The organism is Caulobacter sp. S45 (assembly GCF_009765965.1).
Lineage (GTDB): Bacteria > Pseudomonadota > Alphaproteobacteria > Caulobacterales > Caulobacteraceae > CAHJWH01.
This window is the reverse complement of record NZ_LMUL01000014.1, coordinates 2,443,157-2,500,528: the sequence shown is the minus strand read 5'-3', so window position 1 is coordinate 2,500,528 and position 57,372 is coordinate 2,443,157. Positions and strand designations below refer to the sequence as shown.

Here is a 57,372-nt window from a genome sequence, read left to right as displayed (position 1 = left end):
TCCAGCTCGGCGCGGGCGCGGACACCGTGTCGGAGGGCGAGATCCGGCGCGCGCTCGCGGCCGGGGCGCCGCCGGAGCGGATCGTCTTCTCCGGCGTCGGCAAGACCGATGCTGAGCTGGCGTTCGCGCTCGATGTCGGCGTGGCCGAGATCAACGTGGAGTCCGAGCCCGAACTCGAGCGCCTGATCGCGCTCGCCGCTACAAAGGGTAAGCGCCCCACGGTGGCGCTGCGGATCAATCCCAATGTCGGCGCCGGCGGACACGCCAAGATCACCACCGGCGACGAGGGCAACAAGTTCGGCGTCAGCCTGGGCGAGGCCGAACGGCTATACGCCCGAGCGTCTGCAGCTCCCGAACTGGATGTGGCGGGAGTGGCCTGCCACATTGGCAGCCAGATATCCGACCTGACGCCCATGGAAGCCGCCTTCACCACCATGCGCCACCTGGTGGAACGTTTGCACGCCCAGGGATTGAAGGTGCGCCGGCTGGACCTTGGCGGCGGCCTGGGCGTGCCCTATTTCGACCAGCCCGAACCGCCCTCGCCCCGCGTCTACGCCGAGATGGTCGAGCGGGTGGTGGGCGACCTCGACGTCCAGCTGGCCTTCGAGCCCGGCCGCTTGATCGCCGCCAACGCCGGGGCGCTGGTCTCCCAGGTGATCCAGGTGCATGCGCGGCCCGGCGGACGACGTTTCCTGGTGCTGGACGCGGCGATGAACGACCTGCTGCGCCCCGCCATGTACGACGCCTTCCACGCCATCCGCCCCGTCGTCTCCAAGCCCGACGCGCCGCGCGTCGTCTATGACGTGGTCGGCCCGGTGTGCGAGACCGGCGACACCTTCGCCCGCGGGCGCGAGATGGCTGAACTTGCGGCAGGCGATCTGGTGGCCTTCATGTCTGCAGGCGCCTACGGGGCGTCGATGGCCAGCGAATACAATGCGCGCCCGCTGATCCCCGAGGTGCTGGTCAAGGGCGACCGCTTCGCCGTCACCCGCCGCCGCCCGACCTATGAGGAAATGCTCGCCCGCGACACCTTCGCGCCCTGGCTGGAATAGTTTTCTCCTCCCCTGCAAGCGAGGGGAGGAAAATCGGGGTCAGTGGCTGCGCGCGCCCTTCAGCACCTGTTCGTCCGCCGGGATGAAGGAACGCTCCTCGGGGGCGCTGGTCTTGGCTTCCTCGACAGGCGCCACGTCCATCCCCAGTGTGGAGCCGATCCCATTTGGGCCCTCCGGCGCAGTCAACGGCCGTTCGAACATCTCCTCAAGAGCGTTCTCCGTCGGGGTCGTGCTCGGCGTCGTGTCAGGCATGACAGCCTCCTTTACTCACTCGTCGAGTGCTGAGCGCACGCGAGGGTTCAACGTTCCTTCCCAATTTCGTGTGCTGGATGAGCCCATACCCTACGCCCACCCCTGACATCGCGCGGGAAATCCGCTAACCGGTCGCCATGACGATTCCCGCCGCGCCCGCCGCCAAGTCCACGGCCGACCTCGCCCGCGAATACGGGCTGAAGGCCGAGGAGTACGCCCTGATCCTCACCCGCCTGGGCCACGAGCCCAACCCGGTCGAGCTCGGGGTGTTCTCGGTGATGTGGAGCGAGCACTGCTCCTACAAGTCCTCGCGCCTGCACCTGAAGAAGCTGCCGATCACCGGACCCAGAGTGATCTGCGGCCCCGGCGAGAACGCCGGCGTCGTCGACATCGGCGACGGCCAGGCCTGCGTCTTCAAGATGGAGAGCCACAACCACCCGAGCTTCATCGAGCCCTACCAGGGCGCCGCGACCGGCGTCGGCGGCATCATGCGCGACGTCTTCACCATGGGCGCGCGACCCATCGCCCTGCTCAACGCCCTGCGCTTCGGCAGCCCCGAGCATCCGCGCACCCGGCGGCTGGTGGCGGGCGTGGTTTCCGGCATCGGCGGCTACGGCAACTGCGTTGGCGTGCCGACGGTGGGCGGCGAGACCAACTTCCACCCCGGCTACGACGGCAACATCCTGGTCAACGCAATGTGCGTGGGCCTCGCGGACGCGGACAAGATCTTCTACTCCGCCGCGCCCTCGTCCGGCCTGCCGGTGGTCTATTTCGGCTCCAAGACCGGGCGCGACGGCATCCACGGCGCCACCATGGCCAGCGCCGAGTTCGACGAGGACAGTGACGAGAAGCGTCCCACCGTCCAGGTCGGCGACCCCTTCGCCGAGAAGCTGCTGATCGAGGCCACGCTGGAGCTTATGGCGTCCGGCGCGGTGGAGGCGATCCAGGACATGGGCGCGGCGGGCCTGACCTCGTCGTCGGTGGAGATGGCCGGCAAGGGCGGCGTGGGCATCGAGCTCGACCTGGACGCCGTGCCCCAGCGCGAAACCGGCATGAGCGCCTACGAGATGATGCTGTCGGAAAGCCAGGAGCGGATGCTGGCGATCCTGAAGCCCGGCCGCGAACCGGACGCCTACCGCATCTTCACCAAGTGGGGCCTGGACGCCGCCGCCATCGGCTTCACCACCGACACCGGCCGCATCGTGCTGAAGCACAAGGGCGAGGTGGTGTGCGACCTGCCACTGGGTCCACTGTCCGACGACGCGCCGCTCTATGACCGCCCCTGGAGCGAGCCGCCCAAGGCCCCGCGCCTCGACCCCGCCCGTGTCGCGCCCCCGACCGACTGGCGCGCGGCGGTCATGAAGCTGATGGCCTGCCCCGACATGGCCTCGAAGCGCTGGCTGTGGGAGCAATACGACCGCCACGTCATGGCCGACACCCTCGCCGACAGCTCTACCGCCGCCGACGCCGGCATCGTGCGCGTGCACGGCACCAAGAAGGCCCTGGCGATGACCTCAGACGTCACGCCCCGCTACGTCCAGGCCGATCCCTACGAGGGCGGCAAGCAGGCGGTGGCGGAGGCCTGGCGCAACCTGACCTCGGTCGGCGCCGACCCGATCGCTGTGACCGACAACCTGAACTTCGGCAATCCCGAGCGGCCCGAGATCATGGGCCAGATCGTCCGCGCGCTGGATGGCATGGGCGAAGCCTGCCGGGCGCTGGACTTCCCGATCGTCAGCGGCAATGTCAGCCTCTACAACGAGACCAACGGCGCCGCCATTCCGCCGACGCCGACGGTAGGCGCGGTCGGCCTGATCCCCGACTACGCCAAGCGGGTCGGCTATGGTGGCCTCAAGCCCGGCGACACCCTGATCCTGGTGGGCGAGACCCACGGGGAACTGGGCGCCAGCCTGTATCTGCGCGAGATCCTGGGCCGCGAGGACGGCGCCCCGCCCCCGGTGGACCTGGCGGCCGAGAAGCGTCACGGCGATTTCGTGCGCGGCCTGATCCGCTCCGGCCATATCCACGCCGTCCACGATCTTTCCGATTGCGGGCTGGTTGGGGCGGCGGCCGAGATGGCGCTGGCCTCCAAGGTCGGCGTGGAATTGCGCGCCACCTCGCACGCCCACGCCCACGGCTACCTGTTCGGCGAAGACCAGGGGCGCTACCTGCTGGCCACCACGCGCCCGGAAGAGGTGATCGAGGCCGCCCACGCCGCCAAGGTGCACGTCAGCATCGCCGGCCACGCCGGCGGCGAGGCCTTCGCTTCGGCCGAGCTGTTCGCCATCGCCCTACCCGACTTGCGCGACGCCCACGAGGGATGGATGCCCGCCTTCATGGGCGAGCCGGCGGCGGCCTGAGCGTCGATGATTGCGCCCAGTCCCACAGGCGCCTAAACCGGGCCATGGTGGAACAGCGCGGCGCGACTTTCGGCAAGGACCTGGTCTGGCGGCTGGAGGCGTTCGCCTTCGATCTAGTCGGCGCCCTGGTCAGGCCCTGGCCCGTCGCCTGGATCAGCGCGCTCGGCGGGGCGGTGTTTCGACGGCTCGGGCCCCTCACCCGTTCCCACAGGATCGCTGAGCGCAACATCGAGCTGGCCTTCCCCGAACTGGACCCTGCCGCCCGGACCCGCCTGCTCGACGCCCAGTGGGACAATGTCGGCCGCACCTTCTTCGAGTTCCCGCTCACCGACCGCCTGACGCCGGCGCGTGGTCGGGTGGAGGTGGTGGGTATGGACCGGCTGCAGGCGATCGCCGCATCCGGCCGCCCAGCGGTGCTGGTCTCGGGCCATTTCGCCAACTGGGAGGTGATGGCCGCGGTGATCTCGGCCAGCGGGCTGGACTGCCGCGTCACCTATCGCGCAGCCAACAATCCCTATGTGGATCGACGCATCATCGAGACCCGCGCCCGCTACGGGGTCAAGCTGTTCGCGCCCAAGGGCGGCATGGGCTCGCGCGACCTGCTGGAGACGCTGAAGGACGGCCAGTCGGTGTCGTTCATGAACGACCAGAAGTTCAACGGCGGCGTCGCCGCCCCCTTCTTCGGCCGCACCGTCCACTCAGCGGGAGCGCCGACGCGGGTGGCGCTCAAGTTCGGGGCGATGATGCAGCCGATGTCGGTCGCCCGCCTGCCCGGCGCGCGTTTCCGCGTCACCATCCATGAGCCCCTCGAGCTGACCAAGACCGGCGACCGCGAACAGGACGTGGAGGCCGGGGTGCGCCAGATCAACGCCTTCGTCGAAGCCCGCATCCGGGAACGGCCGGCCGAGTGGTTCTGGGTCCACAAGCGCTGGCCGCAGGAGGACTATGCGCCGCCGAGCTAGACCGCCCAGGCGATCTCGCTCGCCTAGCGGTCCCGCCCGAACATCGGATCGCTCAGCATGTTGTCCGCCGAGATGACCTGATCGGAGGATCGCCGCATGGCGCCGCGATAGGCGGGGTCGGCGCGGCGACGGCGATCGGGGCCGAAGTAGTCCTTGGTGCGGACAAAGGCGCGCGGGTGGTAGATCACCGCCACGATCCGGTCGAGCAGGGTGCGCGCGGTCACTGGCTTGGCCACGAACTCGTTCACCCCGGCGTCACGCGCCTCGTACACGCGCGAACGGGCGGAATGGCCGGTCATCATGATGATCGGCAGATAGGGGTTACGGCTATCGGGCGAATTGCGAACATTGCGCGTGAAGGTCACACCGTCCATCGGCTCCATCTTGAAGTCGACGATGGCCAGATCGGCCTGCCAATTACGTAACTCCGCCATGCCATGCGAACCATCGGCGACGCTGCGGACGTTTTTGACGCCGTAGTTGTCCAGCAGCACAGTCACGATTTCTCGCATGTGCGGATTGTCATCGGCGAGAAGCACCCTGAGCGCTTCCAAACCCGTCGTCATGACCCACTCATAGCGGCTGTGACCTTGAGGAAATCCTGGCTCGACACTCTTCGCATTAAACAAGATGCGGCCAGGATATTTCAAAACAGTTACAATTAAATCGTCATAACAGCGCCGACGCCAGAGGCGCAGATGTCGCGATCAGAGCGATCCGGCCGTCTTCCAGCGAGATAGCGCCTCCTCGGCGCCGATATAGGCTTCCTGGTGCTGCGCGCTCCAATACTTCAGAGCTTCGAGCGGGATGCGGCGTCCCGAAACCGCGCAGAGCACAAAGCGGCCAGGCTTCATCACGGCGTATTCACCGTCACCGTAATGGACCAGGGCAAGCCCATCGATATCGCGATCAAAGGCGTTCATTCCCCCACTCTAGTTCGGCGGTCGAGTCTGGGAAACCCTCTGCACACGACGATCCCGTGGCGAAACCGCATCTGTGGGCCGCAAAGGCCCGCGCGCTCGCCATCAAAGGGGCCCCAAGCAACGACGACCGCATCTACTGGATGTAAATCCAGTCATTCCACCAAAACGAATGTCAACACAAAGCGCGCGCTCACTGCGTATGGAAAACAGAAGCGGCAGGGCCGCACATTTCAACACGGAAATGACTTTGCGAGCTGCAAACCGTAAGTTCCCCGCCAAGGTTGAGAGGGCGCGATTTCGGGATGCGAAGATCAGGCTTGGCGCTGGCGTTGCTGGCGTGTCTTTCGCCGTTTCATGCGCGTGCGGCCGCGCCGGCCCTGGAGGCCTATGGCGCCCTACCGAACGTCTCGAACGTGGAGATATCGCCCGACGGGGCCAGGATCGCCCTGCTGGTCGGCGACGCGACCCACCGGCAGGTGCAGATTCGCAATGTCTCCGACCACAAGCTCCTCAGCGTCAATGGCATCGGCTCGGCCAAGGTGCGCGCCCTGCAATGGGCCGGTCCGCACTACCTGCTGATCATCTTCTCCACCACCACCTGGATCTTCGGCCTTAGCGGACCCACGCGGGAGTACTTTCAGGCGGCGGTCCTGGACCTCGATCACAAGCGTGTGCGCCCCTTGCTCGACGGCCAGGAAAGGGCGCTGAACACGATCAACGCGCTGCCCACCGCCCTCGAGATCAAGGGGCGCGCGACCGTCTTCGTTGAAAGCGAGTATTTCCCGGACGAGCACGGAGTGCTCGCCATGTACAAGGTGGACCTGGAGCGTAACCACGCCGAGCGGGTCGAGACCGGAAACGTGGATACGTTGCAGTTCCTGCTGGACAATCAGGGCGAGGCTGTCGCGCGCGCGGATTACGAGCAGCGCACCGGCCGCTGGACGCTGTTTCTCAAGCGCAAGGGCGATTGGAAGAACGTCTATCGCCAGACCGCGATGATCGAGCATCCGCAAATCGACGGCCTGGGTCGCGACGGCCAGTCCGTCCTGCTGAGCATCTATGGCGAACACGGCTGGAGCGCGCACGAGATGGGGTTGGCCGACGCCACCCTGTCCGATCCGCTCGAGGCGCTGCGGGACAAGGCGATCATCATCGATCCGCATAGCCGTGCAGCCATCGGCGGACTGAAACACGATCTGAGCGGGACCGCCTACAGCTTCTTTTCTCCGGCCGACCAGGCTGCCTGGAACGGGGTGGCCAAGGCGTTCCCCCACGAGCAGGTGGAATTGGCGTCGTGGTCGGAGGACCGCAAGCAGATCGCCGTGCAGGTGGACGGTCCACGCGACGGGGTCGGCTACTACACCGTGGACATGACCACGCACCAAGCGGCCTGGTTGACCGACATGTACGCGTCGATCCCCCCCGAAGCGGTGGCCGAAAAGCGGGCGATCTCCTACGCGGCCGCGGACGGCATGATCATTCCGGCCTATCTGACCCTGCCCAAGGACACAGCGCCCCAGAACCTCCCGGCCGTGGTGTTGGTTCACGGCGGACCGGCCGCCCAGGACGACCCAGGGTTCGACTGGTGGTCCCAGGCGCTGGCCTCACGCGGCTACGCCGTGCTCCAGCCCCAGTACCGGGGATCGACGGGGCTCGGCGTCAAGCACCTCAACGCCGGGTTCGGGGAATGGGGTCGCAAGATGCAGACCGACATTTCCGACGGGGTCCGCGCGCTGGTGAAGCGCGGGATCGTCGACCCACAACGGGTCTGTATCGTCGGCGCCAGCTATGGCGGCTATGCGGCGCTCGCCGGCGCGACCTTCGATCCGGCCGCCTATCGGTGCGCGGTGTCGCTCGCTGGCCCGGCCGATCTGAGACGGCTGCTCGACTACGAGCGCGAGCGGACCTCGGGGGAAAAGAACGAAACGCTGCGGTATTGGGATCGCTTCATGGGTTCGAGTTCGCCCGGCGACAAGCGATTGGACGAGATATCTCCCGCCCATCACGCCGACAGGGCGGCGATGCCCATCCTGCTCATCCATGGCCTGGACGATACGGTGGTGCCTTACGACCAAAGCCGCGAAATGGCCGCGGCCCTCAAGCGGGCGGGCAAACCGGTCGAACTGGTGACGTTGAAGAGCGAAGATCATTGGCTGTCGCGCGGGGAAACCCGGTTGCAGATGCTCACCGCGGTCGTCGCCTTCCTGGAAATCCACAATCCTCCCGACAAGCCGCAGTCGCCGCCCAAGGCCGCGTCGCCTCCCGTCCCGCATTGAACGCCTTACCCCAAGGCGCGATCGGCGGGCTCACGCGGAGACGATTCGGCCCTTCGCCAGTCGCCAGGCCATAGCCGATACGGACAGGCGGCCACTTCGGATACAGCCATCGGGGCTCGGGACCCCCTCCGACAGCTCTTCAAGGTCGGTTTGGGCCCGCACCGAGGGCGGTTTCAATGACAAGCGGAGCAGACGCCTTTGGATTTTCCAATTTCGTCAAAACATTCATTTTTAGCAAAAAAATCCCTTCAATAAGAATTTATTGCGAAATAATGTTATTATATTTGCAATACACGATACATATTATCCCGATAAGCTTTCAATAGGCGAGCCACATTCACATCTTCAGCGACCGCGCTTGCAGCGTCCGCGCCCGATGCGACGGGGACGCGGCGTTTCAACGCTGCGGAAGGGGGCGACAAGGCTTTGACTTCGATATGATGGTCTGACAATAATGCCATCCATCGGGTTCACGGCCTCGGCCTTCGAATCCGGAACATTATGGATTTGCTACAGAAAGTCGCACCCGCACCGCGTCATCGTCGGGGATACATTCACCACATCTTCAGACGTGGGCGGATACGCTCAAAACCGATGAGCCCCAAGTGTGTGCTCATGTGGAAATAAAATTTGTCGAATCTTGCGAAATAGCTCGCTTGATCGGCGCAAAAACAAAAGTGGCGAAAAGTCACTCGAAACGGGAGGGGAGATGTCTATGCGTCGCACATGGCTTTACGCCGGAATACTTGTCACACTATTCGCATCGAATGCGGCCAACGCGCAGGAGGCGCCGGGACGGACGGCGACGCCCGGCCTGTTGTCGGATTTTGGCCAGACGCTCGATGACGACGGCATACGCGTTCGCGCCCAGCTGATCAACGAAATGGCCGCCAACCCCATCGGCGGCATCAAGCAGGGCAACACCGACGCCGGTCAGGCGCAGATCGGCCTCAGCTTCGACCTGCACAAGCTGGTGGGCATTCCCGGCGGTCAGTTCCACGTCAGCTGGATCCGCAGCTACGGCGACAGCGACGCGAAGAACTTCAGCGGCGACTTCATCAAGTCGCAGGAAGTCTACAAGAACGCCTTCCACCCGTTCCGTATGAGCATCTTCGCCTATGAGCAGAAGCTGTTCGACGACAAGCTCGACGTCCTGGTCGGCCGCCTCGGCAGCTCGGCCTTCTACGGCCGCCTGTCCAACACCTGCTACTCCGAATCCGGGATCACCTGCGGCGTGCCGCAGCTGATGAACTCGGAATCCAACATCACCTTCCCGACATCGGCGACCTGGGGCGGCAACGTCCGCTACCACTTCACCAAGGACATCGCGTTCCAGACCGGCGCCTTCGAGGTGAACTCCTTCATCCAGCACACCAACGGCTACGACTTCTCGACCGACAAGGCCACGGGCGTCAGCACCTTCGAGGAGGTGTCCTTCGGCAACTACGACCTGACGAATTATCGCTACCCCGGCGACATCAAGTTCGGCGGTTGGGTCAGCACCGCCCCCTTCAGCGACCCCTATTTCAACACCAAGGGTCAGTCGCTCGGCCTGTTCGGTGGGACGGCGGCGGCCAATACGAGCCTGCGCAACGGCATCTACATCATGGGCGAGAAGGCGGTGTGGCGTCCCGACCCGGCCCTGGAAAAGAGCGTCACGGTGATCGCCGGCTATAACCAGAGCCTGGAGACCGAGGAGATCGCCAGCATGCAGGTCTTTACCGGCGCGGTCGCGCGGGGCGTGATCCCGGGCCGCGAGCACGATATCGTGTCCCTCACCGGCACCTATATCGACCTGACGTCGCGCGAGATCGAGTTCCTGCGCGATTCGCGGATCAAGGCCGGCGGCCACGGGGTGAACAATCCGAACGAGTTCGCGCTCGAAGCCGATTACAGCGCCCTGCTGTTCAACTCCGCCCGCGTGGCTCCGAATATTTCCTACATCATCAACCCCGACAACTCGAACATCCCCAAGACGAAGATCCTGCCCCAGAACATCGTGACGTTCGGGATCAAGATTACCTTCAACCTGGCGACCTTCCTCGGCCTGCCGCTCGCTCCGAACCTTTCGGACTGATCTGCCGATGGCGGTGAAATACGCTCAAGTCTTGACTATTATCTTGGAGGGGCGCGGCTATCCGCGTCCCTCTAAACGTCGTTCTGGACCCCGGCGCGTCCCGCGAAATCGCTCTCAAGCCTTCACGTCAGACATCCGCACGCAATCGCCCGCCTTCAATATGGTCATACAGTCCGACCGCGTGATGCGCTCTGGACTCGACGCACGGCGGATCCCGGTCTACGCCTCGCGCACCATCGGATCGCGCCTCATCATCAAGCCGTTCAGAGGACTTCATGTCAGCTTCTGAAGCCACGGTCGCCTCCGGGCGCCCCGTCTTCGAAATCGGGATCAACGAAAAGATCTCGTTCAAGAACGCCATCCCGATGGGATTCCAGAACGTCTTCGTGATGACCGGGATCTTCGTCTTCCCCAGCATCATGGGGCGCACGTTCAATCTGCCGCCCGAGACCATCGCCTATCTCTACGGCGCGACCTTCATCGGCTGCGGCGTCACCTCGCTGCTGATCTCGATGCTCTTCGGCAAGATGCCCCTGGTGGCCGGCCCCTACGCCGGGATATTCACCGCCCTGCTCGCCTTCGGCAAGATGCAGCCGGGGACGACGGGCCTTGGCGTCGCCTATGGCTCGTTGTGCGTCGCGTCGCTGGCCTGGTGTCTGGTGTCGATCCCGATCAAGGGCGTCAGCCTGGTCGGCCTTCTGTCCAAGGTGGTGCGGACCCCCGTCATCGCCGGGGTCATCGTCATGCTGGTGATGATGCAGGTCGCCGACCTGGCCTTCCCCCACTGGCTGGGCAAGCCGACGGACAAGAGCTTCGGGCTGGTGAACTTCGGCGCCGGTCTGGTCACGGCCCTCACCCTGATGGTGCTGATCTGCTCCAAGAAGCCAATTGTCCGCCGCCTGGCGCTGCTGATCGCCCTGGTCGTCGGCACCGCGGTGTTCGAGGTCTTCAGCCCGATCAATTTCGGCCTCGTCGGCAAGTCGCCCTGGCTGGTGTTGCCGAAGATCTTCCCCTTCGGTTTTTCGTTCAATGTCGAGTATTGCGTCGTCTACTTCGTCATCCTGGTGGCGGTGAACGTGCAGACCATGACCCTGATGGGCGTGGTGGGCGAGTGGGGCGGCGAGGTCATGACCCCCGGCCGCCTGTCACAGGGCGTGCTGGCCATGATGCTGGGCTCCGCCATCGGCAGCGTCATCGGCGCGGTCACCAACCTGCCCTACCCGGCCAACGTGGCCATCCTGCGTTCCACCCGGGTGGCGTCGCGCTGGGTGACGATGACCACCGGCGTCATCCTGATCTGCATGGGGTTCTGCACCAAGATCGACTACATCTTCGTGCTCCTGCCCACCCCCGTCTTGTCGGCGGTGGGAACGGTGCTGTTCGGCATCGTGTTCGTCCATGGCGTGGAATTGCTGGCCAAGGTGGAGTGGGACGAGCGCTCGCTGGCCATCGCCGGCTTCTCGCTGATGCTCGGCTTCGGCAGCCTGTTCGTCGAGCCGGAAACCCTGAAGGCCATGCCGCTGTTCATCCGTCTGCTGCTGGGCCAACCCATCATCGTCGGTGTCTTCTCGGTGCTGTTCCTGACCGCCGTGCTGCCGGGCGCCAAGCGGATCACCAAGGGAGCGGCCGTGGGCGGCCCGCACGAGCCTTCGGCGGCCTCGAGCCATCACGCGGCCTGACGCCGGCGGCGATCCCGTTCCTCACATTATCAAGGGTTCCCACAGCAAAATGACCGCCCCAGACAGCTCCTCCGCCCTTTCCATGGCCAAGACCCGCGACGGCGCCGAAATCGCCTACCGCATCATCAAGGGCCAAGGCCCGGGCCGGATCGCTCTGGTGCACTCGCTGGCGATGGACAATGAGTTCTGGGACCGGGCGGCGGCGCATCTGACGCAAGCCGGCGACGTGCTGGTGTTCGACTGTCGCGGGCACGGCCGCTCGACCAAGAGCGCCGGGCCCTACACCGTCGAACAGTTCGCCGGCGACCTCGCCGACGTCCTGGACGCCGTGGGTTGGGACAAGACCTCGGTCGCCGGCGCCTCGATGGGCGGTTGCATCGCGCTCGCCTTCGCCGCCGCCTATCCTGAGCGGGTGTTGGGCCTGGGCCTGGTCGACACCACGGCCTGGTACGGCGAGAAGGCCCCCGAACAATGGGAAGAACGCGCCCAGAAGGCGGTCGAGAGCGGCATGGCCGTGCTGGTCGGCTTTCAGAAGGCGCGCTGGTTCAGCAAGGCGTGGGCCGACGCCAACCCCGAGGTGGTCGAAGGCGCCGTTCAGGTGTTCCTGAAGAACGACCTGGATTGCTACGTCGAGACCTGCCGGATGCTCGGCCGCGCCGATAAGCGCGACGCCCTGCCCGGCTTCACCTTCCCCACCCGCATCGCCGTGGGCTCGGACGACTTCGCCACCCCAGTGGCCATGGCCGAGGCCATGCACAAGGCCATCCCTGGCGCGACCCTGCGGGTCCTGCCTGGCGCGGCCCACCTGACGCCGATGGAATGCCCTGAGGAGGTCGCGGAGGAACTCCGTCAAATCATGATCGGGCGTTGAACGCTCGGCGTCCTATTTCGTTGACCTCTTAGTGTGAGCCGGATGAGCACCAACACCCAACTGAACATCATCGCCTTCCCGGGCGCGCCCAACCTGCCGACCTTCGTCGCGCTGGAACAGGGCTTCTTCGCCGACGCGGGCCTCGACGTCCGCCTGACCACCACCCCCAGCTCGGTCTTCCAGTTCGAGAAGTTCGGGACCGGCGAGTTCGACATCGCCTTCACCGCTTACGACAACGTGGTGGCCTACAGCGAGGGCCAGGGCGCGGCCAAGCTGGACCCCATGCCTGACTTCCGGGTGCTGATGGGCGCGACCCAGATCGGCCTCAGCGCCGTCGTCGCCCCCGACATCGCGCAGGCGACCGACCTGAAGGGCAAGACCCTAGCGCTGGATGCGCCGTCCACCGGCTTCGCCTTTGTGCTCTACGACCTGCTGGCGCACCTGGGCCTGCCGCGCGACGCCTACGAGGCCGTCGGCGTCGGCGCCACGCCGGAGCGCTGGGCCTCGGTGAAGGCCGGCACGCACGCCGGCACCATCACCATCGAGCCGTTCACCAGCCTGGCCAAGGCCGCGGGCTTCAAGGTCCTGACCCAGAGCGGCGACCTGTTCCCCACCTACCAGGGCGGCATCATCGCCGGCCGCAAGGAATGGGTCGAAGCGCACGAACAAGAGACCGTCGCCTTCCTCGCCGCCTATCTGAAGGGCCTGCGCTGGACGCTAGACCCCGCCAACCGCGAGGCCGCCGCCGAACTGCTGGGCGCCAAGATGCCCGAGGTGAAGCCTGGCGTGCTCGGTGCGGTGATGGACAGCGTGCTCTCGCCCAAGACCGGCCTGACGCCGGACGGCGATATCCTGCCGGACGGCATGCGCGCGGTGCTGGACCTGCGTTCGCGCTACGGCCGTCCCCAGACCACCCTGACCGATATCGAAAAATACCTGCTGCTCGGTCCGTATCAGGCGGCGCTCAAACAACTCGGCTGAATTGACGCCGGCGTCGGCCGGTTGCGATTTTTGGTCGACCATAATACAGACTACCAAGACGGGTCCCGCTCGCCGGGGCCCGTTTCGAGTTAGGTGCGCTATGGAACCCAAGCCCAAATTCAAGGCTGTAGGACAGCCCCTCCGCCGCAAGGAGGATGAGCGGCTGATCACCGGCCGTGGTCAGTTCACTGACGATTTCAGCCTGCCCGGCCAGGTCTATGCGGTGATGGTGCGCTCGCCCCATCCGCACGCCACCATCCTCGGCATCGACCCCGCGCCCGCCTTGGAGATGCCCGGCGTGCTCGGCGTGTTCACCGGCGATGACCTGGCCGCCGACAACTGGGGCCAGCTCCCGCACAACCCCGTCCCCTCGACCAAGTACGACGTGAAGCTGACCGGCCGCGGCGGCACACCTGTCTATATCGGCGAGCACTACCTGCTGCCTCGCGACCGCGTGCGCCATGTGGGCGAAGCGGTGGCCATGGTCGTGGCCGAGACCCGCCAGCAGGCCCAGACCGCCGCCGAGATGGTGATGGTCGACTACGATCCCCTGCCCTGGGTCGCCGACACCCAGGCCGCCGCCGAGCCCGACGCGCCGCGCCTGTGGGACGCCCTGCCCGACAATGTGCTGGTCGACAGCATCTTCGGCGACATCGAGAACACCGACGCCGCCTTCGCCAAGGCCAAGCATGTCGTCGACATGCACTACCACCTGGGCCGCGTCACCGGCGTGCCGCTGGAGCCGCGCGCCTCGCTCGGCCACTACGACCCCCAGACCGACCGCTACACCCTGTACGCCGGCAGCGGCGGCGCGGTACGCCAGAAGCACGAGCACGCCGCGGTAATGGGCGTGAACCCCGACCAGGTGCGCGTCATCTCTTTTGACGTCGGCGGCAATTTCGGCACCCGCAACCGCGCCTTCGTCGAGTTCGGCCTGGTGATGTACGGCTCCAAGAAGCTGGGCCGCCCGGTGAAGTTCCGCGCCGACCGCTCGGAAGCTTTCCTGACCGACTATCAGGGTCGCGACCTTGTCGTGGATATCTCGCTGGCCATCGACGAGAATGGCAAGTTCCTGGCCCTGCGCTCGAAGAACCTGTCCAACGTGGGTTCGCGCTGCGTGTCGCTGTCGCCGCTCAGCAAGGGCTCCGGCCTGATCACCGGCTCCTACGACATCCCCTACGCCACCCTGCATTCGCGGGCGGTCTATTCCAACACCATGTCGACCCAGGCCTACCGCAGCTCGGGCCGCCCGGAGGTCTGCTTCGCCATCGAGCGGCTGATCGACAAGGCGGCGCGCCAGCTGGGCTACGACCGGGTCGACCTGCGTCGGCGCAACCTCGTCTCGCCCGAGCAGATGCCCTACACCAACGCCGTCGGCTCCGAGTACGACAGCGGCGAATACGAGAAGAACATGGACCGCCTGCTGGAGCTGGGCGACTTCGTCGGCGCGCCGGCCCGCAAGGCGGAGGCGATCAAGCGCGGCAAGCTCTACGGGATCGGCTTCTCCAACTACGTCGAGTCCTCCATCGGCTCGCCGAAGGAACGCGCCGACCTGATCATCCGCCCGAACGGAGTCGAGGTGATCATTGGCACCCAACCCGCCGGCCAGGGCCACGAGACCAGCTTCGCGCAGGTCACCGCCGACCTGCTCGGCGTCACCTTCGACCAGGTGACCATCACGCTGGGCGATACCGACGTGGTGACCGCCGGCGGCGGCACCCACTCCGGCCGTTCCATGCGCCACGCCAGCGCGGTGATCTCGCTGGCCGTGACCGACATGATCGCCAAGGGCCGCGCCATCGCCGCCGAGGCGCTGAACGTGGATGGCGGTCAGGTCGAGTACGAGGACGGCGTCTTCCGCACCAACGCCACCAACCGCACCATCGACTGGTTCGAGCTGTCGCGCCTGGCCGCATCGCTGTCGCCCGACCATGCCGGCGGCCTGAAGGTGCGTCGCGACAACGAGATGCACACGCCCGTCTTCCCCAACGGCTCGGCCATGTGCGAGATCGAGATCGACCCGGAGACGGGTAGCCTGGAGATCATGCGCTACACCACCGTCGACGACGTGGGGCGCTGCATCAACCCGATGATCGTCCACGGCCAGACCCATGGCGGCATCGCCCAGGGCGTCGGCCAGGCGCTGTGGGAAGCCTGCGTGATCGACCCGGAAACGGGCCAGCCCCTAGCCGCCGCCTTCACCGAATACGGCATGCCGCGCTTCGACAACATGCCGTCCTTCCTCTGCGAGATCGCCGAGGTGCTCTCCCCCACCAATCCGCTCGGCGTGAAGGCCGGCGGCGAGGGCGGCACCACGCCGGCGCCGGCGGTGATGATCAGCGCGTTGGAAGATGCGTTGCTGGAATACGGGCCTCCGGACGTCGCCATGCCCTTCACCCCCCTGAAGATCTGGAGCGAAATCCAGAAGGGCAAGGCGATCGCCGCCACCAAGCAGCAAGGAGCCGCGTAATGGCCCTCATCTCCATGACCGTGAACGGCGTGCAGGTTAGCCAGGAAGTGGACGACTCCACCCTGCTGATCGAGTTCCTGCGCGAGAAGCTGAAGCTGACCGGCACCCACATGGGGTGCGACACCACCCAGTGCGGGTGCTGTGTGGTGCATATCGACGGCGTCTCGGCCAAGTCCTGCACTGTGTTGGTCGGCCAGGCGGCCGGACGCTCGGTCACCACCATCGAGGGGCTGGCCAAGGGCGGCGAGCTGCATCCGCTGCAAAAGGCGTTCCGGGAGCATCACGCACTGCAGTGCGGTTTCTGCACCCCTGGCCAGATCATGGCCGGCGCCGAACTGATCGCCACCTATCCCGGTGAGCTGAACGAGCACGTCGTGCGCGAGGAAATGGAAGGCAACCTGTGCCGCTGCACGGGCTACCACAATATCGTCAGGGCGATCCTGGCCGCAGGGGCTGAAATCCGCGGAACCAAGATTACCGACCCCACCCTCGCGTCCCATTCGGTGGAGGGCTAGGCGCGTGTACCCTTTCACCTACCACCGCCCCAAGACCATCGCCGAGGCCCAGCAAGCGTTCAGCGAGGGCATGGACGCCACCTTCCTGTCCGGGGGCCACACCCTGCTGCCGACGCTGAAGCAGCGCCTCGCCGCGCCCAGCGATCTGATCGACGTCACCGGCATCCCCGAGATGCAGGGCATCGAGGAGGCCGGCGGGTTCCTGAAGATCGGCGCCGCCACCACTCACGACACCGTGTTCGCCTCCCCGATCGTGCGCCGCCTGATCCCAGCGCTTTCCGGCCTCGCGGGCTCGATCGGCGACCGGCATGTGCGCCATCGCGGCACCATCGGCGGCTCCACCGCCAACAACGACCCGTCGGCCGACTATCCCTCCGCCGTGCTGGGCCTGGGCGCGACCGTGATCACCGATCGCCGCGAGATGGCGTCGGACGACTTCTTCGTCGGCCTGTACGAGACTGCCCGCGAGCCCGGCGAGATCGTCACCCGCATCGACTTCCCGGTTCCCGACATCGCCTGCTACGCCAAGTTCCGCAGCCCGGCCTCGCGCTACTCCATCGTGGCGGTGTTCGTGTCGAAGACCGGCTCGGCCGTGCGCGTGGCCGTCACCGGCGCCGGCGCGTCCGGCGTGTTCCGGCTGCCCGAGTTCGAAGAGGCGCTGAGCGCCGATTTCCGGCCTGAGGCGATCGCCCACCTGACCGTCGATCCCGACATGCTGCTCAGCGACATGAGCGCCACCGCCGAATACCGCGCGGACCTGATCCGGGTGATGGCCCGGCGCGCGGTCGAGAAGCCCGGCCAGATTCAGTCTTTCAAATAAGCGGCCCGCCGCACCCCGATCCCTTGGAGGCAATCGTGTCTGAAAATACTGGCCCCGCGCCGATGTCCGCCGCGCCCGACGACCTGCAGGCCCATATCGCCCTGCTGGAATCCAAGGGCCTGCTGATCCGCATCGATCGCGAGATCAACAAGGACACCGAGCTTCATCCGCTCGCCCGCTGGCAGTTCCAGGGCGGCCTGCACGAGGACGAACGCCGCGCCTTCCTGTTCACCAACGTGGTGGATTCCAAGGGCAAGAAGTACGACATCCCCGTGCTGGTCGGCGGCCTGGCCGCCTCGCCGGAAATCTACGCCATCGGCCTCGGCGTGCCGGTGGAGACCATCGGCAAGGTCTGGGTCCACGCGGTGGCGGATCCGATCGAACCCACCGTGGTCGAGACCGCGGCCTGCCAGGAAGTGGTGCTGACCGGCGACGACCTGACCAAGCCCGATGGCGGCCTGGCGGTCCTGCCGGTGCCGATCTCCACCCCCGGCTTCGACGCCGCGCCCTACCTGACCGCCACCCTGTGCGTCACCAAGGACCCCGAGAACGGGGTGCAGAACATGGGCACCTATCGCGGTCAGCTCAAAGCCAACGACCGCCTCGGCGTGCGCATGGCCAGCCGCCTCAGCGGCGCGGGCGGATACCTGCACTGGGAGAAGTACCGCAAGCTCGGCCAGAAGATGCCGGTCGCCATCGTGCTCGGCTGTGCGCCGGCGGTGCTGTTCACCGGCCCGCAGAAGCTGCAGATCGACCTGGACGAGATGGCGGTGGCCGGCGGCCTGATGGGCCGCTCGGTCAAGGTGGTGCGCTGCAAGACCATCGACCTGATGGTCCCCGCCGACGCCGAGATCGTCATCGAGGGCCTGATCGACACCGACCGGCTGGAGCCCGAAGGCCCCTTCGGCGAGAGCCACGGCTATGTGGCGCTCGAAGACTTCAACATGTCGATGCACGTCACCGCTATCACCATGAAGAAGAAGCCGGTGTTCGTCTCGATCATCAGCCAGGTCACGCCCAGCGAATCCTCGGTGATCAAGAAGGTCGCCTATGAGCCGATGTTCCTGGAGCACCTGAAGACCACCCTAGGCATCCGCGGCATCAAGCGCGTGGTCATGCACGAGCCGCTGACCAACCTGCGCAAGGTGATCTTCCTGCAGTTCGCCAAGGGTGCGCCCCAGCCGGAAGTCTGGCGCGGCCTGCAAGGTGCGGCCACGCTGCAAGCCCAGTGCGGCAAGTTGGTGATCGCGGTCTCGGAAGACATCAACCCGGAGAACGCTGACGCCATCTTCTGGTCTCTGGCCTACCGCTCCGACTTCACCCACGACGTGCTGGTCACGCCCTTCCGCTCCAGCGGCCACGGGCCGAAGTCCGGCCGCGCGCCGCTGGAAAGCACGCTGCTGATCGACGCCACGCTGAAGAACGACCTGCCGCCCCTGGCCCTGCCGGCCGAGCCCTACATGGTCGAGGCCAAGAAGATCTGGGAAGAGCTGGGCTTGCCCCGCCTGTCGCCCCAGTCGCCCTGGCACGGCTATCACCTGGGCGAGTGGACGCCGCTGTGGACGCAGTACGCCGAGGATGCGGTGCACGGCGACTGGCGCAAGTCGGGCGAACTCACCTACGCCCGCCGCGAAGGCGGCATGAAGCCCGAGACCCCCGCCCACCAGGGCACGGTGCATGAATGAATCGAACGGCGCCGGAGTTCGCTCCGGCGCCGCCCGCCTTGGCGTCGTCCGCCAAGTCAGCTCAGATCGAGGCGGCGGCCTTGCGTCGGCCCGCAGGCTTGGGCGAAGCAACCGCAGGAGCAGTGACGAGGGTCGCGGCGACCGACGGGTCCGACGCAGCCGAAGGATAGCTGGCCTCGAACGCGGAACGCTCGGCGCTTTCCACGTGTTCGCTGGCGGCGCGCTTGGCCGCCGGGACGTCCCGGTTGCGGATCGCCTCGATGATTGCGTCGATTTCCTTGATGCTCTGCTGTTGACGCGGCTTGCGCGCCAGCGAGCGGCTGCGCAAGGTCGAGGTTCGCAGCACCAAGCGGTTGACGATGTCGAAGGCCAGTCCGTTGTCGGCGACCGTGCAGATGCGGTCGTAGAAGGCCCGCTTGCTCACCAGCATCCGCTCAACGACGCCGGACTTGTAGGCGGCCTTGAGCAACTCGGCCTCCTTGACCAGCTGTTGGATGTCCACAGCGGTCGCCCGTTCGATGAACTGTTCGACCACAAGGGCCTCCAGCACCGCGCGGATGCGGTAAGCGTTGGCCGCCTCTTCGCGGGTGATCACCCCGACCGCAAGGCCGCGCGCGCCGGATTGGAACAGGATGCCCTCCGCCTGCAGCTCCCGCAGCGCTTCGCGCAACGAGGTCCGGCTGACGTTGAGCTGACCGCACAGGTCGCGCTCGACCAGCCGCGCGCCGGGTTGCAACAGCCCCGACTCGATGGCGTTGCGCAGCGCCGAAATGATCTTGTTCCGCAAAGGGGCGGCCTGGTGCTGAAGCGGCGCCAACTTGCCAATGGTTTCGATCGACACCCGAATATTCTCCCCAAGACCGCGCCGATATATCCGCACAGGGACGGCATCGGCGTCGACAGCAATTTTTCTCATTTTGTCGGACGAGCGAACCTATTGATCGGCTTTTCCGCCGATAAGGCAACGCTTGACCCGATCACCGCTTTACGTGGCGCTGATCGTACCATCCTATCATTTCCTAAATTGTATGACCAACGGACAATGAACCGGCGCGATCGTATCGGTTCCAGAGGAGTCTCCGCCCATGGATATGAATGGTGAGCGCTTTATCGCCGCGTCGCGCGACGCGGTGTGGGCGGGCCTGAACGACCCCGAGGTGCTGCGCCAATGCATCCCCGGTTGCGAAAGCGTGGAGAAGATCTCCGACACCGAACTGAAGGCCGTCGCCGGCGTGAAACTCGGCCCGGTCTCGGCCAAGTTCGTCGGCAAGGTCATCATGTCCGACCTCGATCCGCCCAATGGCTACAAAATCTCCGGCGAAGGCCAGAGCGGCCCGGCCGGCTTCGCCAAGGGCGGCGCGGAAGTGCGCCTGACCGACCAGGACAACGGCACCCTGCTCACCTATACGGTCAAGGCCCAGGTCGGCGGCAAGATCGCCCAGGTCGGCGCCCGCCTGATCGACGCCACCGCCAAGTCCATGGCCGAGCAGTTCTTCAAGAAGTTCGCCGCCGTGGTCGAGCCGCCCGCGCAGCCGGTCGAGGTCGCCCCCGCCGCCGTGGTGGAAGCGCCCGTGGCCTCCGCCCCGATTGATTCGGCCTCGACCCCTCCCGCAACAACGGCCCAACCCGGTCTGTTCGCGCGGATTTGGCAGGCGATCGTCAACCTCTTCTCTGGGTCGAAGGCCGCCAAGTAGGATGTCGGCGGCGCGGGGCTCACAGGTCTCGCGCCGTCCGCCCCGCTTGGCGTTTACTTGACATTAATAGAGAACACATACAGAACGTTCGCAAGACGTTCCGGATTTGCCGGACGTGATTCGCGAGACGATCATGCTGACGCGTAAGCAGCACGAACTGCTCATGTTCATTCACGAGCGGATCAAGGAGACGGGCGTATCTCCGTCTTTCGACGAGATGAAGGACGCGCTCGATCTGGCGTCCAAATCCGGTATCCACCGCCTGATCACTGCGCTCGAGGAGCGTGGGTTCCTACGTCGCCTGGCGCACCGGGCCCGGGCGCTGGAGGTGGTGAAGCTGCCTGAACAAGCGGCGGTCACGGGTCCTCGGGCGAGGACGGCGTTCCGCTCTTCCACGGCGAGGGGCGACAACGAGTCCGCCCACGTCGCCAATGATTCGCGCTCCATCCCCGTGCTCGGGCGGATCGCGGCGGGCACGCCCATCGAAGCCATCCAGCAGGAACGCGAGCGCATCGCCGTCCCCGAAGCCCTGCTGGGCTCGGGCGAGCATTTCGTGCTCGAGGTGCAGGGCGACTCGATGATCGACGCCGGCATCCTGGACGGCGACTATGTGGTCATCCGCAAGGGCGACACCGCCCAGACCGGCGAGATCGTCGTGGCCCTGGTGATGGGCGAGGAAGCCACCTTGAAGCGGCTGCGCAAGCGCGGCGGGGCGATCGCCCTGGAAGCCGCCAACCCCAAGTACCAGACCCGGGTGTTCGGTCCCGATCAAGTCGAGGTGCAGGGCAAGCTGGTCGGTCTCATCCGCCGCTATCACTGAGGCCGGAAGCCGCGTCGCGCGGCGGGGCGTCCGGCTGCTGCTCGTCGACGGCGCCGGCCGACCATGGCCGGTGTCCGCGCGAGGTCTCCGACCATTCCAGCCGCCAGCCGCCGCCACGTCGGGCGTAGACCTCGGCCGCACCGCCGCGTGCGAAGGCCTCCGAGGTCAACACCAAAGTCTTGGAGCAGGTGGCAGGCGGCGCCACATCCGCCCTAAGCACCAGGATGTCGCTCGCCTGGCATAGGGCGTCGAGCTGGGCTTCGGTCGGCAGGCGCTTCTTGCTCCACCAGGCGCCCAGGGCCGGCGAGGTTCCTTCCTTCGGCCAGCAAGAGCTGCGGTCGCAATCGTAGGTCAGGTCGGTTTCGGCCTGCGGATCGAACGGCGCGCCCAGGCCACGCCGCGTGGCCCAGGACCCGCTGGCGAAGGCCCGTACCTTGGGCTTGAGCGTCACCACCCGGTTGTCGATGGCCAGCGCCGCATTGTTCCCATCCGCCGCGATCCAGGCCACCGGCGCGGGCGGTCGCGGCCAGACCAGCACCGCGCCGGCCAGGGGAACCGCGACCCATCTCAGCCAACCCCGCCACAGGCAGGCGAAGACGATGCCTAGGAAGGCGGTCAGCAAGGCCGCCTCCGGCGCGCTCGGCAGGGTCTTCACCGCGCCGGGCAGGGTGGCGAACAGGTGGGCGATGGCCAGGATGGCGTTGGCCGCCCACCCCGCCACCGACAGCGGCACCCTGAGCATTTCTGGCGACAGGCCCAACGCCTCGCCGATCCCGCTGATCACCAGGGCCGGCATCAGCACCAGGCTGGCGACCAGGTCGGCGGCGAAGTTGGCGAACAGGCCGTAGGTGGCCATGCGGTTGAAGTGCTGGAGCGCAAAGGGTGCGGTGGCCAGCCCCGCCACCAGGCTGACCATGGCCATGGCGACCGCCCAGTCGCGCACATGCTGGGGCCAGGCGATGAACCAGGGCGCGTGGATCGTACGCCCATGCCGGGGCCACAGCTCCGCCATCGCCACCAGCGAGGCCGTCGCACAGAAGGACATCTGATAGCCCGGTTGGACAATGGCCAGCGGTTGCAGAATCAGGATCAGCAAAGCCGCCAGGGCCAGCGAGCGCATGCTCACCGCCCGGCGGTCGCAGAGGATGGCGATGAAGGCCACACCGGCCGTGATCGCGGCGCGTCGCGCCGGCGGATGGGCGCCGGACAGGGCCAGATAGACCAGGGTCGCCGCCAGCCCGCCCGCCGCCGCCAGCTTCTTCCCCGACACCCGCAGCGCCAGCCAGGGCCACGCCGCCACCGACAGGCGGATGAAGGCGAACACGAAGCCCGTGACCGCCGCCGTATGTAGCCCCGCAATCGCCAGCATGTGCGCCAGGCCAGAATTGCGCAGGTCGTCGGCCTGGGCCTCCGACAGCCAGCTCTGATGGCTGGTCGCCACCGCCGCCGCCAGACCCGCGGCTCCGTTGCTGTCTCCGAGCCGCATCAGATCGGTCGCCAGCCGCTCGGACAGCCGCCAGCGCACGGCGTTCAGACCCATCTCAAGCCTCAGCCCCAAGGGCGGCGCCGGCAGGTCGGTCCAGCGCACCTCGCCCAGCGCAAAGCCCACGCCCCCCAGCCGCGCGAACCAGGCGTCGCGGGCGAAGTCGTAGCCGCCGGGGCTGGCCGGGCCCGGCGGCGGGTCGATGATCGCCCGCACGGCGATCGCATCGCCCGGCCTGGCGTCGGGCGCCTCGCGCAGGGTCACGCGCACCCGCTTGGGCAGGGTAGCCTGCGACAGGCCGGAGATATCGTAGGGCGCGATCAGCAGGCGGCTACGCTCGGCGCTGGAGCTGGCCACGTCCACCACCCAGCCGCGCACCTCCACCACGCCCGTCCCCTCGGGAACCACGGGTGCGCGCGACAGGCCGGTGCTCAGCACGCCGTCGGCGAACCCGAACAGGCCGACCGCGAGCAGAATCGTGGGAACCGCGAAACCCAATCGCCACCCCAGCAAACGGGCCACCAAGATCAGCGCCAAGGCCACGCCCGCGGTCACAATCCCAACCAGGATCGGCGGCTCGATCTTCAGCCCGAAATAGATCGCCGCGCCCGCGCCGAACGCCACCGGCGTCCACAATACCCAGCGCGCCAGCTGCGCCACCGCCTGTTCAGCGAGCGTCGCAGGCAAACCGCGCATAGCCCGCGCCCAGGCGGCTATAGTCCCCGCACGCGCGGGCGTGCTAAGAGCGCCGACCTTTTCTGGACCCGTATTTCCGATGACCGACCGATCCGCCGTCGTCACCCGCTTCGCCCCCTCGCCCACCGGCGACCTGCACATAGGAGGGGCGCGCACGGCGTTATTCAACCTCCTTTATGCACGCCATACGGGCGGCCGCTTCCTGATCCGGGTCGAGGACACCGATCGCGAGCGCTCCACCGCCTCGGCCGTGCAGGCGATCTTCGACGGCCTGGCGTGGCTGGGCGTGGCCGCCGACGCCGAACCCGTGTTCCAGCACACCCGCATCGACCGCCATCGCGAGGTCGTGGCCGAGCTTTTGGCCAAGGGCCGCGCCTACAAGGACTTCACCATCGCCGAGGAACTGGAAGCCGAGCGCGCCGCCGCCCGCGCCGAGGGCCGCGTGGTCCGCTCCGCCTGGCGCGACCGCGATCCCGCCGAGGGCGGCGATCGCCCCTTCGTCCTGCGCTTCAAGAGCCCGCTAGAGGGCGAGACCCTGGTCGACGACCTGGTCAAGGGGCCGGTGCGGTTCCAGAACAAGGAGCTGGACGACCTGGTGCTGCTGCGCACCGACGACACGCCGACCTACAATCTGGCCGTGGTCGCCGACGACCACGACATGGGCGTCACCCATGTGATCCGCGGCGACGACCACCTGAACAACGCCGCCCGCCAGACCCTGATCTACCAGGCGCTGGGCTGGACGGTCCCCGCCTTCGCCCACATCCCGCTGATCCACGGGCCGGACGGGGCCAAGCTGTCCAAGCGGCATGGGGCCCAGGCGGTGGGCGAGTTCGCCGGCCAGGGCTACCTCCCCGAAGGCATGCGCAACTATCTGGCGCGGCTGGGTTGGGGCCATGGCGACGATGAGATCTTCACCGACGCCCAGGCGGCCGAGTGGTTCGACATCGCCGACGTGGTCAAGGCCCCTGCCCGGCTCGACTGGGCCAAGCTGAACTTCGTCAACCAGCAGTACATGCGCCACGCCGACGACGCGCGCCTGACCGAGATGGTCGCTGCAGTGCACCAAAGCCGCGACGTCACGATCACCGAAGCGGGCCGTGCGCGGCTGGCGGCGGCGATCCCACTGGTCAAGGAAGGCGCGCACACCACTCTGGAGCTGGCCGACCTGACCGCCTTCACCCTACTGTCACGTCCGGTTGTTTTGGACGAAAAGAGCAGGAAACGTCTCGATTCCGAGACCCTCGCGCGCCTGGGCCGTCTTCACGATCACTTGAACAGCGAAGCTCAGTGGGACGCGCCCTCACTGGAAGCCGCCTTGCGGAAATTCGCTGAAATAGAAGGCGTAGGCCTTGGTAAATTTGGGGGTGCGCTGCGTTCCACCCTCAGCGGAGCCGCCTCGGCGCCCGACCTGGCGAGCGCGCTTACCGCCCTTGGAAAGGCCGAGAGCCTGGGTCGGTTGGGCGACGCCCTTTCCCAACCCGCATGAAGGTCTATAAAGCGCGCGGAATATGAATTATGCCGCGGCGCACAATGAGGCGCCGCGCCGCAGACGAGGAACAGCATGGATAGCAAGGTCGTGCCCAACGGCTCCGCCACCTTCAAGATCGGCGACAAGGAGGTGACGCTCCCGGTGTTGAAGGGCGTCATCGGTCCGGACGTCGTGGATATCCGCAAGCTGTACGCGGAGACCGACGCCTTCACCTACGATCCGGGCTTCACCTCCACCGCCAGCTGCGAAAGCCAGATCACCTATATCGACGGCGACAAGGGCGTGCTGCTGTATCGCGGCTACCCCATCGAGGAACTGGCCGAACACTCGACCTTCCTGGAGGTCTGCTACCTGCTCCTGAATGGCGAGCTGCCCACCGCCGGCGAGTTGGACACCTTCACCCACACCATCACGCACCACACCATGGTGCACGAGCAGTTCGACCGCTTCTTCCAGGGCTTCCGCCGCGACGCCCACCCGATGGCGATCATGGTCAGCGCGATCGGGGCCCTGTCGGCCTTCTATCACGACAGCACCAACGTCCATGACCTGCAGCAGCGCGAGATCAGCGCCCACCGCATGATCGCCAAGGTGCCGACCATCGCGGCACGGGCCTTCAAGTACTACGTCGGCCAGCCGTTCGTGTTCCCGCGCAACGAGCTAGGCTACGCCGAGAACTTCCTGCGCATGTGCTTCTCGGTTCCGGCCGAGGACTATCATGTGAACCCCGTCCTGGCGAAGGCCATGGATCGGATCTTCATCCTGCACGCCGATCACGAGCAAAACGCCTCAACCTCGACGGTGCGCCTGGCCGGTTCGTCTGGCGCCAACCCGTTCGCCTGCATCGCGGCCGGCGTGGCCTGCCTGTGGGGTCCGAGCCATGGCGGCGCCAACGAAGAAGCGCTGAACATGCTCCGCTCCATCGGCACGGTGGACAAGATCCCCGAGTTCGTGGAAGGCGTGAAGGCGCGCAAGTACAAGCTGATGGGCTTCGGCCACCGGGTCTACAAGAACTACGACCCGCGCGCCAAGGTCATGCAGAAGACCGCCCACGAGGTGCTGGACGAACTCGGCAAGCACAACGACCCGCTGCTGGCGGTGGCGCTGGAGCTGGAGCGGATCGCGCTCAGCGACGAGTACTTCATCGAGCGCAAGCTTTACCCGAACGTGGACTTCTATTCAGGCATCACCCTGAACGCGATGGGCTTCCCCAGCGAGATGTTCACCGTGCTGTTCGCCCTGGCCCGCACCGTGGGCTGGATCGCCCAGTGGAAGGAAATGATCGAGGACCCGTCGCAAAAGATCGGCCGTCCGCGCCAGATCTACACCGGCGCCCCCGAGCGTCATTTCGTGCCGGTCGACAAGCGGGGCTGAGGCTTCGGCTTTCGTTTCTAACCTGGAACTACAGGAAGGCGCGCTCCATCGGGGCGCGCCTTTTGTTTGGGTGTTCGTGCGTCCTTCGAGGCGCCCCTTTGGGGCACCTCAGGATGACGCCCTTAGTGGGTCGCAAAAACCTTCATCATGCTGAGGAGCGGCGCAAGCCGCGTCTCGAAGCACGCAGCGCGGCTATCCCAGCCCCCTCTGCCCCAACATCTCCAACACCGCATCGGCCGCCCGCTCGGCTGGGACCAGGGTGGGATCGCGCCCCATCTTCTCCAGGGCCGCGGCCTGAGCGGCGATCTGGCGGGCGCGCAAGGCGGGGTCGTCCAGCAGGCGGCCCAGCTCCACCACCAGCCGTTCGGGCGTGCAGTCGTACTGCATCAGCTCCGGCGCAACGGCCTCGCCGGCGGCGATGTTGAACAGGGTGGCGTAGCGGGTGGTCAGCAGGCGCTTGAGCACCTGATGGGTCAGCACCCCGACCCGATAGGCCACCACCATCGGACAACCGGACAGGGCCAGTTCCGTGGTCACGCTGCCGCTGCAGGCCATGGCGACGGTGGCGGCGGCCATGGCGTCCAGCTTCAGGGCGTCGCCCTCGACCACCAGGGGCGGATGCGGCCACGTCGCGACCTCCGCCTTCACCTGCTCGGCCACGGTCGAAGCCACCGGCAGGACCAGACGCAGGTCCGGGCGCTGCGCCTTCAACAGCATCGCCGCCTCGCGAAACGGCGGCAGCATTCGCGCGATCTCGCCGGGCCGGCTGCCGGGCAGGATCAGCAGGATCGGATCGTCCGCCGCCGCGCCGATATGGGCTCGAAAGCGCGGACCGCCATCCAGCGACACCGCACGCGCCAGGGTCGAGTTGCCGACGAAGGTGGTCTTCAGCCCCTCACGCTCGAACCAGGGGGCGTCAAAGGTATGGATGGCCAGCAGATGGTCCACCGTGGCCGCCAGCGTCTTCGCCCGGCCCGGCCGTGACGCCCACACCTGGGGCGCGACATACTTCACCAGCGGCAGGCCGGGGTCGAGCTCGCGCAGCCCGCGCGCCACGCGCAGGGTGAAACCCCAGGAGTCGATCAGCACGGCGATGTCAGGCCGCTCCCGGCGCGCCAGGGCCACGGTGTCGCGCACCCGGCGGCGCACGCGCGGATAGGCGCGCAGCCCCTCGAACAGACCAAGGATCGACAGCTCGGCGATCGGGAAGGGGCTGGCCACCCCCTGCTCCGCCATGCGACCGCCGCCGACGCCGACGAAACGCACGCCCTCGCCGAGGCGCCGGCGCAGGGCGGCGGCTAGGTCGGCGCCCAGGATGTCGCCGGACGCCTCGGCGGCGACCAGCATGACCGTCAGGGGCCGCTCGACGGGCGATGGGGCGCTCACAGCCCCGTCACGAACAGGCCCAGCCGGTCGGCCGCCGCGATCACCGCCTCGCGGTCGAGCACCAGCACGCCGCGCGCCTCACCCACCACGCCCGCCAGTCCCGCCGCCGCCGCACCCTCCAAGGTGCGCACGCCGATAGTGGGCAGGTCCACGCGGCGTTCCTGGATCGGCTTCGGCCACTTGACCAGCACGCCCCGCCGGGCCCCGTCGGAGCCCAGCACATTGGCCGGCAGGGCTGCGCAGCGCGTGAGCATGGCGTCGGTGCCCTCCTGCGCCTCCACCGCGAGCACGAGCCCGTCCACCACCACCGCCGCCTGACCGATATCGAGCCGGCCCAAGGTGCGCACGACCTCGATGGCGTGGTGCATATCCGCGTCGTCCTCCGGCCGGGGCGACCATGCGCCCAGCGGACCGGAGCCCAGCGTCAGGCCCGCATGAACCTGTTCCGCACCCTCGACCACGAAGCCTTCGCGTTCGAATTCGAGCATGAGGAAGCGCAGCAGGGCGTCGTCGCCCTTGCGGGCCGCCGCGATTACCCCCGCCAGGGAGCGCATGCCGCGCAGATCGGGCTTGAGGGCCGAGAAATCCGGTCGCTTGACCTCGCCGGCGAAGCAGACGGCCTCGCAACCCTCACGCTTTAGAGCCTCGAGGATATGGCCTAGTTCGGCGATCCCGATCTCCGCGCTCGGAAAACGGGACGTGCCCGCGTCGGCGAAGCCCCTGAGCCGGACCACGAACAGAGGTCGCCCGGCGGCGATGCACGCGTCCGCGAGCGCCTGGGGCAGCTCGCCGCCCCCAACGATCAGGCCGAGCTTGCGACTAGCCAATCGATTCCTCCGAAGTTGCTTGTACGCCGCCTATTCAGGCGACGGCAGGCACATGGGGCGGGTCGCGTCGGCACGGATGAAGTCGACCATCTCCTGCACGTCCGCCGAGCCGGCGAACACCCGCGCGACGTCCTCCAGGCGTTCCTGGAAGGTGCCCTCGTGGGCGAACAGCAGGCGATAGGCGGAGCGAAGGTCCTTGATCCGGTCGCGGGAGAAACCTCGGCGCTTCAAGCCCACCAGGTTCAGCCCCTCCAGGTGCGCATAGACGCCCCAGACCGAACCGAAGGGGATCACGTCCTTGGTCACCGCCGCCAGCCCGCCGATGAAGGCCTGGCGGCCGATCCGGGTATGCTGGTGAACGGCGCTGAGGCCCCCCATAAACACGTAGTCGCCCATCTGGACATGGCCGCCCAGGGTGGCGTTGTTGGCGAACACCACGTGGTTGCCGACCGTGCAGTCGTGCGCCACGTGGGAGCCGACCATGAACAGGCCGTCGTCGCCCACCGTGGTCACGCCGCCGCCCATGACGGTGCCGGCGTTCATGGTGACATGCTCGCGGATGGAGTTGCGCGCGCCGATCACCAGCCGGGTGGGCTCGCCCCGGTGAGCCAGATGCTGAGGCGGACCGCCAAGACTGGCGAACGAGGAGATCACGCAATCCGCGCCGATCTCGGTATGGCCTTCGATCACCACGTGATGCAGCAGTCGCACGCCGGAGTGCAGGACCACGTCCGGCCCGACGATGCAGTAGGGGCCGATCTCCACGCCCTCGCCGATCTGCGCCTTGGCGTCGACGATAGCGCTGGGGTGGATATTCACTTGGGAGCCTCGATCACCATGGCGGCGAACTCGCACTCGGCGGCGACCTTCTCGCCGACATAGGCCCGACCGCGGAACTTGAACACCACGTCGCGGGCGCGGATCACCTCGACCTTCATCCGCAGCACATCCCCTGGCCGCACCGGCTGGCGAAAGCGGGCGTTGTCCAGCGACATGAACATGATCGCCTTGCCCTCGACATCGGCGTTGAGCGACTTGGACATCAGCACCGCGCCAGTCTGGGCGATGGCCTCGCAGATCAACACGCCGGGCATCACCGGATTGCCGGGGAAATGGCCCGGGAAGTAGGGCTCGTTCATCGTCACGCACTTGATGCCGACGATGGACGTGTGGGCGCGGTAGTCTTCCGCCCGGTCGATCAGCAGGAAGGGGTAGCGGTGAGGAATGCGACGGAGGATCTCCGTCATGTCGATGTTGACCGCCGGTTCCTCGATCGCCGGCGCCTCGGCCGGCGCGGTCTCGCTCATCCTACTTTATCCTTGGCCGTCTCGCTCTTCCCGGCTGCGCTTCGCGTCAACCAGGCCGTTTCCCGCATGAAGGTGCGGATCGGTCGTGCAGGCGCCCCGCACCAGGTCTCCCCAGCGGGGATGTCGCGCATGACCCCCGAAGCAGCGGCGATCCGAGCCCCCGGGCCGATATTGATATGGTCCGCAACGCCCGCCCCGCCGCCGAACATGGCGCCGTCGCCCACCGTCACGCTCCCCGCCAGCCCGACAAGGCCGGCGATGACGCAACTGCGTCCGATCTGACAGTTGTGCGCGATCTGGACCAGGTTGTCGATTTTGGTGTTCTCGCCGATCACCGTGTCGTCCCAGGCGCCACGGTCGATACAGCTGCAAGAGCCGACCGTCACGCCGTCTTGCAGGATCACCCGGCCGAGTTGGGGAATGTCCAGCGCGCCGCCCTGGCTGCCGGCGATGCCGAAGCCCGCCTCGCCGATCACCGCGCCCGACAAGATGCGCACCCGGTCGCCGATCAGGGCGAAACCGATCACGGCGTTGGAGCCGATAACGCAATCGCGGCCGATGCAGACCCCCGGCCCGATGACGCTGCAGGAGCCGATCTCCGTCCCAGCTCCGATCCGGGCGCCAGGACCGACCACCACGCCGTGACCGAGGATCACGCCGTCCTCGAGCTCGGCGGTGGGATGCACCGGCGGACCACCCGCCTTGTGGCGGAGCGGGCGATGCAGTCGCCCCGCCGCCTTGGCGTAGGCGGCCTGAGGTTCGCGGGTCAGAAGCACCGCCATCCCCTTGGGTGCGGTCTCGGCGTTGGCGGGCGCAATGAAGCAAGCCCCCGCCGCCGTGGCCTGCATGTCCGCGATGTGCTTGCGGTCCAGCAGGAAGCTGATCGCGTCCGCGGCCGCCCGGAGCAGCGGCGCCGTCGCCGTTATGATCCTGGAGCCGCTCGCCGCGTCCGCGAGCTCCGCCCCCGTCAGGGAAGCCAGCTCTGAGACGCTCGCGGGTGCGAGCGTCTCGTAGAACCTAGAGTCAGGCATCTAACTCGCCGACGCCTACTGGGCGGGTGCGGATTCGCGGTCGAAGGTGATGGTGGTCATCTTGGCGTTCAGGCCCTTCACCACTTCTTCCGTCAGGTCCATGGCGGGGTTGCCGGCCATCACCGCTTCACCGTTCAACAGCACCGAACAATGGCGCTGTTCATAGATGGTGCGCACGATCGGCTCGACCACAACGCCGATGCGCTGCTGCTGGTGGGCGTAGGTGGCTTGAAGCTCGCGAGTGCGCGTGTCGGCCTTCTGGTTCAGGGCCTGCTCGCGTTGACCCATCGGCTGGGCTTGCTGAGCGAACTGGTCCGGGCTCATGGTCGAGCGCTTGGCCGCCAGGGCCTTCTCGTCGTTCTGCAGCGAGGTCTGCTCGGCGCTGAGTTCAGCGGCGGCTTGGGCGCGCAGCTGCTGCATGCGCTCGGCCATCGCCTTGCCCACGACCGAGGTGCCCATGGCGATGTTGTTGGAATAGAAGCAGATGCCGGCGATCGCCGGGCCGTGGTTCAGCGGGGGTTCGCTGGCGGCGGGAGCGGCGGCCGCAGCAGCGGTATGGCTGCTGGTGGTCGCGCTCTTCTTGGATTGAGCGTTGGCTCCGGCTGCGGCCGCGAGCATCAGGGCGGCCGTAGCGGCCCCTGTGACGATGTTTTTCATGATCATTGGAACTGCGTTGCGGTTGAGAATCTGAAGGCTTCCGTCCGGTCGTAGGACTCGCGCTTGATGACCTGCGCGAAGTCGAGACGGATCGGGCCGAGGGGCGAGGTCCAGAATACGCTGATACCCGTGGAGGCGCGGAGCGCCAAGTCGTCACGGATGAAGGTGCTGGTGCGCAGCACGCTCTTATCGAGCAGACCCAGGGTGCCGACGTCGGCGAAGTAGGAGGTGCGGATGCCGTACTGCTCGGGCAGGTAGTTCGGGAACGACAGCGAGGCCGACCCAATGGCGGAAAGATTGCCGCCCAGCGCCTCGTCGAACTCGGTGTCGCGAGGCCCGATGCCGGCGATCTCGAAGCCGGGGAAGGTGTTGCCGCCCTTGAACAGGCGGTCGTTGATGCGGATCGAGTCCCCGCCCCAGCCGTGGATGTAGGTGACGTCGGCGTTCAGGGTCACCACCCAGGCCGGCGTGAAGCCGTAGTAGTAGTTGACGTTCGTGTCGGTCCTCAAATAGCGCACGTTGCCACCCACGCCCGCGAAGTCCTGGCTGAAGCCGACGGTGAAGCCGCGCGTGGGATGCAGAGGATCGTTACGCAGATCGAGATTGAGTTCGTAGCCCGGAGCCGAGGTGAGGCTTTCGCCACGCTGGTCGCAGATCACGATGGAGATCAGGCCGGCTTCGCAGTTCCCGGCGTCGGCGCTCACGGAGTCCTGGTGCAAGGAGTAGTGCGGCGCAAAGCTGGCGTTGATGTTCAGCGGGAACAGCAGGTGGACCGAGGCCCCGGCGGTGGAGGAAATAAAGCCGGTGAACTGGGAATAGTCCGTTCGGTTGTCGAACAGGCTGACGCCCGCGCGCAGGTCACGTCCGAGGAAGCGCGGCTCGGTGTAGGACAGGTCGACGCTCTGCGTCAGGAACCCGATATCGGCGCGCAAACGCAGGTCCTGGCCCATGCCGCGGAAGTTGTGTTCGCTGACGCCGAAATCGACCGTCAGCTTGTCCAGCGAGCTATAGCCCGCGCCCACCGACAGTTCGCCGGTCGGCTGCTCCTGCACCTTGACCTGAAGGACGGTCTTATCGGGGGCGGAACCCGGTTGTTGGGTCACGTCGACGGTCTTGAAGAAGTCCAGCCGCTTGACCTCGGTCTTGGAGCGGTCGACCAGCACGCGGTTGTAGGCGTCGCCCTCGGTAATCCGCATCTCGCGGCGGATGACCGGGTCGAGCGTGCGGGTATTGCCGACGATATCGATCCGCTCGACATAGACGCGCGGCCCCTCGCGGATGTCGAAGGTCACGTCGACAGTATGGGTGTCGCGGTTGGCGGTGTAGCGCGGACGGATATCCACGAAGGCGAAGCCCGCCGCGCCGGCCGCGAACGTCAGGGCGTCGACCGACTGCTCGATCTTGTCGCCGGCGTAGACCTGCCCTTCCTTGATCGGAAGCAGCTGGCGCAGGATGTTGCCGTTCAGCCGCTTCAGGTCCGTGGTGACCCGCAGCTTGCCGAACTTGTACTTGGCGCCCTCGTCCATCGTGTAGGTGACGGCGAAGTTACGCTGATCGCTCTGCAGTTCGGCGATCGAAGACGTGACGCGGAAGTCATAGTAGCCGCGGTTGGAATAGTACTTACGCAGCTGCTCCCGATCATACTCGATCCGATCCGGGTCGTAGTTGTCGTTGGAGGCGAAGAATTTGTACCAGTGGCTTTCCTTGGTCACCACGACGTCGCGCAACGCGCTGTCGGAGAACACTCGGTTGCCGAGGAAATTGACGCGGATGATCCCGGTCTTGGGGCCTTCCTTGATCTCGAACACCAGGTCGACGCGCTTTTGCGGCAGTTCGACGATCTTGGGCGACACGGTCGCGGAAATCCGGCCCGAGCGGCGGTACAGCTCCACGATGCGCTGCACGTCCTGCTGGACGTGGGACTTGGTGAAGATGCTGCGCGGGTGGATCGAGACTTCGTCGCGGAGCTTGTCGTCGCTCTCGGCGCTGTTCCCCTCGAACACCACCCGGTTGATGATCGGGTTTTCCGTCACGTGCACCGTCAGCAGGCCCGTCGCCGGGTCCAGCGTCACGGTCACGTCCGAAAACAGGTCGGTGCGGAACAGGGTCTTGACGGCGAGGTCGATCCGCGCGGCGTCGATCGTGTCGCCTACCGCCAGCGGCATGTAGGAGACGATGGTGTCGGACTCGATACGCTCGTTGCCCTGAACCCGGATCGCCCGCACCACACCGGTCTGGTTCGGCGGCGGAGGGGGCGGCGTGGCGCTGGCCGCCGCATCGGCGGCAGCCGGCACGGGCTGGGAAGCATCCGGCGCGGTGCTGCCGGCCGCCGGGGCCGGCGAAGGCCGACTGGGGCTCTGCACAGCCGTCGGACCCGGCGGCGGCGGGCTGCCCGTCTGGGCCAGAGCGCCGGTCGCAAGCGTACTCGACCCCAACAGAAGGGTCATGCCGGACAGGAGCGCGACACGGCGCGGAAAGGGTCTAAGCATTCACCATACCGTGGGGGTCGGCTGTCACGAAAACAGGCTGCCGAAAATTTTGAACAGGTTCAGGCGCTGGAGGTCATTCCATGTGGCGAACAGCATGAAACCCAACAGCAAAGCAAGACCGAGCCGATAACCGAGCCCCTGAATTCGCGCGGCCATTGGTCGCCGGGCCACAGCCTCGTAGGCGTAGAACACCAGGTGGCCGCCATCCAACACGGGGACGGGCAACAGATTCATGAAGCCGATCCCGACCGAGATGGCCGCCGCGAGGCTGAGCAGGGCGACGAAACCGCCAAGCAGCTGCAGTTGCAAATTTGGCGCTCCGGCGGAGCCCGCCCTGGCCACGGCGTCCGCCGTGGACGCGATTCGAATCGGTCCGCCCAGGGCGTCGCCAGACTCCCGCCCCGTCGCCAGGCGGCTCAGATACAGCACCGTGGTGTCGACGATGCCCCAGGTGCGCTCCACGCCCTTGCCCACCGCCTGTAGGGGCGGGTAGCGGCGCCGGCTGACGTCATGGGGGTCCCGCGAGCCGCCGATGCCGAGAAAGCCCATCCTGTAGCTCGAGCCGGTCAAGGGGTCGGTCTGCGCGCGGCGTTCAGGCGTGGCGACGAGATCGACGCTCTGGCCGGCGCGCTGGACCACGAAGCGGATCGGCTCGTTGCTGCGCAGGGTGACGAAGGACTTGAAATCGAAGAAGTCGGAGACCCGACGCCCATCCGCCGAGACGATCAGGTCCCCGGTATGGAAACCCGCGCGGGCCGCTGGGCTGTTGGGCTCCACGGCGCCGACGCGCGGGGCCACAATGGTCTCGCCCACAGCGCTAAGCAGGACGGTGAACAGCGCGATCGACAGCAGGAAGTTCGCCGCCGGCCCCGCCACCACCACCAGCGCCCGAACCCAGACCGGCTTGAAATGGAAGTATTGCTTCTCCGCCCCGACGCCCTGCTCCAGGATGATGCGTCGTTTCAGATCGGCCAGGCTGTCCCCGTCCGGGACGGTGGAGCTGGCGTCGCCGTCGCCCTTGAAGCGTACGTAGCCGCCTAGCGGAATCCAGCCGACCCGCCATTCCACCCCGCTCCGATCGGTCCAACGAACGATCGAAGGCCCGAAACCGATGGAAAAGCGGTCCACCGCCACGCCCAGCATCCTGGCGACCCAGAAATGGCCCAGCTCGTGGATCGTCACCACCAGGGTGAGCACGAAAAGGAAGGGGACCACAAAGGTCACGGCGTTGACGGCGAAGGCGATCATGTCTGCGGCCCCGGAATTCTCAATGGACTAACACCGTCCGACTGAGCAAGCCCGAGGCCACCTTCCGCGCCGCGCCGTCCACATCCATCGCCGCCTCGACCGGATCGTTGCGAGACGAGACCAGCTCGCCGCTGCGATCCATGGCGTGCAGGGTCTCCTCGACCACGCGGGCGATGTCGAGGAACCCGATCTCACGGCCGAGGAAGGCCGCCACGGCCGTCTCGTTGGCCGCGTTGAAGGCCGCCGGAGCGCCACCGCCTTTGCGCATGGCTTCGCGCGCCAAGCAAAGCGCCGGGAAGCGCTCCAGGTCCGGCGCCTCGAACGTCAGCGAGCCGACGGCGGCCAGGTCCAGCCCCGGCGCGGGCCAGGGCAGCCGATCGGGCCACGCATAGGCGCAGGCGATCGGCGCGCGCATGTCCGGCGGGCCGAGCTGGGCCAGGGTCGACCCGTCGCTATATTCCACCAAGCTGTGGACCACGGACTGCGGATGCACGATCACGTCGATCTTGGTCTCCGGCATGGCGAACAGGTACGAGGCCTCGATCATCTCGAGGCCTTTGTTCATCATGGTGGCCGAATCGACCGAAATCTTGGCGCCCATGTCCCAATTCGGATGAGCCACAGCTTGCTCGCGCGTGGCCTCCCCCATCTGCTGACGCGTCCAGGTGCGGAACGGGCCGCCGGACGCGGTCAGGATCAGCCGCTTCACCTTGTCCGCACACGGCGCCTGGAGCACCTGGAAGATGGCGGAGTGTTCGCTGTCGACCGGCACCACGGCGCCGCCAGCGGCCTTGGCGGCGGCGAGCAGGGCGGGACCAGCGCAGACCAGACTTTCCTTATTGGCCAAGGCGATAACAGCCCCCGAACGCGCTGCGGCCAGGGTCGGACGCAGCCCTGCGGCGCCGACGATGGCGGCCATGACCCACTCGACGCCCACCCCGGCGGAGGCTACCGCATCGGCGCCGGCGGCGGTCTTCAGCCCCGTTCCGCTCAGCCGATCCTGCAGATCCTTGTGCAGGCTTTCGTCCGCGATCACCGTGAGTTCGGGACGCCATTTGAGGGCCTGTTCGGCCAGAAGTGCGACGTTTCGCCCCGCCGTCAGCGCGCGGATCGAAACCTCGGCCCCCTCGGCCTTATCCAGCAGGTCCAGGGTGGAGACGCCGACGGACCCGGTGGAGCCCAGAACTGTAATCGTACGCGGGGGCATCAGGAAAAGGCTCCGTAACGGCCGGCAAGGCGAACAGCGGCCATGGCCACTGTGGCGAACATCAGCCCGTCGACTCGGTCGAGCAGGCCGCCATGACCGGGGATTATACTGCCGGAATCCTTCACGCCGAACCGGCGCTTGATCATGGACTCGCAGAGGTCGCCGGCCATGGTGGCCAAACCCACGATCAGGCCGGCCAGCCATGCCCAGGCTACCACAGGTCCGCCTTGGCGACCCAGGCAAAGGGCCACAGCCTCTGCGACGGCCATGGCGGCGGCGAGGCCGGTAAAGAAACCCGACCAGGTCTTGTTGGGCGAGATGCGCGGCCAGAGCTTGGGTCCGCGAAAGAGGTTGCCGCCGAGGAAGGCGCCGATGTCGGCCGCCCAGGTGACGGCCAGCAGCGACAACACCCAGCCTCGCCCGCTGTCGCCGCTGCGCAGCCACAGCAGCGCCACGGTGGGCGCGCCCAGATACAGCACCCCAAAGCCCTCGTCCGCCGCCCGGTCGCCGAGCTTGCGCAACGCCGCCATCCCGACCGCCACCCAGGCGCCGAGACAGATCACCAGCCAGGCGCTCTTGAAATAGCCCAGGTCCACGGTGATCGCGGACAGCAGCATGATCAGGGCCATGGTCACGGCGGCCTGGATCGGATGCTGGGGCGCGCTCATCGTGCCCCACTCCAGCGCCAGCAGCGCGACGGCGATCCAGACCCCCACCAGGAAGGCGACGCCGCCATACCAGACAGCGATCAGGGCGAGCGGCGCCAGGACCGCCGCCGACACCGCCCTAACCCTGAGGTTCGACCAATCGAAGCGCCTAGCCTGCCGCAAGGACGTCATCGACCTCGGCTCCGCCATAACGGCGTTCGCGGGCCTGGTACTCGGCGATGGCGGCGCCCAGCGCCTCGGGACCATAGTCGGGCCAGAGCACGTCCTGGAACACCAGCTCGGCGTAGGCGGCTTCCCAGAGCAGAAAGTTGGACAGCCGGCGCTCGCCGGAGGTGCGGATGATCAGATCGACCGGCGGCCCCTCGGCGGTGGACAGATAGCGCTGGAACAGGGCCTCCGCATCGCCGTCGTCGGCGGGCGTTTCACCCGACAGCACGGCGGCGGCGTAGCGCCGGGCGGCGTCGGCGATATCGGCCCGGCCACCATAATTGAAGGCCACTTGCAGATGGAAGCGGTCGTTGTGGCGGGTGCTGCTCTCCGCCCGGTCGATCACATCCAGGATGTCGCGGGTGAGGTTGTCGCGGCGGCCGATCACGTGCACCCGCACGCCCTCGCGCGCCAGGCGATCGAGATCGCTGGATACGTAGGCCTTCATCAGCTTCATCAGCTCGGAGACCTCGGTCGCCGGACGTCGCCAGTTCTCGGTGGAAAAGCCGAACACGGTCAGCCACTGCACGCCGTAATCCGGCGCGGCCTCCACCGTGCGCTTGAGCGCATTCACGCCCGCGCGATGGCCGAACGTGCGTGGCAACCCACGCGCCTTGGCCCAGCGGCCATTGCCATCCATGATGATGGCGACATGGCGCGCGGCGTCCGACTCGACCGTATGAACCGGTTTAGGCGACATGAACGCTCTCTTCTTGCCCCCGCGTTCCGCCGCCGCCCTCGGTCATTAAACCTGCATGATCTCTTGTTCTTTGTTTTTCAAGGCGTCGTCGATGCGCTTCACCGCCGCGTCGGTGAACCCCTGCACGTCCTCGCCGCCCTTCTTGCTCTCGTCCTCCGAGATGGCCCCGTCCTTCTGGGCCTTCTTCAGGTCCTCCATGGCGTCGCGGCGCACGTTGCGCACGGCCACGCGCTGCTGCTCGGCGTACTTGCCGGCCAGCTTGACCAGATCGCGCCTGCGTTCCTCGGTGAGAGGCGGGACGGGGATGCGCAGGGTCTGGCCATCGGTAATCGGGTTCAGGCCCAGGCCCGCGTTGCGGATCGCCTTCTCGGTCGGGATCACCAGGCCCTTGTCCCAGACGCTGACGGTGATCATCCGCGGCTCGGGCACGCTGATCGAGCCCACCGAAGTCAGCGGCATGGTCGAGCCATAGGCCTCGACCATCACCGGCTCGAGCAGGCCGGCGTTGGCGCGCCCGGTGCGCAGGCCGCCGAACTCCTCTTTCAGGGCGTCGACCGCCTTGTCCATGCGATCGCGGAAACTGGTCAGATCGGGCTTGCTCATCGTCTCGTTCGTCTCAGGTCGCCGTGGGCGGCTGTTCGGTGATCACCGTATGCACGCCGTCGCCCGTCAGCACATCCATCAAGGCGCCGGGGCGTCGGATCGAGAACACGATGATCGGTATGCCGTTCTCCCGCATCAGGCTGATCGCCGATGCGTCCATCACCTTAAGGTCCTGGGCCAGGACCTCAAGATAGGTCAGCCGGTCGTAACGCACCGCATTGGGGTCGCGCTTGGGATCGGCGGTGTAGACTCCATCGACGCTGGTGCCCTTCATCAGCACGTCGCAGCCGATCTCGGCGGCGCGCAGGGCTGCGGCGGTGTCGGTGGTGAAGAAGGGATTGCCGGTGCCGGCGGCGAAGATCACCACCCTGCCCTTCTCCAGGTGCCGCAGCGCGCGACGCCGGATGTAGGGCTCGCACACCGAGGCCATGGGGATGGCGGACTGGACCCGGGTCTCGACCCCGTGGCGCTCCAGGGCGTTCTGCACGGCGAGCGCGTTCATCACCGTGGCCAGCATGCCCATATAGTCGGCGCTGGCCCGCTCCATGCCCTTGGCGGCGCCCGACAGGCCGCGGAAGATGTTGCCGCCGCCGATGACCAGGCAGAGCTCCACGCCCAGAGCCACGATCTCGGCCACCTCGCGGGCCACCGCATCCACGGTGTTCATGTCGATGCCATAGGGCGTATCGCCCATCAGCACCTCGCCCGACACCTTGAGCAGGACCTTCTTGTAGCGCGAACGGGGAGCGCCGGGCGATGGCGCGGCTGGCGAAACAAGAGTCATGGGCAGGCCGCTTCAACGCCGCGGAATCGGCAGGTGGAAACTACATTACGCCCGCCGGGGCGCACGCGAAAAGTGGACGTGCGAGCCGACCCGCCCATTTTGCGAGGGGATGACCGGATCGCAGCGACCTGGGGCTTTCTACAGGCAACTCTCCCCGCAGCGATAGACGCGCGGGGACGGAACCCCAGGCAGGCGCAAAGAATTTTGCAGCGGGACGGCCTTGGCGGGCGGCGACCCAAGGATGGAGCGGGACCTTGACCGAGCTCAACACCGACATCCTCGAAATCCACTATGAGGACGGCGGCGCCGTTTCCGATCCGGCGATCCTGCTCCTGCACGGCTGGCCAGACGACGTGCGGGGCTGGCGGGAGGTCGCGCCCCGCCTTCGGGCCATGGGCTATCGGACGATAACGCCCTACTTGCGCGGCTTCGGCCCGACGCGGTTTCTTTCCCCGGACACGATCCGGGACGGTCGTGGCGTGGCGCTGGCGCAGGACGCGCTCGACCTCATGGACGGCCTGGGCGTCCAGCGTTTCGCCATCGTGGGTCACGACTGGGGCGCCCGCGCCGCCTATAGCCTGGCCGCCCTGTTCCCCCATCGCGTGACCCATGTGGTCGGAGCGGCCCTGGCGTTCCAGCCCGGAGCCGCCTTCAGGACCTCCACCTTCTCCCAGGCGCGAAGCTTCTGGTATCAATGGTTCATGTCGGTCGACGCGGGGGCCGCGGCGGTGAAGGCCGACCCCAGGGGCTTCGCCCGCCTCCAGTGGGAGACCTGGAGCCCACGGGGTTGGTTCGACACGGCCGAGTTTGAGGAAACCGCCAGGAGCTTCGACAATCCGGACTGGGTCGCGGTCACCCTGAGCGGCTATCGCTCACGTTGGACCCGCCAGCAGGTCGATCCCCGCTACGAAGCGCTGCAACAGCGGCTGACCGGCGTCTATCGCCTGGCCACTCCGACCCTGATGATCCAGGGCGGTGCGGACTTCTGTGACGAGCCTGCCGGCTCGGAAGGCATGGAGGACTGCTTCACCGCCGGCTACCAGCGCCTGCTGCTCGACGGGATCGGTCATTTCCCACCTCGGGAAGCGCCGGGCGAGGTCGCTGAAGCGGTCCACGCCTTCATCAAGGGGTGTGACGCCCGAACCTGACCGGTGTCGGCCACCGAATGGAGGCTGCTTTGGCCAGGGGCCCAAACGAAAACGCGCTCCCACAAGGGGAGCGCGTTCCGAATACGTTCGTAAAAGACGCTTAGGCTTGGCCGGTCAGGGCGGCGACTTCGCCGGCGAAGTCATCCGGGGTCTTCTGCACACCTTCGCCCAACGCCAACCGGATGAAGCCGGTGAGCTGGATCGGGGCGCCCAGCGCCTTGGCCTGTTCGGCCAGGAGCTGCTCGATGGTCTGGTCCGGGTTCATGACGAAGGCCTGCTTCAGCAGCACGACTTCCTCGTAGAACTTGCGGATACGGCCCTCGACCATCTTCTCGATCACGCCGGCAGGCTTGCCAGACTGTTCGGCCTGCTCGGTGAAGATGGCGCGCTCACGCACCACCGCAGCCGGATCGATGTCCTCGACCGACAGCGATAGGGGCGAGGTGGCGGCGATGTGCATGCCGATCTTGCGGCCGAGTTCGGTCAGCTTGGCCTTGTCTCCGGCCGAGGATTGCAGCGCGACCAGCACGCCGATCCGGCCGAGGTCCGGCGAAACCGCATTGTGGACATAGGCCGCGACCACGCCCTCGGAGACCACGAAGCGGGCCATGCGGCGCGCGGTCATGTTCTCGCCGATGGTGGCGATCAGGCCGGTGAGCAGTTCGCCCACGGTCTCGCCGCCGTCGACCTTGGCGTCGACCAGCTTGTCCACGCCGCCGTCCACGTCGAGCGCGGTCTTGGCGATGGCGCGGGCCGCAGCCTGGAACTTGTCGTTGCGGGCCACGAAATCGGTCTCGGCGTTCACCTCGACCACGGCGCCGATCATGCCCTTGCCGTCGTCGCGCAGGGCCACGGCCACGAGGCCTTCGGCGGCGATGCGGTCAGCCTTCTTGGCGGCCTTGGACAGGCCCTTGGTGCGCAGCCAGTCCATGGCGGCTTCGATGTCGCCGCCGGTTTCGACGAGCGCTTTCTTGCAGTCCATCATGCCCACGCCGGACTTTTCGCGCAGGTCCTTAACGAGCGCAGCCGTGATTTCGGCCATGGCTCTCTCCTCTAGAAATGTTCAAACGAATCTATGCAGCCCCACCAGCTTAGCGGGGCTGCATGTCGAAACCGTCTCAGCCGCAGCCTTACACGCTGCGGAACGAGGACGTCAGGCCGAAGCCGGCTCGCTCGCCGCCGCGTCCAGGGCTTCCCCGGTCGCCTCGGCCGGAGCTTCCTCGACCGCCACAGGCTCAACCGCAACGGGCTCGGCCTTCACAGGCTCGGGCGTCGGGGTCTCGCGCAGGGCGGGCTCGGCCGCGGGCGTTTCCATCGCGCCCAGGTCCATGCCCGACGCCGACTGGCCAGCCGCCAGGCCGTCCAGCACCGAATCGGCCACCAGGTCGCAATAGAGCTGCAGCGCGCGGGCCGCGTCGTCGTTGCCCGGCACCGGATAGGCGACGCCGTCCGGATCGGAGTTGGTGTCCAGGATGGCCACGACCGGGATGTTGAGCTTGCGCGCTTCCTGGATGGCGATCGACTCCTTGTTGGTGTCGATCACGAACATCAGGTCGGGGATGCCGCCCATGTCCTTGATGCCGCCCAGCGACAGCTCGAGCTTCTCGCGCTCGCGGGTCAGGGTCAGCAGCTCCTTCTTGGAGCGCCCCTCGCCGCCGGTCTCCATCAGCACTTCCAGTTCCCGCAGGCGCTGGATCGAGCCGGAGATGGTGCGCCAGTTGGTGAGCGTGCCGCCCAGCCAACGGTGGTTGACGTAGTATTGGGCGCAGCGCTTGGCCGCGATCGACACCGGATCCTGCGCCTGGCGCTTGGTGCCCACGAACAGCACGCGACCGCCGCCGGCCGCCACTTCGCGCACCTTGAGCAGCGCCTGGTGCAGCAGCGGGATCGACTGCGACAGGTCGATGATATGGATGTTGGAGCGCGAGCCGAAGATGTAGCGCTCCATCTTCGGGTTCCAGCGGTGGGTCTGGTGGCCGAAGTGGGCGCCCGCTTCGAGCAGTTGGCGCATATTGAATTCAGGCAGAGCCATGATGTCGGTTTCCTATTTCCGGTAGGCCTCCGCAGACAAGATCGCCCTTTCGAGCGCCGGAAGCGACTGGACGGCTTGTGGCCGCCAACCGCACGTCTGCGTGTGGGATGCAGCGGGAGATAGGCAAAACCGAGCGAAATATCAAGCGTCGTGAGCATTCGGGAGTGTTGCGGGGGTAGATCTCGGTGAAAGACGGTGAAAGGCCGAGTCCTCCCGCTCCCCTCCTAACCCCTAAGCATCCTCCAGATACAGCACCCCCGGCGCAGTCTTCAGCGCACCCCGCAGCGCCGCGTTGAGCGTAAAGCGCCCTGGCAGCTTCATCTCCACTTCCGCGCCGCTCGGGACGGTGGCGACGATGGACACTTCCCCGCCCCGCTCCGACCCGGCGCCCGCGCCCTGTAGCCGCTTCTTCAGCGCCTCCACCACCGCCTGTTCCGGTGAGACGAACACGCGCAAAGCCGAGGTCGAGTTGGCGACCACCGAATCCAGACTTTCCGCGTCGTCGCCGAAGAAGCGCACCTCGCCGTCGCGGCCCTTGCAGCGGACCTTGATCATCACCGAACGACCCGGCTCGAGCAGTTCGCGGCACTTGCGCAAGCTTTCGGGCGGGAACAGCACGTCGAACTCGCCGGTCGGGTCGGACAGGGTGACGAAGGCGAACTTCTCGCCGGACTTGGACGGCTTCTCCTGCTTGCGGCGCACCACGCCGGCCATGCGGAACGCCTCGTGGCCGGCCTCCGCCAGCTGGGTCGCCTCGGCCATCAGCACCGCCCGCTTGCGACGCAACAGCTCGGACAGCGCCTCGAGCGGATGGCCGCTGAGATAGAAGCCAACGGCCGCCAGTTCCTCGTCGAGCTGCTGGGCGTGGGGCCAGGGCTCTTCCGTCCGCAGCCGTGGCCGCGAGGCGGCGACGTCGCCGCCGAACAGGTTGACCTGGGCGGCGTCGCGCTCGGCGGTCATGCTCTGGGCGTAGGCGATCAGCACGTCGGCGCAGGCCACGATCTGGGCCCGGTTGGGATGCAGGCTGTCGAAGGCGCCGGCGCGGGCCAGGTTCTCCAGCGCTCGCTTGTTCAGCGAGCGGGTGTCGATCCGCTCCAGGAAGTCGAACAGGTCGGTGAACTTGCCGCCCGCCTCGCGCACCTCCACCACGTGCTGCATGGCGGTCACGCCGACGTTGCGCACCGCGCCCAGCGCATAGAGCACCTCGCCATCCTCGACCTCGAAGTCGGCGCCGGAGCGGTTGATGTCGGGCTGACGCACCTTAACGTCAAAGCGGCGGGCGTCCTGATAGAAGATCGCCAGCCGATCGGTGTTGGAGATATCCAGGCTCATCGAGGCGGCGAAGAACTCCACCGGGGTGTTCGCCTTCAGCCACGCGGTCTGGTAGCTGATCAGCGCGTAGGCCGCCGCGTGGCTCTTGTTGAAGCCATAGCCGGCGAACTTGGCCACCAGTTCGAAGATCGACTTGGCCTGGTTCGGATCGACGCCCTTTTCCGCCGCACCCTGGGCGAAACGGAGCATCTGGGCGTCCATTTCCTCCTTCTTCTTCTTGCCCATGGCGCGGCGCAGCAGGTCGGCCTCGCCAAGCGAGTAGCCGGACAGGATCTGGGCGATCTGCATCACCTGTTCCTGGTAGATGATGACGCCGTAGGTCTCCTTGAGCACCGGCTCCAGGGCGGGGTGGAGCATGTCCGGCTCCTTGCGCCCGTGCTTGCAGTCCACATAGAGCGGGATGTTGTCCATCGGGCCCGGCCGATAGAGCGCGCCCAGCGCGGTGATGTCCTCGATCACGCTCGGCTGGAGCTTGCGCAGCGCATCGCGCATGCCCTGGCTTTCGAACTGGAACACCCCCACCGTCTGGCCGGAGCTGAACAGCTCGTAGCTCGGCGCGTCGTCGAGCGCCAAGGCGTCCAGGTCCAGCGGCACGCCCCGCTTCTTCAGGTGGTGCACCGCCCGGTCGAGCACGGTCAAGGTCTTGAGCCCGAGGAAGTCGAACTTCACCAGCCCGGCGGATTCCACCCACTTCATGTTGAACTGGGTGGCGGGGATGTCGGAGCGCGGGTCGCGGTAGAGCGGAGCCAGCTGGGTCAGCGGCCGGTCGCCGATGACGATGCCGGCGGCGTGGGTCGAGGCGTTGCGGTACAGCCCCTCCAGCTTCAGCGCCACGTCGAGCAGGGCGGCGACCGAGGCGTCGTCGCGGCGCGCCTGCTGCAGTCTCGGTTCGATCTCCAGCGCCTGGGCCAGCGTCACCGGGTTGGCGGGGTTGGCCGGCACCATCTTGGCCAGCCGGTCCACCAGGCCTAGCGGCAACTGCATCACCCGGCCGACGTCGCGCAGCACCGCGCGGGCCTGGAGCGTGCCGAAGGTGATGATCTGGGCCACCCGGTCCACGCCATACTTCTGCTGGACGTAGGTGATGACCTGGTCGCGCCGCTCCTGGCAGAAGTCGATGTCGAAGTCGGGCATCGACACCCGCTCCGGATTGAGGAACCGTTCGAACAGCAGGCCGAACCGCAGGGGATCCAGGTTGGTGATGGTCAGCGCATAGGCCACCAGCGAGCCCGCGCCCGAACCGCGGCCCGGTCCCACCGGGATGCCGTGCGCCTTGGACCACTTGATGAAGTCCGACACGATCAGGAAGTAGCCGGGGAAACCCATCTGCTGGATGATCCCGATCTCGCGCTCCAGCCGCGCCCAGTAGTCCTCCAACGGCGCCGCCGGCGGATGGGCCTCCAGCCGCATCTTCAGGCCTTCGCGCGCCTGGTGGGCGAGTTCCTCGTTTTCGGAGCGGCCCGCCCCGGTGTCGAAGCGCGGCAGGATCGGATCGCGCTTGGAGACCAGGAAGGCGCACCGCCTGGCGATGTCGAGGGTGTTGTCGCAAGCCTCGGGCAGGTCGGCGAAGGTCTCGCGCATGGCGCTAGCGGACTTGAACCAGTGCTGGCCAGTGACCGTGCGCCGCTCGGTCTCGCCCAGGAACGAACCGTCGGCCACGCACAGCAGGGCGTCGTGCGCCTCGTGCATGCTGGGCTCGGGATAGTAGACGTCGTTGGTGGCCACCAGCGGCGCGTCGTTGGCGTAGGCCCACTCCACCAGTCCGCGTTCGGCCGCGGATTCCGCCGGCAGGCCGTGACGCTGAAGTTCGACGTAGAAGCGGTCGCCAAACACCGCATGCATCTGCGCCAGGGCCGCATCGCCCTCGGGCCGCTTGCCGGCCGCGTAGAGTGGATTGGCCGGACCGTCCGGGCCGCCCGACAGCAGGATCAGCCCCTCGGCGTGCGCCTCGACCGCCGACCAGGGCACGCAGGGCTCTTCGCCCACGCTGTCGAGGAAGGCCATGGACGACAGGGCCGTGAGGTTCAGCCACCCCGTCTCGTCCTGGGCCAGCAGCACCACGGTCGGGCAGCGCGCCCAGCGCTCCGGCGGTCCCTCGCCGATGCCCGACACCGGCAGGGCGCAGCCGATGATCGGCTGGACGCCCTTGTCCTTCATGTATTGGGAATATTCGAGCGCCCCAAACAGGTTGGCCCGGTCGGTCAAGCCGGCGGCCGGCATTCCGTTCTTGGCCGCCAGAGTGGCGATCTCACCGGCCTTGATGGCGCCTTCGAGCAGGGAGTAGGCCGAGCGCACCCGCAGGTGCACAAACGCGTGGCCGGCGGCGTCCTGAGCGGCGCCTGGACCCGATCCCTGCTGCTCGCCCATCGCCGTCTCCGAACCTCAGGCGGCGCGACTCACCGCACGAACTGAACCGCCGCGCATACCATCCAGACGAAGCCGCCGACGGACGCAAGCGCCATCGAGTCGCGAGCTAAACGGATCATAGCGAACCCCTCAAAGTTGCGGGTTTGTTCTTATTCCTGTTTTGTTCCACTTTCAACCCTCTTTCGCGCTCGAGACAAGCTGAGCAATAGGCATGCCGGCCAGAAGGGCAGGAAATTCAATTTATTAGCTTGAGCGCGCGGTCTGGCACGGCGGCGCTTGCCGCATCCCTCCGGCAGAAACCGCCCCACGCCGGCCTTGCAAGCCCCTCTCACGCCGCCGATGAGTGCGGAAATGTACAAGGTGGTGGAACAGTACGACGGGGCGATCTGGGCTCAGGCCTTCGATGACGTCATCGACGTGCGCAGCCCCTCCGAGTTCGCAATCGACCATGTTCCCGGCGCCATCAACCTGCCGGTCCTGGACGATGCGCAGCGAGCGGAGGTGGGGACGATCTATGTCCAGCAATCCAAGTTCCAGGCGCGACGGCTGGGCGCGGCGCTGATCGCGCAGAACATCGGCGCCCACCTCCACAACGTGCTGCACGACCGGCCGGCGAACTATCGGGTCCTGGTCTACTGCTGGCGCGGAGGGCAGCGGTCGGCGGCGATGGCGACCGTGCTGTCCCAGATCGGCTGGCGGACCACGACGCTGCAGGGCGGCTACGCCACCTATCGCCGCCAGGTGGTCGAAGCGATGTACGGCGCGCCCTGGCCCATTCGGGCGGTCTTGCTGTCGGGCCATACCGGCGCCGCCAAGACCGAGATCTTGCACCGGCTGGCGGCGCGCGGGATACAGACGCTGGACCTGGAGGGGCTGGCCCATCATCGTGGCTCGCTGTTCGGCGCGCGTCCCGGAAAGCCGCAACCGAGCCAGAAGCTGTTCGAAAGCTGGTTATGGGCGGCGCTCTCGCTGTTCGATCCCGCCCGCCCGGTGGTGATCGAGGCGGAATCCAGCAAGATCGGCGACCTGCTGATACCGCCCAGCCTGTGGAGCGTGATGCAGGACGCCCCCCGGATCGAACTGGAGGCGCCCGACCATGCGCGCGCCGACTACTTGGCCACGGCCTATGGCGACGTCACCGCCGATGTGGCCGCGCTGAATGCGCTGATCGACCGGCTTCCGGTCCATCTCGGCAAGGCGCAACGCGAGGGTTGGCGGGCCTTGCTGGCTCAGGGCGCCTGGACGGAGTTCGCGTTGTCGCTGATCCGCGAACACTACGATCCGGCCTATGGGCGCGCGGATCGGGATGGGCCCGCGCACCGGCGGCTGGCGACCATCGCGATGGCGGGGCTCGACGCGGCGCAGCAGAACGAGGCCGCGGATCGGATCGCGGAGGTGGTCGATATCTATGGGCGGGGATGTCCTGCGTCCTTCGAGACGCCCCTTCGGGGCTCCTCAGGATGACGAAGGTTTTTGCAGCCTACAAAGTCTCGTCATGCTGAGGAGCGGCGTCAGCCGCGTCTCGAAGCACGCAGGAACGGTCAGCCCCCGCCCCAACGGTTGATCTTTCCGGCCTCGATGCCGAACAGGTCCAGCGCCCGGACCACGGTGTGCTCGACCATGGCGTCCAGGCTGTCGGGGCGAGCGTAGAAGGCCGGCACGGGCGGGGCGACGATGGCGCCCATCTCGGTCACGGCCAGCATACTGCGCAAGTGGCCGGCGTGCAGGGGCGATTCCCGTACCAAGAGCACCACCCGGCGACGTTCCTTCAGCGCCACGTCGGCGGCGCGAGGCAACAGGGTCGAGGTGACGCCGGTGGCGATCTCCGACAGGCTGCGGATCGAGCATGGCGCGACCAGCATGCCCATGGTGGCGAAGGAGCCGCTGGAGATGGCGGCCCCGATGTCCTCGGCCTTGTAGACCTTGGTGGCCAGAGCCTCGACGGCGGCGACCTTCATGTCCATCTCGTGCGCCAGGGTGACCTGGGCGGCGCGGCTCATGACCAGGTGGCTCTCCACCCCCGCATCGCGCAGCAGTTGGAGCGCCTTGACGCCGTAGACGATGCCCGACGCCCCGGAAATCCCGACGACGAGCCGGTTGGAGCCAGCCATTATGTTTGTCCTGTTCGCGAGGGCGAAATGGTCGAGTATTCGAAAGGAAACAATCCGCCCACAAATTTTCTACCGGGCGGCCGCTTCCACCGCGCGCCTGGCCATGACGCCGATCAGGTGGGCGCGGTACTCGGGGGTGGCGGAGGGGTCGGCGTTCAGGCCCTCCTGCGAAATCTCGATATCCTGGATCGCCTCCACCGCGAAAGACCGGTCCAGCGCCTCTTCCATCTGCGGCAGGCGGAAGGCGCAGGGACCGGCGCCGGTGACCGCCACCCTCGCCTCGCCCTTGACCCTGGCCACGAACACCCCGACCGCCGCATAGCGCGAGGCAGGGTTGGGGAACTTGATGTAGGCGGCGCGCTCGGGCAGCGGGAAACGAATGGCCATGACGATCTCGCCCTGCTCAAGCGCGGTCGAGAACAATCCGGTGAAGAAGTCTTGTCCGTCGATCTCGCGCCGGTTGGTGATCACCGTCGCGCCCAGGCCCAGCACCGCGGCCGGATAGTCCGCCGCCGGGTCTGAGTTGGAGATTGAGCCGCCGATGGTGCCGCGATTGCGCACATGCGGGTCGCCGATACCCTCGGCCAGGTGCGCGATCACCGGCAGGAAGGCGTTGATCGAGGGCGAGCGCGCCACCTGCACGTGGCGCTTCATCGCCCCGATGGTCAGCGAGGACGGCCCCTCGGAGATGATCTGTAGGTCTTCCAGCCCGGCCAGGTCCACCAGCTGGGTCGGCTGGGCCAGGCGCTGCTTCAGGGTCGGCAGCAGGGTCATGCCGCCGGCGAGCGGACGGGCGTCCTCGTCGGCGTCCAGCAGGTCGACCGCTTCCCAGACCGTGTTCGGCTTGATGTATTCGAAGGCGTGCATGGCTCAGGCCGCCGTCTCTTGCGGACGCGGGTCCTTCGGCTCGCGCATGGCGGAGGCGGCCGCCTTCACCGCCCGCACGATGTTATGGTAGCCGGTGCAACGGCAGATGTTGCCTTCCAGCCAGTCGCGGATCTCGTGGTCGGTGGGATCGGCGTTCTCCAGCAGCAGCGCCGAGCCGCTCATGATCATGCCCGGCGTGCAGAAGCCGCACTGCAGGCCGTGGCAGTCGCGGAACGCCGCCTGGAGCGGGTGCAGGCCCTCGGCGTCGGGATGGGTGGCGGCCAGTCCCTCGATGGTGGTGATCTTCGCGCCGTTCATCTGCGCCGCCAGCGCCGTGCAGCTCTTGATCGAGCGGCCATCGGCATGGACCACGCAGGCCCCGCACTGGGTGGTGTCGCAGCCGACATGGGTGCCGGTCAGGCCCAGATATTCCCTCAGATAATGCACCAGCAGGGTGCGCGGCTCGACCTCGGCCGAGGTGGGCGCGCCGTTGACGGTGATCTCGACCTTGATCGGCATCAGGGTTTCATCTGCACGAAGCGGGCGGACAGGGCGGTGGCGGCGATATTGGCGGCGAGGCTGGCCTGGGCCTGACCGGAAAGCCCCGGCCCATGACGCATGTATTCCTTAACTGCGCGCACCGACTCCGGCGCATAGGCCAGGATGGTGTCGGTCAGGCGCTCGACCTCGGCGTCGAGATCGGCGGGAGCCACAACCTTGGTGACCAGCCCCCACTCCAGCGCCTGGGCGGCGGAGATCGGTTCGCGACTCAGCACCAGTTGGGCGATGGCCTTGTGGGGGATACGGCCCATCAAAGCGGTCATCACCAGGGTCGGCGGGATGTTGCGTTCCAGCTCGGGCACCGAGAACTCGGCGATGTCGGCGGCCACGGTGATATCGCTGGCGGCGACCAGGCCGCAGCCGTAGCCATGGGCGGCGCCCCTGACCACGCTCAGCACCGGCACCGGCACGTTGCGCAGCGCCTCGTAGACGCGCAGCGCCGGCTCCGCCACCTTCTGCTTCAGCTCCAACCCGCTGAGCACGGCGGTCCCGGGCTTGGGAACGAGCGACACCCGCCCCTTGCAGAAATCGTGGCCCTTGGCGCGGATACGCACCAGCTTGACGGCCGGGTCGAGGGCTGTGAGCGCCTCGGCCAGCTTGTCGCCCTCTTCGTTGGAGATCAGGTTGCCGCCCTCGGAGTCGTTCAGCACGACATCGAGCAGGGCGTCCCGGCGGATGAGCTCAACAACTTCGGTCATCGGTATCGCACTAGCCTTCGAGAGTGGACGCCTCCGGACGTGAGCCTGCGCCCATGTCCGAAGGCCTTGGATATAATCGCTGGGCTCGCCAAAGGTTACGGCGGCCGGCGCGGGTCTAGGCGAGGGCCTTGTGCAGGACGTCCAGGGAACGCGTCCGGGACTGCTCATGGCCCTTGGCGTCAAAGCCGGCCGGGCGGAACGCGTTGTAGAAACCGTGCCCCGCGCCCGGATAGACGTGCATCTCCATGCCGGGCTTGTCGGCGGCGACCTTGCCGATGGCGTCGCGGGTTTCCGCGGGGATATGGCTGTCGGCGTCGCCGAAGTGGAACAAGGTCGGACAGGACAGGCCGGCGATCTCGTCCAGGCTCTCGTTCAGGCGTACGCCGTAGAAGGAGACCACCGCATCGACGGCGCCGTCGCGGGCGGCGGCCTTCACCGCCACCTGGCCGCCCAGGCAGAAGCCGAGCACCGCAACCTTGCCGGTCCCCTCCGCCAGCTTGCGGCCGCCGGCGATGGCGGCGGCCGCGTCGGCCACGCCCTTGCCCAGGTCGAACTGTCCCCACGCCGCGCGCGCCTGCTGGAGGCCCGCGTCGTCGTAGCCAAGCTCGATGCCCGGCTGGATACGCCAGAACATGTCCGGGACCAGCGCCACAAAGCCCTCGGCGGCGAGATCGTCGGCGACCGAGCGCATCGCCGCATTCACCCCGAAGATTTCCTGCAGCACCACGACCACCGGACCGCGGCCGGACGCCGGCAGCGCCTTGTAGGCGCGCATGGACGTTTCGCCGTCCTTCACCAGGTCGATGAACTCACCCATGATCCTACTCCACAGCCTTGGGCCGGACCGGCGCGTCGGCGCGGCCAGCGATGTCGAAGAAACCTTCGGAGACCTGCATCGGCGCCTTCAGCCCCGCCTCGGCGGCGCGCAGGCGCATGTCACGAGCGAGCTGGCGCTTGGGCCCTTGCAGCCACTGGCGTTCATGGCCCCACAGACTAGGCCCGTCGTGCAGCACCTCGGCCCGCCAGTGCTCAGGGTCGATGGTGCGGCCGCCCCAGCCGTACTCGATCATGAAGCCCGAGGGCGTGGCGGCGTAGAACGAGGTCATGAAGTCGTTGGTGTGCCGGCCGAGCGTGACCGCCACCCTGCCCTCTTCGAGCTGGGCCCGGTCATAGGCCTGACCCACGTCGTCAAAGGCGTACAGCTCCACCATCACATGGTGCACCCCGGTGCGGCCGGCCTCGACCAGGGCCAGGCTGTGGTGGCGCGGATTGACGTGCATGAAGGTGGCGGCGAAGGGCTCGTCGGCGCTGTCGCTCAGCCGGAAACCAAGGATGTCCTCGTAGAAGGTCACCGACGGCGCGCTGTCGATGCAGGCGTAGACCATGTGGCCGAGGCCGCAGTCGCCGGTCTTGAAACCGCCGAGGGGCCTTGGGAAGTGCGGGGCGTCCCCGTCGCGATGGCCAAAGCACAGCTCCACCGGATTGCCGGCCGGATCGGCGAACGCATAGAGCCGCTCCACCCCGCGCGCCTGACAGGCGGCCATGTCGCCTTCCACCAGGGCCACGCCTGCGACCCGCAGCTTGTCCACCACGGCCGACAGGTCGGCGGCGGCGTCGAACTCCCACCCCGCCGTGACCGCGCCCTCCTGCGCGCTGGGTTCGACAGCGAAGCGGAACGGCTTGGCGTCCATGCGCAGGGCGAGACCGCCGCCCTCGGTTTCGCGGACATCCATCGCCATGACGTCCTTGGCGAAGCTCCGCCAGGCGTCGATCTTGGGCGAGCCCAGCACGACATAGGCCAGCCGCGAAGGCCTGGCCTGCCCCGAGACCGAGGTCGCCACGTCGCTCATGCCGCTTCGACCGTGGGCGCAGCATTCGCCTTAGGCGTCTTCTGAGCTTTGCGGGCCTCGTCGATGGTCTTCCAGATCTTCATCGGCGTGGCCGGCAGGTCGATATGCTCGATGCCGTAGGGACTGAGCGCGTCCACCACCGCGTTGATGATCACCGCCGTCGCAGGCGTGATGCCGCTCTCGCCGCCGCCTTTGACCCGCAGCGGATTGCCGGCGGTGGGGTCCTCGGTGAAGTCGATGTCGAAGTGGGGGAAGTGGTCGGCGCGCGGGACGCCGTAGTCCATGAACGAGCCGCCCAGCACCTGGCCCGTCGCCGGATCGACCTGGAAGTCCTCCATCAGCGCCTGGCCGACGCCCTGGGCGATGCCGCCGTGGACCTGGCCGTCCACGATCAGCGGATTGATCGGCTGGCCCACGTCGTCGATGGAGGTGTAGCGCACGATCTGGGTCACGCCGGTGTCGGGGTCGATCTCCAGCTCGCAGACAGCGCACCCGGTGGGATAGGCGGGCATACGACCGCTGAATTCTTTGGCCGAGGTCAGCATGGCCTGCGTGTCGAGCGCCGCCGCCTCGAAGATCGAATAGGCGCGGTTGGTGGAGGGGTGGGTGAACATCCCGTCCTCGAACACGATCTCCGATTCCGGCCGCTCGAAGGCGCGGGCCGCCAGCACGCGCGCCTGCGCCACGATGTCGGCGCACGCCTCGACCAGCAGCGTGCCGCCCAGCCGCATGCTGCGGTCGGAATGGGTGCCGCCGCCGACCGAGATGATGCGGGTGTCGCCGGTGACCAGGCGGATGGTCTTCATATCGACGCTGAGATGGTCGGCCACCACCTGGGCGAAGGTGGTTTCATGGCCCTGGCCGGTGGACTGGGTGCCGGCCATGATCTCCACCGTGCCGTCCATGCGCACATTGATAACGATGCGCTCGCGCGGCGCGCCCACCGGCGACTCCACATAGTTGGCCACCGCGATCCCGCGCAGCTTGCCCTGGGCCTCGCTGGCTTCGCGGCGGACGGGAAAGCCATCCCAGTCCGCCCGTTCCAGCGACTTCTTCATGTTGCCATGGAAATCGCCGGAATCGTAGGTCAGGCCCAGCGCATTGCGGTAAGGCAGCGCGCTCTTGGGGATCAGGTTGCGGCGACGAATCTCGATCCGGTCGATCTTCAGCGTCTTGGCCGCCGTGTCGAGCAGCCGCTCGATGACGTAGTGCGCCTCCGGCCGACCAGCGCCGCGGAAGGGGGCGGTCGGTGTGGTGTTGGTCAGCACGCCCACCGCGCGCACGGTGGCGGCCGGCACGGCGTAGGTGGTGGTGGTGACCCGGTAGTTGTTGGACACGGGCACGAACGAGACGGTGTGGCCGCCGATGTTGCCATAGACCTCGGTCTTCATCCCGAGAATCCTGCCCTTCTTGTCAAAGGCCATGGCCGCGCGGGTGGTCATGCCGCGCCCCTGGTAGTCGGTCAGGAAGGCTTCGCTGCGATCGGAGGTCCACTTCACCGGACGTCCTACCCGCTTCGCCGCCCAGGTCACCGCGAGCTGCTCGGCGTAGAGCGTGGTGCGCGGGCCGAAGCCGCCGCCGGTGTCGGGACAGACGACCTGGGTCCGGTCGATCGGCACGCCCAGCGACTGGGCCAGCTCGACCCGCTGGCGCACCGCGCCCTGGCTGCCGGCGATCAGGTGATAGACGTCCTCTTTCGCATCGTAGACGCCGATCGCCGATCGCGGCTCCATCTGGCAATTGATGATGCGGCTGTTGACGAAGGTCCGCTCGAGCACGAGGTGGGCGCCCTCGAACGCCTTGTCGGTCGCATCCTTGTCGCCGAAGCTCTGGTCGAAGCAGATGTTGCCCGGCGCTCCGTCCCAGATCTGCGGCGCGCCTTCGGCCATGGCGTCCAGCGTCACCACCACCGCCGGCAGGGGCTCATAGTCCACCACCACCAGATCGGCGGCGTCGCGGGCCTGGGCGTAGGTCTCGGCCAGGATCATGGCCACGGCCTCGCCGACGTGGCGGACCTTGTCTCGCACCATGGGCAGGTGCGGCGCGTCGAAGATCGGCGTCTCGGGCGTGGCCTTGAACGCCGGCAGCTTGGCGTCCACCGCGTCCGCCGGCACCGGGACATGGGACATCCCCTTGTGCCCGTCGGCCAGATAGTCGTCCACGGTCAGCACCGCGATCACGCCCGGCGCCACAGCAGCCGCGCTCACGTCGATGCGGTGGATCAGGGCGTGGGCGTAGGGCGCGCGCGCGAAACAGGCGAAGCAGGCGTTCGCGACCTTGATGTCGTCGGTATAGCGCCCGCGCCCGGTGACGAAGCGGAGGTCTTCCACACGCGGGATTGGCTTGCCGATGTAGCCGCCCATGGACGTCTCCTCAGGGCCTCGTCAGCTCTTTGCGCCCGCAGTGGGACCGCCCATCAGATAGCGGCCGTCCGCGTCGCGCCCGAGGCCGTGGGCGCGCAGCGTGTCCAGCTTACGAACGATCTCGCGCCCGTCCCGGCTCCCGGTCGCGGCCATCAGCTGCTCGAAGAACTTGGGCCCGTCCGCCAGGGCCGCCTCGATCGAGGCGAAACGCTCGCCCGGATAGGTCGGCGGGAACGGGGCCTGGCGCTCGAAGCTGCCGCCCTTGCCGAAGGGCCAGGTCAGGTCGAAGCCGCACTTGGACCCTAACCGGTCCTCGCCCAGCGAGGGGTCGAGCGGCAGGGCGCGGTAGCCGTCGCTGACCACCAGGTCGCGCGCCGGCTGGAACCGGGTCGCCAGCGCCCAGTCCATCTGCTGGTCGGAGAAGATGTCCACGTCGGGATCGACCACGAACACGTTCTTGACGTTGGCCAAGCTGGAGAAGGCCGCAGCGATCGCGTTGCGCGCCTCGCCCGGCACCCGCTGGCGCAGCGAGATGCGCACGTTGAACATGCCGCCGCTGGCCCCAGTCGCGTAGACCCCCAGCGGCTCGCGCACGGCGCCTTCCAGCGCGCGCCACACCATGGCTTCGGTGCGCAGCGCGATCAGCGGCGCGCTGTCGGTATAGCCCATGGTCCGGCCGCTGATGGTCATGGTCTGGAACATGGCGTCGCGGCGCTTGGTGATCGCGGTCAGGTGGAACACCGGATTGCGCTTGACCCCGCCGTAGTAGCCGAGGAACTCGCCGTACGGTCCTTCGGCCTCCACGTAGCCCTTCTCGCTCAGATAGCCTTCGAGCACGAACTCCGCGTCGGCGGGCACCATGATGTCGTTGGTCACACCCTTGACCACCGGCAGCGGGCCGTTGCGCAGCGAGGCGACGATGCCCAGCTCGTCCACCGGCAGGCGCAGCGTGGCGGCGATGTAGTCCAGCGGGTGGGCGCCGACCACGAAGCTGACCGGCAGGCGCTCGCCTCGCGCGAGGCTGGCCTCGTAGATGGCGCGAAGGTCGCTCGGCGACACCACATCAGCCCCGGCCTCATGCGGGCCGCGCAGCATCAGCCGGCGCACACCGACGTTCATCAGGCCGGTCTTGACGTCGCGCACATAGTCGATGGCGGCGGAGATGTAGGGCGCGCCGTCCAGGCCATGCTGGAAATTGACCGGGAGCTGGGTGAGATCGGCGTCCTCGCCGGTCAGCACCACTTCCTGGACCGGCGCCGCCTCGCGGGCGATCTCGACGATCTGGGGCTTGTGGCGCAGGCGCTCCAGCAGCTCGGACAGCATCTTATCCTGGGAGACACCCAGGGCGCGGGCGAGGCGCTCACGGCTGCCGACCACGTTGCCGACCAGTTCGGCGCCCTCGGGCCCGACCTTGCGGAACAGCACGGCGCGCGGATTGCCTTCGAGGCGGTCGGCCACATCGGCCAGGTCGACCTGCTCCTCGACGATCTCGAGTTCGTCGGTGCCCTCAAGCGTCTGGAGGAAGGTCCGCAGACGAAAGGCGTCGCAATCGATGGCTTGGCCATCCGGCTTGCCGCCCGTGTTAACGCCCATCACGTCCTCCCAGGACCTAAGCTTCCCAAAAATGGGTCGATTTGTTTAAATCAAATTCTGTTGTACGCGCTATCACCCGCCCAGAATCCTGTCAACAAACCCGCCTCGCGCGACGCGAGCCGCGCGGGCGTGGTTCTCGCGCACAATTCAAGAAATATCACGGCGCGACAGCGGCGAAGAGCAGAGCGATCGTCATTCCGGACAGCCATCGGATGGCGCCCGACGATCAAGGTCAGCCCGGGGCCTTGCCGCCCATCTGCTCGGTCAGGCTCTCCGAGGCGCTGCGCAACAGTCGCGCGGTGCGGCCGTTGAAGGCTGTGTCGATGCCGCCGCTGGGACCGATCACCGTGATCGCGCCGGCGAGCGTCCCGTCATGGGCCAGCACCGGCGCCGACAGGGCGGTGAAGCCGATGTTGAGCAGGCCGTCGGTGCGCGAGACGCCCCGCGCCTGGGTCTCGGCGATGACCTTGGCCAGCTCGGCCTCGGGGATATTGGCGCTGCGCGGATCGGTCCCTGCCCGCTCCTGCTCGACCACGACTGCGGTGACGGCGCGGGGCAGATAGGAAAGAAAGATGCGCCCCGTCGCGGTCGGGATCACCGGCAGTACGTAGCCGACCTGGAGCGACATCGGGATCGGCCGCGGCCCATCCACCCGCATGATGATGCAGGGGCCGCGGTTGCCCCAGACCGCCAGATAGCTCGCCTCGCCCGCCTCGTCGCTGAGGTCCTGCAGCGCCGCGCGGCCCAGCCGGCCGATGTCCAGCTTGCGCAGCGACGCCAGGCCGAGCTGGAGCGCATAGGGACCGAGGCTGTAACGCCCGCTGGCCTCCTCCTGCACCACCATGCCCACCCGC

Annotated in this window: 49 protein-coding genes (1 of these 49 running past the window's edge); 18 read left to right on the top strand and 31 right to left on the bottom strand. The window is 67.2% G+C overall.

Translation table 11 applies throughout. From position 1 onward, the window contains the following. Positions 1–1,052, top strand: partial view of a diaminopimelate decarboxylase gene (gene lysA, locus GSQ87_RS18685; RefSeq protein ID WP_158917049.1) — the 3' portion only. The gene continues 226 nt to the left of window position 1, outside the view; only the last 1,052 of its 1,278 coding nucleotides appear in the window; its start codon lies off the left edge, out of view; its stop codon occupies positions 1,050–1,052. Between the two features lie 39 nt (positions 1,053–1,091). On the opposite strand, the gene GSQ87_RS18680 is transcribed toward lysA, so the two are convergent. Next, on the bottom strand, positions 1,092–1,304 hold the full coding sequence (locus GSQ87_RS18680; protein ID WP_158917047.1) for a hypothetical protein: 213 nt from the start codon (positions 1,302–1,304) through the stop codon (positions 1,092–1,094). A gap of 137 nt (positions 1,305–1,441) precedes the next feature. Between GSQ87_RS18680 and purL the strand changes: the two genes are divergently transcribed. Together purL and GSQ87_RS18670 are read left to right on the top strand one after the other, a co-directional pair. Then, the gene (gene purL / locus GSQ87_RS18675) at positions 1,442–3,664 is read left to right on the top strand and encodes a phosphoribosylformylglycinamidine synthase subunit PurL (RefSeq protein ID WP_158917045.1); all 2,223 of its coding nucleotides are present in this window, start codon (positions 1,442–1,444) and stop codon (positions 3,662–3,664) included. Between the two features lie 44 nt (positions 3,665–3,708). Further along, complete coding sequence (locus GSQ87_RS18670; RefSeq protein WP_158917043.1) at positions 3,709–4,626, top strand: lysophospholipid acyltransferase family protein; 918 nt, start codon at positions 3,709–3,711, stop codon at positions 4,624–4,626. Between the two features lie 23 nt (positions 4,627–4,649). Here GSQ87_RS18670 and GSQ87_RS18665 read toward each other — a convergent pair whose 3' ends face one another. Beyond that, positions 4,650–5,192 (bottom strand): response regulator, encoded by a 543-nt coding sequence (locus tag GSQ87_RS18665; protein WP_158917041.1) that lies wholly within the window; start codon positions 5,190–5,192, stop codon positions 4,650–4,652. 141 nt (positions 5,193–5,333) lie between these two features. Continuing rightward, positions 5,334–5,549 (bottom strand): DUF2093 domain-containing protein, encoded by a 216-nt coding sequence (locus GSQ87_RS18660; protein ID WP_158917039.1) that lies wholly within the window; start codon positions 5,547–5,549, stop codon positions 5,334–5,336. 317 nt (positions 5,550–5,866) lie between these two features. Here GSQ87_RS18660 and GSQ87_RS18655 point away from each other — a divergent pair, with 317 nt between their 5' ends. The 9 genes from GSQ87_RS18655 to GSQ87_RS18615 all read left to right on the top strand — a co-directional run bounded on the left by GSQ87_RS18655 (position 5,867) and on the right by GSQ87_RS18615 (position 18,923). Beyond that, the gene (locus GSQ87_RS18655) at positions 5,867–7,825 is read left to right on the top strand and encodes a S9 family peptidase (RefSeq protein ID WP_158917037.1); all 1,959 of its coding nucleotides are present in this window, start codon (positions 5,867–5,869) and stop codon (positions 7,823–7,825) included. A 715-nt stretch (positions 7,826–8,540) separates the two neighbouring features. Next, positions 8,541–9,902: a carbohydrate porin gene (locus tag GSQ87_RS18650; protein WP_158917035.1), complete on the top strand. Its 1,362-nt coding sequence runs from the start codon at positions 8,541–8,543 to the stop codon at positions 9,900–9,902. A gap of 275 nt (positions 9,903–10,177) precedes the next feature. After that, positions 10,178–11,581 carry a uracil-xanthine permease family protein gene (locus tag GSQ87_RS18645; RefSeq protein ID WP_158917033.1) on the top strand — a complete coding sequence of 468 codons (1,404 nt, stop codon included), beginning with the start codon at positions 10,178–10,180 and terminating at the stop codon, positions 11,579–11,581. Between the two features lie 49 nt (positions 11,582–11,630). After that, positions 11,631–12,452, top strand: a complete 822-nt coding sequence (locus tag GSQ87_RS18640) for an alpha/beta fold hydrolase (protein WP_158917031.1) — start codon at positions 11,631–11,633, stop codon at positions 12,450–12,452. A gap of 42 nt (positions 12,453–12,494) precedes the next feature. Beyond that, on the top strand, positions 12,495–13,433 hold the full coding sequence (locus GSQ87_RS18635; RefSeq protein ID WP_158917029.1) for an ABC transporter substrate-binding protein: 939 nt from the start codon (positions 12,495–12,497) through the stop codon (positions 13,431–13,433). Between the two features lie 100 nt (positions 13,434–13,533). Continuing rightward, on the top strand, positions 13,534–15,903 hold the full coding sequence (locus tag GSQ87_RS18630) for a xanthine dehydrogenase family protein molybdopterin-binding subunit (RefSeq protein ID WP_158917027.1): 2,370 nt from the start codon (positions 13,534–13,536) through the stop codon (positions 15,901–15,903). Beyond that, positions 15,903–16,418, top strand: coding sequence for a (2Fe-2S)-binding protein (locus tag GSQ87_RS18625; protein WP_158917025.1), 516 nt, complete (start codon positions 15,903–15,905; stop codon positions 16,416–16,418). Before GSQ87_RS18630 ends, GSQ87_RS18625 begins: the two co-directional genes overlap by 1 nt. 4 nt (positions 16,419–16,422) lie before the next feature. Next, the gene (locus GSQ87_RS18620; RefSeq protein ID WP_158917023.1) at positions 16,423–17,238 is read left to right on the top strand and encodes a xanthine dehydrogenase family protein subunit M; all 816 of its coding nucleotides are present in this window, start codon (positions 16,423–16,425) and stop codon (positions 17,236–17,238) included. Between the two features lie 35 nt (positions 17,239–17,273). Further along, complete coding sequence (locus GSQ87_RS18615) at positions 17,274–18,923, top strand: UbiD family decarboxylase (RefSeq protein WP_216839386.1); 1,650 nt, start codon at positions 17,274–17,276, stop codon at positions 18,921–18,923. 61 nt (positions 18,924–18,984) lie between these two features. Here the strand turns inward: GSQ87_RS18615 and GSQ87_RS18610 are convergent, their stop codons facing one another. Further along, positions 18,985–19,764, bottom strand: a complete 780-nt coding sequence (locus GSQ87_RS18610) for a GntR family transcriptional regulator (protein WP_216839385.1) — start codon at positions 19,762–19,764, stop codon at positions 18,985–18,987. Positions 19,765–20,008: 244 nt separating this feature from the next. Between GSQ87_RS18610 and GSQ87_RS18605 the strand changes: the two genes are divergently transcribed. Together GSQ87_RS18605 and lexA are read left to right on the top strand one after the other, a co-directional pair. Then, positions 20,009–20,617, top strand: coding sequence for a carbon monoxide dehydrogenase subunit G (locus tag GSQ87_RS18605; protein ID WP_158917018.1), 609 nt, complete (start codon positions 20,009–20,011; stop codon positions 20,615–20,617). Positions 20,618–20,750: 133 nt separating this feature from the next. Further along, positions 20,751–21,437: a transcriptional repressor LexA gene (gene lexA / locus GSQ87_RS18600; RefSeq protein WP_158917016.1), complete on the top strand. Its 687-nt coding sequence runs from the start codon at positions 20,751–20,753 to the stop codon at positions 21,435–21,437. Here lexA and GSQ87_RS18595 read toward each other — a convergent pair. Next, complete coding sequence (locus tag GSQ87_RS18595) at positions 21,418–23,616, bottom strand: ComEC/Rec2 family competence protein (protein WP_254063077.1); 2,199 nt, start codon at positions 23,614–23,616, stop codon at positions 21,418–21,420. The genes lexA and GSQ87_RS18595 overlap by 20 nt on opposite strands. A gap of 79 nt (positions 23,617–23,695) precedes the next feature. Between GSQ87_RS18595 and gltX the strand changes: the two genes are divergently transcribed. Beyond that, on the top strand, positions 23,696–25,105 hold the full coding sequence (gltX, locus tag GSQ87_RS18590; RefSeq protein ID WP_158917014.1) for a glutamate--tRNA ligase: 1,410 nt from the start codon (positions 23,696–23,698) through the stop codon (positions 25,103–25,105). Positions 25,106–25,180: 75 nt separating this feature from the next. Next, positions 25,181–26,482: a citrate synthase gene (gene gltA / locus GSQ87_RS18585; protein ID WP_158917012.1), complete on the top strand. Its 1,302-nt coding sequence runs from the start codon at positions 25,181–25,183 to the stop codon at positions 26,480–26,482. 192 nt (positions 26,483–26,674) lie between these two features. Here gltA and lpxB read toward each other — a convergent pair whose 3' ends face one another. Genes lpxB through pyrH form a run of 13 tightly spaced genes read right to left on the bottom strand, consistent with a single transcriptional unit; the run spans position 26,675 to position 39,596 of the window. Next, positions 26,675–27,868, bottom strand: coding sequence for a lipid-A-disaccharide synthase (gene lpxB / locus GSQ87_RS18580; protein WP_256375896.1), 1,194 nt, complete (start codon positions 27,866–27,868; stop codon positions 26,675–26,677). Further along, positions 27,865–28,695, bottom strand: a complete 831-nt coding sequence (locus tag GSQ87_RS18575) for an LpxI family protein (RefSeq protein ID WP_158917010.1) — start codon at positions 28,693–28,695, stop codon at positions 27,865–27,867. The genes lpxB and GSQ87_RS18575 overlap by 4 nt, the downstream gene beginning before the upstream one ends. A 30-nt stretch (positions 28,696–28,725) precedes the next feature. Continuing rightward, positions 28,726–29,514 carry an acyl-ACP--UDP-N-acetylglucosamine O-acyltransferase gene (gene lpxA / locus GSQ87_RS18570; protein ID WP_158917008.1) on the bottom strand — a complete coding sequence of 263 codons (789 nt, stop codon included), beginning with the start codon at positions 29,512–29,514 and terminating at the stop codon, positions 28,726–28,728. Further along, positions 29,511–30,002: a 3-hydroxyacyl-ACP dehydratase FabZ gene (gene fabZ, locus GSQ87_RS18565; protein WP_158917006.1), complete on the bottom strand. Its 492-nt coding sequence runs from the start codon at positions 30,000–30,002 to the stop codon at positions 29,511–29,513. Before fabZ ends, lpxA begins: the two co-directional genes overlap by 4 nt. Further along, complete coding sequence (gene lpxD / locus GSQ87_RS18560) at positions 29,999–31,033, bottom strand: UDP-3-O-(3-hydroxymyristoyl)glucosamine N-acyltransferase (RefSeq protein ID WP_158917004.1); 1,035 nt, start codon at positions 31,031–31,033, stop codon at positions 29,999–30,001. Before lpxD ends, fabZ begins: the two co-directional genes overlap by 4 nt. Positions 31,034–31,048: 15 nt before the next feature. Then, positions 31,049–31,696 (bottom strand): OmpH family outer membrane protein, encoded by a 648-nt coding sequence (locus GSQ87_RS18555; RefSeq protein WP_158917002.1) that lies wholly within the window; start codon positions 31,694–31,696, stop codon positions 31,049–31,051. Continuing rightward, positions 31,693–34,179 (bottom strand): outer membrane protein assembly factor BamA, encoded by a 2,487-nt coding sequence (bamA, locus tag GSQ87_RS18550; RefSeq protein ID WP_254063075.1) that lies wholly within the window; start codon positions 34,177–34,179, stop codon positions 31,693–31,695. Before bamA ends, GSQ87_RS18555 begins: the two co-directional genes overlap by 4 nt. A 24-nt stretch (positions 34,180–34,203) precedes the next feature. Further along, positions 34,204–35,427 (bottom strand): RIP metalloprotease, encoded by a 1,224-nt coding sequence (locus GSQ87_RS18545; RefSeq protein WP_158917000.1) that lies wholly within the window; start codon positions 35,425–35,427, stop codon positions 34,204–34,206. 19 nt (positions 35,428–35,446) lie between these two features. Further along, positions 35,447–36,634, bottom strand: a complete 1,188-nt coding sequence (dxr, locus tag GSQ87_RS18540) for a 1-deoxy-D-xylulose-5-phosphate reductoisomerase (RefSeq protein ID WP_158916998.1) — start codon at positions 36,632–36,634, stop codon at positions 35,447–35,449. Then, positions 36,634–37,473: a phosphatidate cytidylyltransferase gene (locus tag GSQ87_RS18535; RefSeq protein ID WP_158916996.1), complete on the bottom strand. Its 840-nt coding sequence runs from the start codon at positions 37,471–37,473 to the stop codon at positions 36,634–36,636. The genes dxr and GSQ87_RS18535 overlap by 1 nt, the downstream gene beginning before the upstream one ends. Beyond that, a complete protein-coding gene (gene uppS, locus GSQ87_RS18530) occupies positions 37,451–38,209 on the bottom strand; it encodes a polyprenyl diphosphate synthase (protein WP_158916994.1) in 759 nt (252 codons plus the stop codon). The genes GSQ87_RS18535 and uppS overlap by 23 nt, the downstream gene beginning before the upstream one ends. A gap of 45 nt (positions 38,210–38,254) precedes the next feature. Beyond that, a complete protein-coding gene (gene frr / locus GSQ87_RS18525; protein WP_158916992.1) occupies positions 38,255–38,812 on the bottom strand; it encodes a ribosome recycling factor in 558 nt (185 codons plus the stop codon). A 13-nt stretch (positions 38,813–38,825) separates the two neighbouring features. Further along, positions 38,826–39,596: a UMP kinase gene (gene pyrH / locus GSQ87_RS18520; RefSeq protein ID WP_158916990.1), complete on the bottom strand. Its 771-nt coding sequence runs from the start codon at positions 39,594–39,596 to the stop codon at positions 38,826–38,828. Between the two features lie 254 nt (positions 39,597–39,850). On the opposite strand from pyrH, the gene GSQ87_RS18515 reads away from it, so the two are divergent. Beyond that, a complete protein-coding gene (locus tag GSQ87_RS18515; RefSeq protein ID WP_158916988.1) occupies positions 39,851–40,744 on the top strand; it encodes an alpha/beta fold hydrolase in 894 nt (297 codons plus the stop codon). A 100-nt stretch (positions 40,745–40,844) separates the two neighbouring features. Here GSQ87_RS18515 and tsf read toward each other — a convergent pair whose 3' ends face one another. The 4 genes from tsf to sidA all read right to left on the bottom strand — a co-directional run bounded on the left by tsf (position 40,845) and on the right by sidA (position 46,594). After that, on the bottom strand, positions 40,845–41,786 hold the full coding sequence (gene tsf, locus GSQ87_RS18510) for a translation elongation factor Ts (RefSeq protein ID WP_158916986.1): 942 nt from the start codon (positions 41,784–41,786) through the stop codon (positions 40,845–40,847). A gap of 111 nt (positions 41,787–41,897) precedes the next feature. Next, positions 41,898–42,776 carry a 30S ribosomal protein S2 gene (gene rpsB / locus GSQ87_RS18505; RefSeq protein ID WP_158916984.1) on the bottom strand — a complete coding sequence of 293 codons (879 nt, stop codon included), beginning with the start codon at positions 42,774–42,776 and terminating at the stop codon, positions 41,898–41,900. Positions 42,777–43,007: 231 nt separating this feature from the next. Beyond that, positions 43,008–46,475, bottom strand: a complete 3,468-nt coding sequence (gene dnaE / locus GSQ87_RS18500; protein WP_158916982.1) for a DNA polymerase III subunit alpha — start codon at positions 46,473–46,475, stop codon at positions 43,008–43,010. Positions 46,476–46,504: 29 nt separating this feature from the next. Continuing rightward, the gene (gene sidA, locus GSQ87_RS23185; protein WP_158916980.1) at positions 46,505–46,594 is read right to left on the bottom strand and encodes a cell division inhibitor SidA; all 90 of its coding nucleotides are present in this window, start codon (positions 46,592–46,594) and stop codon (positions 46,505–46,507) included. 232 nt (positions 46,595–46,826) lie between these two features. On the opposite strand from sidA, the gene mnmH reads away from it, so the two are divergent. Further along, positions 46,827–47,939 (top strand): tRNA 2-selenouridine(34) synthase MnmH, encoded by a 1,113-nt coding sequence (gene mnmH / locus GSQ87_RS18490; RefSeq protein ID WP_158916978.1) that lies wholly within the window; start codon positions 46,827–46,829, stop codon positions 47,937–47,939. Between the two features lie 77 nt (positions 47,940–48,016). On the opposite strand, the gene GSQ87_RS18485 is transcribed toward mnmH, so the two are convergent. From GSQ87_RS18485 to GSQ87_RS18445, 9 genes are all read right to left on the bottom strand, one after another. Beyond that, a complete protein-coding gene (locus tag GSQ87_RS18485) occupies positions 48,017–48,586 on the bottom strand; it encodes a UbiX family flavin prenyltransferase (protein WP_158916976.1) in 570 nt (189 codons plus the stop codon). 69 nt (positions 48,587–48,655) lie between these two features. After that, complete coding sequence (locus GSQ87_RS18480; RefSeq protein WP_158916974.1) at positions 48,656–49,453, bottom strand: xanthine dehydrogenase family protein subunit M; 798 nt, start codon at positions 49,451–49,453, stop codon at positions 48,656–48,658. Between the two features lie 3 nt (positions 49,454–49,456). Continuing rightward, positions 49,457–49,972: a (2Fe-2S)-binding protein gene (locus tag GSQ87_RS18475; protein ID WP_158916972.1), complete on the bottom strand. Its 516-nt coding sequence runs from the start codon at positions 49,970–49,972 to the stop codon at positions 49,457–49,459. Next, on the bottom strand, positions 49,972–50,712 hold the full coding sequence (locus tag GSQ87_RS18470) for an enoyl-CoA hydratase/isomerase family protein (RefSeq protein ID WP_158916970.1): 741 nt from the start codon (positions 50,710–50,712) through the stop codon (positions 49,972–49,974). Before GSQ87_RS18470 ends, GSQ87_RS18475 begins: the two co-directional genes overlap by 1 nt. A gap of 115 nt (positions 50,713–50,827) precedes the next feature. Beyond that, the gene (locus GSQ87_RS18465) at positions 50,828–51,529 is read right to left on the bottom strand and encodes a dienelactone hydrolase family protein (protein WP_158916968.1); all 702 of its coding nucleotides are present in this window, start codon (positions 51,527–51,529) and stop codon (positions 50,828–50,830) included. A 4-nt stretch (positions 51,530–51,533) separates the two neighbouring features. Next, entirely contained in the window at positions 51,534–52,562 is a 1,029-nt protein-coding gene (locus tag GSQ87_RS18460; protein ID WP_158916966.1) for a VOC family protein, read from the bottom strand. Next, the gene (locus GSQ87_RS18455) at positions 52,559–54,925 is read right to left on the bottom strand and encodes a xanthine dehydrogenase family protein molybdopterin-binding subunit (RefSeq protein WP_158916964.1); all 2,367 of its coding nucleotides are present in this window, start codon (positions 54,923–54,925) and stop codon (positions 52,559–52,561) included. The genes GSQ87_RS18460 and GSQ87_RS18455 overlap by 4 nt, the downstream gene beginning before the upstream one ends. A gap of 21 nt (positions 54,926–54,946) precedes the next feature. Continuing rightward, positions 54,947–56,518: a UbiD family decarboxylase gene (locus tag GSQ87_RS18450; protein ID WP_158916962.1), complete on the bottom strand. Its 1,572-nt coding sequence runs from the start codon at positions 56,516–56,518 to the stop codon at positions 54,947–54,949. A 232-nt stretch (positions 56,519–56,750) separates the two neighbouring features. Next, positions 56,751–57,372, bottom strand: a 622-nt coding sequence (locus tag GSQ87_RS18445; RefSeq protein ID WP_158916960.1) for an IclR family transcriptional regulator, incomplete at its 5' end; no start/stop codon positions are given.

What these genes read in the sequence shown, in the direction of transcription:
- uppS (WP_158916994.1), bottom strand. Translation starts at nt 38,209, where the DNA reads ATGTCGCCTAAACCGGTTCATACGGTCGAGTCGGACGCCGCGCGCCAT.
- mnmH (WP_158916978.1), top strand. Translation starts at nt 46,827, where the DNA reads ATGTACAAGGTGGTGGAACAGTACGACGGGGCGATCTGGGCTCAGGCC.
- GSQ87_RS18670 (WP_158917043.1), top strand. Translation starts at nt 3,709, where the DNA reads ATGGTGGAACAGCGCGGCGCGACTTTCGGCAAGGACCTGGTCTGGCGG.
- bamA (WP_254063075.1), bottom strand. Translation starts at nt 34,179, where the DNA reads ATGCTTAGACCCTTTCCGCGCCGTGTCGCGCTCCTGTCCGGCATGACC.
- GSQ87_RS18625 (WP_158917025.1), top strand. Translation starts at nt 15,903, where the DNA reads ATGGCCCTCATCTCCATGACCGTGAACGGCGTGCAGGTTAGCCAGGAA.
- GSQ87_RS18460 (WP_158916966.1), bottom strand. Translation starts at nt 52,562, where the DNA reads ATGAGCGACGTGGCGACCTCGGTCTCGGGGCAGGCCAGGCCTTCGCGG.
- GSQ87_RS18635 (WP_158917029.1), top strand. Translation starts at nt 12,495, where the DNA reads ATGAGCACCAACACCCAACTGAACATCATCGCCTTCCCGGGCGCGCCC.
- purL (WP_158917045.1), top strand. Translation starts at nt 1,442, where the DNA reads ATGACGATTCCCGCCGCGCCCGCCGCCAAGTCCACGGCCGACCTCGCC.
- GSQ87_RS18535 (WP_158916996.1), bottom strand. Translation starts at nt 37,473, where the DNA reads ATGACGTCCTTGCGGCAGGCTAGGCGCTTCGATTGGTCGAACCTCAGG.
- GSQ87_RS18660 (WP_158917039.1), bottom strand. Translation starts at nt 5,549, where the DNA reads ATGAACGCCTTTGATCGCGATATCGATGGGCTTGCCCTGGTCCATTAC.
- fabZ (WP_158917006.1), bottom strand. Translation starts at nt 30,002, where the DNA reads ATGAGCGAGACCGCGCCGGCCGAGGCGCCGGCGATCGAGGAACCGGCG.
- tsf (WP_158916986.1), bottom strand. Translation starts at nt 41,786, where the DNA reads ATGGCCGAAATCACGGCTGCGCTCGTTAAGGACCTGCGCGAAAAGTCC.
- gltX (WP_158917014.1), top strand. Translation starts at nt 23,696, where the DNA reads ATGACCGACCGATCCGCCGTCGTCACCCGCTTCGCCCCCTCGCCCACC.
- GSQ87_RS18465 (WP_158916968.1), bottom strand. Translation starts at nt 51,529, where the DNA reads ATGGGTGAGTTCATCGACCTGGTGAAGGACGGCGAAACGTCCATGCGC.
- GSQ87_RS18645 (WP_158917033.1), top strand. Translation starts at nt 10,178, where the DNA reads ATGTCAGCTTCTGAAGCCACGGTCGCCTCCGGGCGCCCCGTCTTCGAA.
- GSQ87_RS18595 (WP_254063077.1), bottom strand. Translation starts at nt 23,616, where the DNA reads ATGCGCGGTTTGCCTGCGACGCTCGCTGAACAGGCGGTGGCGCAGCTG.
- dxr (WP_158916998.1), bottom strand. Translation starts at nt 36,634, where the DNA reads ATGCCCCCGCGTACGATTACAGTTCTGGGCTCCACCGGGTCCGTCGGC.
- GSQ87_RS18455 (WP_158916964.1), bottom strand. Translation starts at nt 54,925, where the DNA reads ATGGGCGGCTACATCGGCAAGCCAATCCCGCGTGTGGAAGACCTCCGC.
- rpsB (WP_158916984.1), bottom strand. Translation starts at nt 42,776, where the DNA reads ATGGCTCTGCCTGAATTCAATATGCGCCAACTGCTCGAAGCGGGCGCC.
- GSQ87_RS18630 (WP_158917027.1), top strand. Translation starts at nt 13,534, where the DNA reads ATGGAACCCAAGCCCAAATTCAAGGCTGTAGGACAGCCCCTCCGCCGC.
- GSQ87_RS18545 (WP_158917000.1), bottom strand. Translation starts at nt 35,427, where the DNA reads ATGATCGCCTTCGCCGTCAACGCCGTGACCTTTGTGGTCCCCTTCCTT.
- lexA (WP_158917016.1), top strand. Translation starts at nt 20,751, where the DNA reads ATGCTGACGCGTAAGCAGCACGAACTGCTCATGTTCATTCACGAGCGG.
- dnaE (WP_158916982.1), bottom strand. Translation starts at nt 46,475, where the DNA reads ATGGGCGAGCAGCAGGGATCGGGTCCAGGCGCCGCTCAGGACGCCGCC.
- GSQ87_RS18650 (WP_158917035.1), top strand. Translation starts at nt 8,541, where the DNA reads ATGCGTCGCACATGGCTTTACGCCGGAATACTTGTCACACTATTCGCA.
- GSQ87_RS18555 (WP_158917002.1), bottom strand. Translation starts at nt 31,696, where the DNA reads ATGATCATGAAAAACATCGTCACAGGGGCCGCTACGGCCGCCCTGATG.
- lpxD (WP_158917004.1), bottom strand. Translation starts at nt 31,033, where the DNA reads ATGCCTGACTCTAGGTTCTACGAGACGCTCGCACCCGCGAGCGTCTCA.
- pyrH (WP_158916990.1), bottom strand. Translation starts at nt 39,596, where the DNA reads ATGACTCTTGTTTCGCCAGCCGCGCCATCGCCCGGCGCTCCCCGTTCG.
- gltA (WP_158917012.1), top strand. Translation starts at nt 25,181, where the DNA reads ATGGATAGCAAGGTCGTGCCCAACGGCTCCGCCACCTTCAAGATCGGC.
- GSQ87_RS18640 (WP_158917031.1), top strand. Translation starts at nt 11,631, where the DNA reads ATGACCGCCCCAGACAGCTCCTCCGCCCTTTCCATGGCCAAGACCCGC.
- GSQ87_RS18665 (WP_158917041.1), bottom strand. Translation starts at nt 5,192, where the DNA reads ATGACGACGGGTTTGGAAGCGCTCAGGGTGCTTCTCGCCGATGACAAT.
- GSQ87_RS18470 (WP_158916970.1), bottom strand. Translation starts at nt 50,712, where the DNA reads ATGACCGAAGTTGTTGAGCTCATCCGCCGGGACGCCCTGCTCGATGTC.
- GSQ87_RS18680 (WP_158917047.1), bottom strand. Translation starts at nt 1,304, where the DNA reads ATGCCTGACACGACGCCGAGCACGACCCCGACGGAGAACGCTCTTGAG.
- GSQ87_RS18605 (WP_158917018.1), top strand. Translation starts at nt 20,009, where the DNA reads ATGGATATGAATGGTGAGCGCTTTATCGCCGCGTCGCGCGACGCGGTG.
- GSQ87_RS18480 (WP_158916974.1), bottom strand. Translation starts at nt 49,453, where the DNA reads ATGCACGCCTTCGAATACATCAAGCCGAACACGGTCTGGGAAGCGGTC.
- GSQ87_RS18450 (WP_158916962.1), bottom strand. Translation starts at nt 56,518, where the DNA reads ATGGGCGTTAACACGGGCGGCAAGCCGGATGGCCAAGCCATCGATTGC.
- frr (WP_158916992.1), bottom strand. Translation starts at nt 38,812, where the DNA reads ATGAGCAAGCCCGATCTGACCAGTTTCCGCGATCGCATGGACAAGGCG.
- GSQ87_RS18485 (WP_158916976.1), bottom strand. Translation starts at nt 48,586, where the DNA reads ATGGCTGGCTCCAACCGGCTCGTCGTCGGGATTTCCGGGGCGTCGGGC.
- GSQ87_RS18475 (WP_158916972.1), bottom strand. Translation starts at nt 49,972, where the DNA reads ATGCCGATCAAGGTCGAGATCACCGTCAACGGCGCGCCCACCTCGGCC.
- sidA (WP_158916980.1), bottom strand. Translation starts at nt 46,594, where the DNA reads ATGATCCGTTTAGCTCGCGACTCGATGGCGCTTGCGTCCGTCGGCGGC.